A 55,144-nucleotide genomic window follows, 5' to 3' on the forward strand; every position below is an offset into this window, starting at 1 on the left:
GCCAGACGACGGGCGGCAGGGCGACGCTGTCGCGCAGCTGCGGGGTCCCGCCGGACACGTCCCACAGCCGCATGGTCCGGTCGTAGCTCAGGCTGATGAGCAGCCCTCGCTCCTCGCCCAGCACCACCCGCTTGATACCCGCGTCATGGGCGGGCACGAAGTGCCGTTCACCGCCCCGGAGGACGATGAGTTCCCCCTCGTCGTTCCCGGCGTAGACCGTGCCGTTCCCGCCGATGGCGACGGTGTCGGTCTCCACCCCGCCGAGGTCCAGGTCCTCGACGAGGCCCCCGGTCGCCAGGGACCAGCGCTTGATCGTCCCGTCGTCGCTGGAGCTGATGATCTCCCGGCCGTCGTGGCTCCAGGCCACGGAGATGACATCCGCCGTGTGCCCGCTGAAGACGTGCAGGAGGTCTCCGGTGAAGTCGAAGACCCTGACCCGGTGGTCACGGGAGGCGGTGGCCACCTTCTCCTCGGTGGGATGGAAGGCGGACATCTCCACGTCGTCCTCGTGGTGGCCGAGCACCGCCCGCAGCCGCATGTCGGGCACCGACCAGATACGGGCGCTGTAGTCGCTGGAGGAGGTCACCAGGAATCTGCCGTCGGGGCTGAAGGCGCACTGGTTGGCGAGGTGATCGTGTGCCACCCGGGCGAGCGGGACGCGGGTGCGCTGGTCCCAGAGGATGACGTGGTTGTCGTAACCGGCGGTGGCGACGTAGGAGTCCTCGTGGGCGGCGACGCCGCTGATGGGGCTGGAGTGGCGGATCACGGTGGGGTTCCCTTCGTTGGGCGCTTGCGGGCTCGTACGGGGGAGAACACGTGGTGCCAGGGGAAGGAGGGGCGTCAGATCCGGCGGTAGACCAGCCCGACACTTCCCCTTTTCCGTTGATAAGCGACGCCGTCCACCAGGAAATCCATGCGGGGCGGCACGAGGGTGCGCTGCCCGTCCGGTCGCCATTTCCCTTTCCCCGGTCCTGAGAACCAGGGCCGCACGGAACTCTCGATGAATTCCGGCGAGGAAGTGACCAGGAGCAGATCGGTGGGAAGGCCGTCGACCACCGAAATGTCGTCGAGGTAGTAGAAGATTTCGGCGAGGAGATAGGCGTCGGCGGGGAGATGCCGTTTCTCGGCGAGTTCCTCCACCGTGTCCGCCGTGATGCCGGCGGGGCCGAGACGCCGGGAGAGTCTCCGCCGGAATTCGTCGTGGGGCTCGGTCGGGATCACCGTGAGACCGGTCTCGCGGAGCGGAGCGGTCAGCGCCCCCTCGCAGGCGCCCGGCTCCACGACGGTGAACCCGGTGCCGCCCAGCGTCTCCCGTACCCAGCGGCAGGTGGCGGAGAGCCGTTCCCTCTCGTACGCCGAGGTGTCGAGCCCCCATGGGTCGGGCGGCACCGCGACCTGGCCGAGCGGGGCGTAGAGCAGGTAGTACAGGTGCTCGGCCTGCTGGGGGCCGAGGCTGAAGAACTGCTCGCAGGAGGGCGCGGTGGCGGTGATGACCCGCGGCTGTTCCCCGTCACCGCTCAGCAGCTCCGGCGGGAGCCGGTTGAGGGCGTCCAGCTTGGCGCCGAGGAGCCGCCCGTCGAGGGGGTGCGCACGGTCGACGGCGAACTGGGAGTGGCCCGCGTGCCCGACCGCGTACCGTACGGGGCGTCCGCCCGCCGCGCGGGCCGCCAGCAGCCCCGAACGCGCCTGCGGGCCACGCCAGTCGGCCGGATTGTGCGCCCACCACACGCTGCCGTACTCCGCCGAGGAGCTCAGCTCCAAGGAGTCCGGCGTCCCGCCCGTGTCCACGGGCCCGGCCTCCCGCAGCAGCCGCGCGACCCGCGCGTCCAGCTCTTCCGGGGGAAGGGTGACCGTCCGGCCGCCGTGCCCGGTCAGGACGACGCACACGTTCTCTTCCGGTGAATCCAGAATGCTCATGAATTCACTCAGGACGTCGACCACGGAATGAGCTATGACGGAATGGGCTATGACGGCATGCAAAGCTACCCCCGTTTTCCCGTGCGGGATCGGAGTCGTACTATAGGCACGGCCCCGATTTGAAGTAAAGGGCGCGATCATCTTCCCCGGCCGGGAAGATGGGGGCATTCATGCCTCTTTGCTCACCGGCCGGGCCGGGCTGTACCCGGTTACCGAGCGGATGTTATCGCAGCATTCTTTCAATATGTTGGTGCTGACTGAAAAGGCTTGCGTAAGAAATCCGTCATGTCGCCGGTGAACGGCGTGAACCTGCCAGGGCTGTTTCGGCCACCTCATTCACCCCGAGGAGGGCGCTCGGGGAACAGATGGGGGTGCTGCTCCGCGAGGGCCCGCCTGATCGCCTCGTCGGTGGGGTCGGTGACCTGCCAGCTGTGCCCGGACGGGTGCCCGGCGAACAGCCCGCAGGCCTCGTCGCGGGTGTCGAGGGCGGAACACCAGGGGAGCGGCACCAGCTCGGTCCGCTCGGCGTCCCACCGGGCCCAGACGGCGCTTCCGGGACGCCCGCCCTCGTCCCAGAGCATGGCCGCGTGGGCGTGACCGTGGTCCTCCCCGAGTTCGCAGAGTACGTGCCCGGCTTCGGGGCGGTGCCCGGGGACCGACAGGGCGACCACGTGGTCAGGGGGTGGCAGCAGCACAACGGCGGTGCACTGGTTCATGGTTGGGTCCGGCCCTTCGGTTCCTCGTCGGAAACGGACCCGTCGGCGAGCAGATCACCGAGCGGGTCGGTCACGCCCCAGGAGTGGGACGCGGTGTGGCGGTCGAAGAACGAGCACTGAAGCACGGCGCCCGTGTCGAGATGGCGGAGGACGGCGGGGCACCAGGGCACCGGCCCGATCCGGTGGACGCGGTCCGTGCCGGCACCGGTCCAGAAGAACCAGAGGGCGGGTCTGCTGGGTGTCTCGGACGGCCGGAGGAGGGCGGCGTGCTCGGTACGGGAGTCGTGCTCGGTACGGGAGTCGTGCTCACCGAGCTCGCACAGGAGGAAGTGGTCCAGGGAGAGGTCATGCGACGGGTCGTCGGGCCCGCCGCCCATGGTGGCGAGGGCGACCAGTGCGTCGCTGAGCGGGACGTCGGTCACGGCGGTGCATTGCAGCACGTCGGCCTCTTCTGTGGAGGGGGCCTGGGGCCTAGAGGTCGGCCGGTGAACCGCGCCACCCGGCGAGAGTCAGGCTCAGCCCGACGGCAGGGTCAACTACGGTGAACAGCAAGGGAAAGCCCGCTTCCAGGGCCCGTATCGCATCGTCCTGGCGCCGGCCGTCGGTGGCCCAGAACCGCAACCCTTCTGGAGCATCGGAGCCGTGAAAGAGGACGGGCCGTACATCGGCGGGCGACTCGTCTCTCACGGCGCTCCCGTGTCCGTCAGCGAGGCGGAGCGCCTGCCTGCGGAGCCACAGTAGGACCAGCCGACGGTTCCGTACGGTGACCCCGCCGAGTGAGGCGAACCGCTGCCCGACGGTCACGGTGACCTCGGCGGCGTAACGAGCGCGCATCACGCGGCACGCCCGTGGTCGCCGTGCCGGATCAGGGCCTTCAGCCGTTCGGCCGCCGCCTCGATCTCGTCCACGACGGCGGTGCGGGTCGCGAGTCGTTCTTCGAGTGCCACGTCCAACTCCGCGAAGAACAGGGCCCGGTAGGCGGGGTCGGATTCGATGCGTACGAGTTCGGCGAAGGGTGCGGCGGGGCGGGCGGGCCGCCGGGTGAGCGCCCACATGAGGCGGGGGAGCCGGAGCCGTGCCCGGATTTCCGCCGCCCCCAGAGCGAGGACGAGCCGAACCTGGAACAGGGCGAGGGGGTGGTTCACAGCACCTCACCCCGGCTGCGGGCGTTGGCCCGTGCGGTACGGGCGCGGAGCTGCTCTATGGGGAGCGCGGGGCGCACGTGCCGGGGCTCGACCTCCCACTCGATGCCGCCACCCATGGGGCGGAGGGACCAGTGGAGGCCGGCGACCCCTCGGAACTCGCCGACGCGGTTGGCGCGGCCGGTGTCGACCAGGAGGGTGCCCACGGTGGGCGGCAGCGACTCGGTTTCCACTCGCACCTGATCCCTTTCGCTTAGTGATCGACTGTGTACTCCAGGCAACAGCGCGAGCGCCCTCGGCGGTAGTGTTGGGAAGCGCACAAGAATTAAGAGCGTTAAGCCTCAACGTCTCTGTGCTAGGGGGAGTTGACGAAAACGTGAGTACCAGCGAATCGAACGCGAGCTTTGATCGGCTGTTGCGCGAGACAGGGTGGACGCTCAGACAGTGCGCGCAAGCGGTCAACCGAATCGGTACGGAACGCGGCACCCCGAAGCAGTACCGTGCCCCTTCCGTGCACCAGTGGCTGAGCGGGAGCGTGCCGCGCGAAGACGCTCGGCCGCTGATCCTTGAGGCGTTCGCCCGCAAGCTCGGGCGGCCCGTGGCGCCGTCGGAAGTCGGCTTCCCTGCCCCTGCCACCAAGGGCGGGAGGGAAGTAGCGCCTCTCAGTACGGTGGATGGAATCATCGATCTGGGGAGGCTGGACATGGACCCGTCCCGCCGCAGTGTGCTGGGTGTTGCCCTGTTCTCCGTCGCCCTCACCGTGCCGGGCTGGCCGGACGTAGTTGGCCGAATGGAAGCCGCGCAGCAAGGAGTCCGCTCCCGCGTCGGCATGTCCGACGTCGACACCGTAGCCGCGATGACCGAACAGCTCTCCTCGATGGATGACCAGTTCGGAGGCCGCACTGCACGGCCACTCGCCGCTGCGTTTCTGGTGAACACGGTCGTGCCGTTCCTGCGGACAAGCGGGCCCGAGGACGTACGCAAGGCGATGATGTCGGCGGCGTCGGACCTCTGCTATCTCACGGGATACATGGCGGTCGACGAAGGGCTGCACGGGCTGGCACAGCGCTACTACCTCCAGGCGCTGGAGCTGGCCGGGGCGTCCGAGGATCACCTGACGTTCTGCACCACGCTCCGGGGAATGAGCGTGCAAGCCGTGGACCTGGGCCAAGGACCGGTAGCCATGCGCCTTGCCGATGCCGCAGCGGCTGCGTCACCTCAAGCCGGACCACGGATGCGCGCTTTCCTCGCCGGACAACAGGCGCACGCGGCAGCACAGATCGGTGAACGGCGTTCGGCCCTCATGTACTTACAGGAAGCCGAGTTCGCCATGGACAAGGCGGAGTCCAGGGGGAAGGCGTTCGGCTCGTACGACCCCGCGTCCCTCAGTTACCACACCAGCCAAGTGCGATTTGAGATGGGCGATGTGCACGGCGCTGTTGCTGCCATGCAGGAATCGGACCGGTTGAGGTATGGCATCTATCGCCGTACACGTGTGAAGGAACGAGCGATCCTCGCCGAACGGCAACTGGCAACGGGACATCTCGAAGCCGCCTGCAAGACGTGGGGACTCGCGCTGGACGACTACCCCCTGGTGAACTCGGGGCGTATCGACAAGCGCATGACGGACATGTTCAAGCTCATCGGCCCGCACATCAGAAACCATGACGCCCAGGCCCTGTACGAACGGGCTCGGGAGACCGTCCGGCCTGAACTGATTCCAGCATGACGAGCTCGGGTCGTGGCTTCCAGCCGCTGAGGCGTCGGGGGATCCAGCGGTTGGCGCGCGAGCAGTGGGAGTCCGGACGCTCGGTCTGGGAGGCGGATCTCGGGGGCCGGACCTGGTGGTGGATCAGGTGGAGGTGCGCGAAGGAGCCGCCCCGGAGAGTGCAGCGAGGGTGCTCGACCTCGGGGAGGGCGAGAGTGCGTGGATCAGGAGCCGGAGGTTCGTGCTGGACGGCAAACCGGTGCTGCTGTCGACGTCGTACCTTCCCGCTTCCCTCGTCGCGGGCTCGGCCATCACCCAGGAGGACACCGGGCCGGGAGGCACCTACGCGCGGCTGGCCGAACTGGGCCACAAGCCGGTCCGCTTCCGGGAGGAGATGCGGTCGCGCATGCCTCTGCCGGAGGAGGCGTCGAGGCTGAATGCCGTGCCGTTCACTGAGCACGTCGAACTCTTCGGCGGTCGCTCGCCGGATGTGGAGCCCGTTCCTGTAGTAGGGCTTGAGGAACATCAGTTCCACATGCCCGACGCAAACCTCGACCGTCGTCGTGGTTCCGTTCTCGAATGTGGCTTCGCTGATCAGAAAGAGCTGCCTGTTAGAGGGAACGAACCCACTTACTCTGAAGAGTCGCCCTTCCCGAATGAAATCTGTCACGACGAGTCCCTCTTCCTCACTCGGGCACCGACTCTCCGTTGTCGTACTTGAAGCGTTTCGGGAAGACCTCTACGACCTTTGCGGTGCTTCAGGGAGGGTCGCGTCGCAGGTTGCGCTGGCGTAGCAGGAGGTAGAGCGGCAGCCCGACTGAGGCGCCGAGTAGTGCGCCGAGGCCTACCAAAGCCTTCTGGCCTTTGGGCAGGTGCGTGTCGACGGATACGGCAGTCAGCAGCACGACGACGGCGACGATCACGTCCCAGCCGAAGAAGCTGCTGATTCGGGTCGCGAAGATCTCATCGATCAGACGATGCAGGTCCAGCCCGTTCTCTGCCAGCCATGGAATTGCTTGGGCATAGGGGAGAGCGATGCCGGCAACCAGCAGCAACGCGAATACGGCCTCAAGAGTGCGATTGCCGCGCTGCCGGGTGCTGTCGGTCTCGTCCTGACCATTCATCGATCACTCCAGAATTCAATCCGAGGATACGGGTGGTGAGTACCTCGGAGTAGGGCTCTGTAAGATCAGCTGGCTCGTTACGAGCATAGCTGTGAGGGGTCTGCGACCGGTCAGGGGGACTGTTGCGCGCGAGCCGCAGCGCAGGAATCGGCAGAGGAGCCGAGCGTACATGTGGCCCCTCGCTTCGTCCTCGAATTCCTGCGCAACGGCGTGATCAGCCCCTGCTGGTCAGGCCTCCGTGAAACCGTCGTCACGACACGGATCACGCTCGATCCCCGGGAAGCCGCCCGGTACGACTGGCTGGCCGAGTCCGAACTCGAAGACCTCGTGCATGGCCGGGAGTTCGCCCCGGACGCTGTTTGCCGGGTCTGCCGGGCTGAGCCTGGAGGCGAACACATACGGGCGCTACCGGCACCGCGTCGCCCATCGTGTCGAGCGCGGTGGGGCGTCCTGCTGTACGAGGATGAAGTCCTCCGCAGGCTCGGCTATGCCGAGGTGGCGAACCCGCCCAAGGTCCAGGTTTCCAGGGGTAGTTGTCTGCAGCTGTACGTCCGGCCGGGGCCCAGAGGCATCCGCGTACCGACCCGTTCCCGAGCGCATCGGCAGCACGCGGAAGAGCTCCTCCGGAACCCGGATGGGTTCGATGACGGTCCGGGTTGGCCTGTGCGCCAAGCCGGGAGAAGATCCCCGGCCAACGGAGGGAAGAACGTGGAGCAGAACAGGCGGAACGGCGTCTCGCGTCGTGGGCTGATCAGAGGCGGGCTGCTGGCGGTGGCGGCATCCGGCGTGGCGGTGGTCGGCCTCGCCGGGCCGGCGAGCGCGGCCGTGATCAATCTCGGCCTCGACAAGCAGGGTGCCCAGCGGATCCAGCGGTGGATCCTCACCATGTACGGCTACAAGGGCAAGATCGACGGGTGCTCGGAACCAACAGTTGGAAGGCGATGCAGCGCTTCCTGGCCACTTGGCCCGACCAGCCCCTTCCCTACAAGGGTGACATCGACGGGATCGTGGGGCTCAAGACGATCGCGTCGCTCCAGGCCAACCTGAAGAAGTTCAACGGCTACACCGGTGACATCGACGGCATCGCCGGACCGGGGACCGAGGCTGCGTTCCGGCGCAAGGCGTACTCCAACCCGCCAGTCTGACCGGCTGAACATCGCAAGCGGCCCGACCTTCAGGGGCCGGGCCAGAAATGCCTCTGCCGGAGGAGGCGTCGAGGCTGAGCCTTGATGTCTCCGCGGACGCGTTCACCGCGTTCGTCGCAGGCCTGCAAGCCGGGCAACTCGGCTCCATCTGTCTGCTGCGGTCCAGCGTCGCCAGTTCAGAGGGACACCCGGGCTGTTCTGCCAGCGGCAGAGCACCGGCCGACCCGGGCTCGACGGTCACTACAGTCCAGTCTCATGACAACGATTACGACGCGTACGGTCGAGTATCCGGCCGACGGTTTGACGATGATCGGGCACCTCGCGCTCCCGGCCGGTGTCGACCGCCGGCCTGCGGTGCTGCTCGGACCGGAGGGCATGGGGCTCAGCGACGTCGAGCGTCGCAGGGCCGATGCTCTCGCCGAGCTGGGATATGTGGCGCTGGCCTTCGACCTTCACGGTGGGCGCTATTTGGGCGACCCCGAGGAGATGCTGGCCCGTTGCCTGCCGCTGCTCGCTGATCCCGACCGGATGCGGGGCATCGGCCATGCGGCGCTCGACGTGTTGCGCACCGAACCGCGGACCGACCCCGACCGGATCGCCGCCGTCGGCTACGGCACCGGGGGCGCCGTCGGGCTGGAACTCGGGCGCGACGGCGTCAGCCTGCGCGCGATCGGGACAGTCAACGCAACTACCACGGGCCGACCGGGCGAGACGGCGCGCATTCGCTGCCCGGTGTGGGCCGGGGTCGGGTCGGAAGACCCGATCATGCCGCCCGCGCAACGGAACGCGTTCACCGCCGAGATGCAGGCCGCGGGCGTCGACTGGCGCCTCACGGTCTATGGCGGCGCCTTGCACGCCTTCCACCACCCGCCGGTCGGCCACCCTGTGGTCCCCGGCGTCGGCTACCACCCTCAGCACGCGCAGCGAGCCTGGCGCGACGTCGTCGACCTGCTCGCCGAGTGCCTGCCCGTGACGGAGGATCTGGGGCATGGCCCAGGTGAGCATCCCGGCGCCGGGTACTGACAGTCCCCACCTCTCAAGTCCGCACAGCAGAACCGAACTCGGGCGGATGCCTGATCGCGGAACGCGTTCGCAACTGCCGCAGTAAATGCACCGCCGCAACGGCCCTCAGATGACGTCGAATTCGTTGCTCTCGGGGTCCTGCATGGCGACGGCGTACAGCCCCATGTCCGGCTCGTCCCTGATCCGCAGCACCGTGGCACCAGCTTCGACCAGCCGTTCCGCCGTAGCCTTGACCCGCTGTGTGCGGACGTCCAGGGGGACGTCACGGCCCCCGCCGACCTTCAGGTCGAAGTGCCACCGGTTCTTGGCGGCCTTCGGCTCCGGAACCTGCTGGAACCACACCCTCGGTCCTCGTCCCGCGGGATCGATGATCGACTCAGGAATGTCCCCGGCACCGGGCGGCAACTCCTCCTCGGGCACCCCCATCGACGCCCAGTACGTACGCCATGTGGCGTGCCCGCCCGGCGGAGGCTCAGGCACGTAGTCGAGGGCCTCGGCCCAGAAGGTCACCATCTTCTGCGGATCGGAGCAGTCGATCGTCAGCTGCAGCGTCATCGCCATGCTCGGAGCATCCCAGAGAGGTCTGACAGGCGATCCGCTTCGCCGGCAGGCCCCAGGATGCTGCAGGAGATCGCGCAGGAGTCAGGCCGTGAGCTGCATACGGTCCACAGATGCGGCACCGTCGGGAGTGGGTGCTTCGATTCGGTGGACCATGCGCATCATTCTCAGAGATGCAACTGATCTGCCGCGTGCGCAGTCCTCAACGAGCGTATGTGGCCAGGGCCTTCAGCCTGTTCGAGCATGCGGAGCGCGTCCGCCACTGCCGGTGACAGCATGGTGTCGTCCCGGAGGTCGGCCAGAGGAATCCACATCACCGCGTCGGTGGAGCCATCGACCTCGGTCACCTCACTCGCCCCGCCCTTGAGGGCAACGGCGTAGAACAACGCCGTGAGGCTCCAGCTCACTCCGTTTCGCCGGACTGCGTAGGTCCGCGCGTCGAGCAGTCGGGCATCGGCGAGTTCACGTCCCGTCTCCTCCCGGAGTTCACGGGACAGGGCTTCCACGGGCTGCTCGCCCGGGTCGATTCCGCCGCCCGGCATGTGCCACAGACCCGGTGTGAAGACCGGTGAGGCGTCCGACAGCCGGGTCAGCAGCAGCCGTTCGTCCTCCACCGCGATGGCGTATGCCGAAACGCGAGTCCGTACGTGAGCGTCCATGGTTCCTGCCCCTCCCCACGCGAAAGCCGACAGAGAGGGACCCTGGCGTCACCAAGATCTACTTCCGCAACAGACCCTGGGCCAGGGCGTTTCCGGGTGGGTCGGCAAGCGCGCGGCGGAACCCCTCCCGCTATTGGTCCAGACCAAATATGGTGTGGCTGGATTCCTCCCCCGATCGCCCCCTCCTCCGAGGAGATACCGGTGTTCACCCGACGCGCAGTCGCTCACCATCGCCCTCGCGGCCCTCGGCTCCGGCGCACTGCCGACCGCCACCGCCGCCGCTCTCCCTCGCTCCCCGGCCGCCACCCCGCCGGTCACGCGCGCCGTGCTGCCGCGCCCCACCGGCAGGCACTCCGTCTCCACCCGCTCCCTGCCGCTCACCGATCTCGGGCGCACGGATCCGTTCGCCTCGCGTCCCGGCCCCCGCAAGCTCATGGTGCAGCTCTGGTACCCCGCCGGCTCCCGGGCTTCCTCGCCCCACCGCCGTAACCCCGTCGCCCCCTACGCCGACCCGGGCACCGCCGCGCCGCTGGAGGCCGACTGGGGAATGCGGCCGGGCGTGCTGAAGGGCGTCGGCACGCACGCGCGTGCCGGAGGCCGCCCCGCCCCCGGGACCCGTTCGGCCGTGGTGCTGAGCCACGGACGCGGCGCCTCGCGCATCCTCACCAGCGGCCTGGCCGAGGAACTCGCCTCCCACGGTCACCTCGTCGCGGCCGTCGACCACACCTACGATGCCGCCGCCGTCCGCTTCCCCGACGGCCGCCTGGGGCTCGGCGCCCTGCCGGCCGAACCGGAGGACTGGGATGCCCAGGACCGGCTGGAGGTCGCCGTGCGGGCCGCGGACCTGCGCTGCGTCGCGGATGCGCTGTGCCGTCGTACCCGCCCCCTCGGCGGGGTCCCCGTCCACCGCGTCGGGCTGCTCGGCCACTCCCTGGGCGGTGCCGCCGCAGCCGAGGCCATGCGGACCGACCGCCGCTTCGTCGCCGGGCTCGACCTGGACGGCGGCCTGTTCGGCACCACGGTGGCGGAGACCGGGCTCGACCGGCCCTTCCTGCTGCTGACCTCCTCACCGGACCACGAGACATGGGCGCGGTGGCGGGCCCACCACCGAAATTGGGGTCGGCACGTGCACCTGAGGGGCGGCGGCCACCTCTCTGCCACCGACGTGCCCGACCTCGCGGCCGCCGCCGGGCTCCGGGAGCGGTGGCCCGAGCCGCTCTTCAGCGACTACCTCGGCACGATCGCACCGCATCGCGCCGCGACGGTCACCCGCGCCTGCGCCACCGCGTTCTTCGACCGGTTCCTGCTTGGGCTCCACCGACCGCTGCTCGACGCCCCCACCCACCGCTATCCCGAGCTCCGGTTCCTCTGGACGCAGGGGGCGTGAACCGGCCGGGGGGCCAGGTCCAGGAGCACGGCTCCGGGGCCTGAAGACAGGCGGCGCGAGGGGATTCTTGGCCGATTTCGGTCGGCGGGTCACACTATGGGCGACCTCCCGCTCCGACTCCGCCCGCCGGGCCCCCTCGCTCCCCTCGCCGTCAGGAATTGCCGTGTCCCACGCCTCCGCCACCCCTCGGGCCAGCACTCCGGCCCCGCGCACCGGCTCCCACCGCTTCAGCGCCGTGATCAGCCGCATAGCCGAGGAGATGGCCACGCTCACCGACCACGGCACCCCCGCCGACTACATACCGATGCTCGCCGGTGCCGACCCCCGGCGGTTCGGCATGGCCGTCGCGGAGCCGGACGGGACCGTCTACGGGGTCGGTGACTGGCAGCAGCCCTTCTCGACGCAGTCCATCTCCAAGGTGTTCGCCCTGGCCCTGGCGCTCTCCCTGGACGGCGAGCAGATATGGCGGGGCGTGGGCCGCGAGCCCTCGGGCAACCCCTTCAACTCTTTGGTTCAGCTGGAGTACGAGAACGGGATTCCCCGTAACCCGTTCATCAACGCAGGCGCCCTCGTGGTGACCGATCGGCTGCAGGCCCTGACCGGGGACGCCGCCGGCCAGGTGCGGGAGCTGCTGCGCTCGGAGAGCGGGAATCCCGCCATCGACTTCATGCCGGAGGTCGCCGCCTCCGAGGCGGCCTTCGGTGACCGCAACGCCGCGCTGGCCCACTTCATGGCCTCCTACGGCAACATCACGCTCCCGGTCCCCGAGCTGCTCGCCGCCTACTTCCGCCAGTGCTCCATCGAGGCGTCCTGCGCGGACCTGGCCCTCTCCGCCGGGTTCCTGGCCCGGCACGGAGTCCGGGCCGACGGCTCCGCGCTGCTGACCCGCAGCCAGGCCAAGCAGGTCAACGCGGTCATGCTCACCTGCGGGACGTACGACGCGGCCGGAGAGTTCGCCTACCGGGTGGGGCTGCCGGGCAAGAGCGGTGTCGGCGGCGGAATCATCGCCATCGTGCCCGGGGTGTGCACCCTGTGCGTCTGGAGCCCGGGCCTAGACCGGCGCGGCAACTCGGTGGCGGGCGTGTCGGCCCTCGACCGCTTCACCACGCTCACCGGGCTGTCCGTCTTCTGACGTGCTGCCGGGCCTACTTCAAGGCGACCAGACGGTACTGCGGGTCAGGCCGGGCCGCGTCCTGGTCCGGTAGGGCGGCGAGGCGGCGGCGTACGTCGGCCACCTGGTCCGGGGAGGCGTGCGTGCACCATGAGATGTGGCCCGCGTCGATCGCCTCGCGCCGGCTGCGGCCCTGCCCGGTGCCGGGGAACTCCGTCCGGGCCGTGAGCGCCAGCCCCAGTTCCGTCGCCCGGTCGAGCACGCGGGTGATGCTGTCGGGCACATGGGGTGCGTACTGGTGCCGCAGGTCCGCCGTGACCCGGGCGATGTCGCTGTCCTCGGCGAAGTACGCGTCGTTCTTGTCGACGGTGGTGATCAGCACCCCGCCGGGCCGCAGCACCCTGGCCGCCTCGGCCAGCACCGGTTCGGGGTGCGGCAGCAGGTGGAGCAACCAGACGATCACGACGGCGTCCACCGCGTCCGAAGCGAAGGGCAGCCTCGTGGCGTCGCCCCGTACGACACCTCCCGGCACCCGCCGCCCGGCAAGGCCCAGCATCCCGGGCGAACGGTCGACGCCCACCACTCTCCGCCCCGGGCGCAGCAGCCGTCCGGTCACGATGCCCGTACCGCACGCGATGTCCAGGATCGTGCAGGGCCCTTGCGGCAGCAGCCGTTCCACCGCGTCCGCCGCGGCCCAAGGGCCCTCGGTTCGCCGCCGCGGGACGCGTCGTAGTCCCGCGCCTCGTCGTCGTAATCCAGCACCTGTCCCCGTCCCCTCCCCGGCCTGCTCAGGCCACCGTACGCGGCAGCCGCAGGCTCAGTCCGACCGTCAGGGCCACCGCCGCCAGCGCCAGGAACAGAGTGCCTAGCGTGGCCACCCCGAGGGCCAGTGCCGCCTGCTGCGTCGTCGTCATCACGCCGCCGCCCACCCCGGCCTTCTCGGGCGGTACGTCGGAGAGCACGATCCGGAAGAGTACGGGGAGCTGGAGGCCCTGGCCGAGGCCCGCGACGGCCACACCCGGCAGGAGGCCCCACAGGCCGAGGCCCTGCCACGCGAAGTGCACGGTCAGCACCAGCACCACCACGCCCACCGCCTGGATCAGCCCGCCCGCCGTGACGATGCGGGTGCCGTAGCGGCGGATCAGCCGGGGGCCCGCGAGTGAGGCCGCGAAGAACGCCAGGGCCATCGGGGCCAGCGAGAGACCGGACCCAGGTCCACAGCCGCCACCCGGCGGCCCGCCCCTCCGTGAGCGGGGCCAGCAGCGTCACCAGGGACAGGGCCAGGAGGAGCGTCCCGGGTACGTCGACGGGTGCGGGGCGGTCCGAGCGCGTCTCCGGCACCGCGCGGGCGGCCAGGATCAGGCCCACCACCGCCACCGGCACGTTCACCAGGAACACCGACCGCCATCCCGCGCTCTCGCCGAACACCGAGGACATCGGGGCGGCGGCGACCAGCACCCCGCCCAGGATCTGGCCCGCGACCATGGAGAGCCCGGCCGTCGCCCCGTACAGGCTCATCGCCCGGGCCCGGCGCGGGCCCCGCGTCGCCGCCTGGATCGTGGCCAGCACCTGCGGCAGCATCAGCGCGGCGGCGGCGCCCTGCGCGACCCGGGCGCCGACGAGCGTCCAGGCGTCGGGGGCGAGTCCGCAGGCCAGTGACGTGATTCCGAAGGCCGCCATGCCGACGAGGAACAGCCGCCTCCGGCCCACCATGTCGCCGAGCCTCCCGCCGAGGACCAGCAGGACGGCGTACGCGAGGCCGTAGCCCGCGACGACGAGTTCGAGCAGGGCGGGGCCCGCGTTCAGGTCGCGGTCGATCGTGGGCAGGGCCACGTTGACGATGAAGAAGTCGATGAGCGGGAGCGCGGCTCCCAGCAGCGGCTGCGCCGCGAGGAGGTCGCCCAGCTCTCGGCGGTCGGGGTCACCTGGTACACGTGGCTGGAGCAGGCCCGGGACATCCAGGTGTCCGCCCAGGTGCTGGACGCCCTCGCCCGCGCCCTGCTGCTCGACCCGAGCGAACGCGCCCACCTCTTCGCCCTCTCCGAGGCCGCCGACCCGGCCCCCGGCACGGAGTGCCCCACCGTGACCCCGGCGCTGCGGACCATGCTGGAGCAGCTGGACCCCATTCCGGCCTGCGTCCAGAACAGCCGGTACGACGTCCTCGCGTACAACCGCACCTACTCCCGGCTGCTCTGCGACCTCGACGCGCTGCCGCCCGAGGACCGCAACTGCCTGCTGCTGGCCTTCACCCACGACGAGTGGCGGGCCTCCGTCGTCGACCTGCCCGAGGTCACCCGGATGATGGCCGCCAAGTTCCGGGCCTCGATGGCCGGGCACCTGGCCGAGCCCGCCTGGAAGGCGCTGCTGCACCGGCTGGAGACGCGGTCGCCGGAGTTCCGGGAGGTGTGGGAGCGCCACGAGGTGGTCGACCAGCGGGGGCGGACCAAGTACATCCGCAACGCGCGGGTGGGGCTGCTCCACGTCGAGCACACCAACCTCTGGCTCGGCCCGGCGAGCGGGCCGAGCCTGGTCAGCTACCCGCCGGTGGACGACGAGACCCGCGCGCGGCTGGACCGGCTGCACCGGATCGCCCTTGCCGCCGACTCCAAGTAGGTGTGTCAGCAAGGAACTTCGGGGCACCCGAGGGGCAGGCCGGTCCACGTCGGGACCGGATCTCGCAGCGACCGTCCCGAAGGAGCGACAGATGGCTACGCAGTACGGCAACCAGCAGCCGACCGGGCAGCAGCATCACGGCGCGCCCCAGCGTGGGGCGGACAACAACGTGCTCAGCATCATCGCGATCGTCCTGGGCGTGATCGGGTTCATCTTCCTGCCGATCGTGTTCGCCCTGGCCGGCCTGGTGCTGGCCATCGTCGCCAAGACCGTCCGGCACGAGCGGCTCTCCACCGTCGCCATCGTCGTCAGCGCCATCGGGCTGGTGGGCGGCATGGTCATCGGAGCGGTCTTCGCGAGCATGTGAGCCGGTTGAGGACCGGTGGCCCGAGGCGTACTACGCCTCGGGCCACCGGTGTTCTCGGCGCTCGCCGGACGCGCTGTTCTCGGCGCTCGCCGGACGCGCTGCTCTCGGCGCTCGACGGGCCGGATCGAGCAGATGGCAGGGTGACACCCATGCCCAGTGACCGTCTCATGCGCATCCACAGCCCCGAGTTCCAGACCATGGCCGACCGGGTCCTCCGAGTCACCGAGCTGACCTCCCGGCTGAATGTCCTGCCCTTCGACGACGAGGAGGGCAGAGCGGCCCTGTTCGCGCAGATCCTCGGCAGACCGCTGCCCGCGCGGGTCACGATCTACCCGCCCTTCTTCACCGACCACGGCCTCCGGCTCGATCTGGCCGAGCGGGTGTTCATCAACCAGAACTGCACGTTCCTGGACCACGCCGGGATCCGGCTCGACGAGCGCGTGATGGTCGGCCCGAAGGCGACCTTCATCACCAGCGGCCACCCGGTCGACCCGGTGGAGCGGCGTCTCTATCTCACCGGCGGCCCCATCCATGTGGAGGAGAACGTCTGGATCGGAGCCGGCGCCACGATCCTGCCCGGCGTCACCATCGGCAAGGACGCCGTGATCGCCGCCGGTGCGGTGGTGGCCGAGGACGTTCCGGCGGCGACCCTGGTGACCGGCCCGAAAGCCACGGTGAACCGCCGGTGGTGACACCGTCCGCCCGGGACGTTCAGTTGCCCACGCCGAGGCCGGACATGAACGCGGCCGGGTAACGGTCGCCGCGCGCCGTACCCGCGGGCACCGCCGTCTCGATGGCGGCGAGATCCTCCGCGGTCAGACGGACGTTCAGCGCGGGCAGGGCCTCGGCCAGACGCTCACGGGTACGGGCGCCGACGAGCGGCACGATGTCCGGACCCTGGGCGGCGACCCAGGCGATGGCAAGCTGGGCGACCGTGCACCCCTTCTCCGAGGCGATGGCGCGCAGCGCTTCGACGAGGGCCAGGTTGTGCTCGACGTTCCCCGCGGCGAAGCGCGGACTGACGGTACGCATGTCACCGGGCTCGGATGCCCGGTCGGCGGACCAGTGGCCCGAGATCAGCCCCCGGCTGAGGACGCCGTACGGGGTGAGCCCGATGCCCAGCTCCCGCAGGGTGGGCAGCACCTCCGCCTCGACGGCGCGGGAGATCAGCGAATACTCGATCTGAAGGTCGGCGACGGGGTGGACGGCGTGCGCCCGGCGGATCGTCGCGGCGCCGACCTCCGAAAGCCCGATGTGGCGTACGTACCCGGCGTCGACCATCTCCTTGATCGCGCCGACCGTCTCCTCGATCGGCACGGCGGGGTCCAGCCGGGCGGGACGGTAGACGTCGATGTGGTCGGTGCCCAGGCGGTTCAGCGAGTACGCAAGGAAGTTCTTCACCGCTTCGGGACGGCCGTCCTGCCCGCTGAACTCATGGCCCGGCCCCCGCAGCGCCCCGAACTTGACGCTCAGCGCGTAGCTGTCCCGGTCCCGGCCCCGGAGGGCCTCGGCCAGCAGCAGTTCGTTGTGGCCCATGGCGTAGAAGTCGCCGGTGTCGATCAGGCTGACCCCCGCGTCCAGGGCGGCGTGCACGGTCGCGACGGACTCCGCGCGGTCGGCCGCGCCGTAGGCGCCCGACATCCCCATGGCCCCGAGTCCGAGGGCGGAGACGGCGGGCCCGCCGGTGCCGAGGGTGCGTGTCGGCAAGCTGTGCGTGGCATGCATGGAACTCTCCTTCGTCGGGGTCTCTCCCTGCCACCTTGCGCCCGCGCGGACCGGCGCGGGAGCGGAGCGTCGATCATGGGAGAGCCGCTCCCTGGATGAGGCAGCCGGGGCGAGGGACCATGGAGGACATGGAACGCGAAGAGCTGGCCGACTTCCTGCGCAGGCGCCGTCAGGCGATCCAGCCGGCCGAGGTCGGCATCACCGCGAGCCCTCGCCGCCGTACCGCCGGGCTGCGGCGCGAGGAGGTGGCCCTGCTCGCCGGGATGTCCGTGGACTACGTCGTACGCCTGGAACAGGGCCGCAGCAGCCGGCCCTCCGCTCAGCTCCTCGGCGCCCTCTCCCGGGCCCTGCGGCTGTCCAACGACGAACACGACCACCTGTTCCACCTGGCGGGCCACCAGCCTCCGGCCCACGGGGAGGCGGCCAGGCGGGCCCGCGCCGGTCTGGTGCGCATGCTCGACCTGCTGGGCGACACCCCGGCCCTGGTCCTCTCCGACCTCGGCGAGATCCTGGCCCAGAACCGGGCCGCGATCCTGCTCCACGGCGACCACACGGGCTTCACCGGCGACCGCCGCTATCTGGTCCACCGCTGGTTCACCGACCCCGCCGTCCGGGCCGGCCACCCGCCGGAGGAGGTGAGCCGCCAGTCCCGTCAGCTGGTGGCCGACCTCCGCGCGACCGCCGGCCGCCGGGGCGGCGACCCGGAGGTCACCGGCCTGGTCGACCGGCTCCAGGCCGAGAGCGAGGACTTCCGCCGCCTCTGGACCGAACACGCGGTCGCTGTCCGCCGCGCCGACCGCAAGACCCTGCTGCATCCGCGCGTGGGCCGCCTGGAACTGGACTGCGAGACCCTGGTCACCCCCGACCAGGGGCAGCTGCTGCTGGTCCTCACCCCGGCGGACGGGGAGACCCGCAGGCGGATGGAGCTGCTGCGGGTGCTCGGTACGCAGGAGTTCGCCGCGGAGAGGTCCTGACGCCAAGAAGGGCGGCGGGACTGCCTGCCATGGATCAGCCACCCCGCCCCTTCGTCGCTCATGCCGCTCAGGAAGCGGAGGAGTACGGTGCTGCTCCCGGGGGTGTGCGCCGCTGCTCAGGGATGTCGGGCAGGGAGTGCGCCGCTGCCGCCGGCGCGGTCCGCAGGACGGCCTCCGCGGCGAGCAGCGCGTCCTGCACGGTGCGGGTGCCGGTGGTGGTGACGCACAGGGTGTACGTCACGTCCTCCAGACTCCGCTGCAACTCGTAGGGGGGTTCCTGGGAGTGTTCCAACTGCAGCTCGTAGTAACGGGCCAGCAGCGTGCGCACCCTGTCGGGGCGGGGGAGCGGCATGGGGGCACCATCCGTCACATCGGTGGTGTGACCGACCTTGTGCCCCCTGTAGCCGCTCCCACCCCGGCGACATCAAGCGTTCACTTCTCGGTGAGCAGTCCCGCACGCAGTCTGGCGAGGATGCGGTTGAGCAGCCGCGAGACGTGCATCTGGGAGAGCCCGAGCCGCTCCCCGATCTGGGCCTGGGTCATTTCCTGGCCGAAGCGCATGGAGATGATGGTGCGCTCGCGCTCATCCAGATCCTGGAGGAGCGGGGCGAGCGCGTGGAGGTTCTCGACCAGCTCCATGGCCGCGTCCGGTTCGCCCATCACATCGGCGTAGGACCGGGTTCCCGCCTCCTGCTCGGGGCCGGTGGGCGGGACTTCCAGGGAGCCCGCGGTGTAGCCGTTGGCGGCGACGAGGCCCTCGATGACCTCCTCCTCGCCGATGCCGAGGTGGGTGGCGAGCTCGGCGACGGTCGGGTCGCGGTCCAGGTCGCCGGCGAGCTGCTCCTTGGCCTTGGCGAGCGTCACCCGGAGTTCCTGGAGGCGCCTGGGCACATGGACCGACCAGGTGGAGTCACGGAAGAAGCGCTTGATCTCGCCGACGATGTAGGGGATCGCGAACGAGGTGAACTCGACCTCGCGCGACAGCTCGAAGCGGTCGATCGCCTTGATCAGGCCGATGGTGCCGACCTGGATGATCTCCTCCATCTGGCCGTCTCCGCGATTGCGGAAGCGCTTCGCCGCGAACTGCACCAGCGACAGGTTCATCTCGATCAGCGTGTTGCGCGCGTACTGGTACTCGTGCGTGCCCTCTTCGAGGACCTGGAGCCGGTCGAAGAACAGTTTGCTCAGGTCCCGGGCATCCCGGGGCCGCACCGCCGACGGATCGACGTACGGCAGCGGCGACGGCTCCGTGACCACCGAGGCCGCCGTCTGCGCACCCACCACCATGATCTTCTCCCCAAGCTCTCGGACACGCTGCGCCCTGCACCGGTCAGGGGCGGCCGGTACCCCCACATCCTCCGGGTACACCTGCACGGCATATTTTTCTACGCGATGCAGATCCGACGGCGCTCCGCGAGGGAAGGGCCGGCCGCGCGACACCGAGGCCACGCCCCTGCCCGCCACCCGGGATGTCGCAGCGGGTGTGGTGCACCCCGGTCGGGGAAGCTGACGGACATGGCTGTTCTGCGCAGAGTCGCCCGGCCCTTGTTGGCCTCGAAGTTCATCCGTGACGGGTACGCGGCGGTACGCAACCCGGTCCCCCGTGACTCCTCCGGGAGGACCGGCAACGACCCGGGGGTCGTGAGACTCGCCTCGCGGGTCTCCTTCCTCCCGGAGGATCCCGGGCAGCTCGCACGTGTCCAGGGGGCCGTGCAGCTCGGCGCCGGCGTCCTCCTCGCGCTGGGGCGTGCGCCGCGGCTGGCATCGGCGGCGCTCGCGGTGACGCTGGTGCCGGCGGCCCTCGCCGCCTACTCCGACGGGGCGGCCGAGGACCCCGAAGAACGCTCGGCCCGCCGGGCCGAGCTGCTCGCGAACGTATCCCTGCTCGGCGGCCTCCTCATCGCCGCGGCCGACACTCATGGCAAGCCCTCGCTCGCCTTCCGCACCCGCCACACCGCAGGCCACGCGTCCGACGCCCTCACCCACCGGGCGCACGCCGTCGCCGACCGGGTCGGCGACGTGACGGACACGGCGGTGCACGGCGTCACGGACTCCGTGGCTGCGGCCCGCAAGCACCTTCCCTGAGGACACCGCACCGAGGCCGGCCGCATCACGCATGCGGCCGGCCTCGGTGCGGAACGACTCCTCCGTCCGGCCCGACGCCGCCGAGGACCGAGGCCGTGCCGCCCGACCGCCACGCCCGGGCGGCCACCCCTCCGGCGTACGCGACAATGGAGCAATGACCACGCTCGCCCCCGCTCTCCCGCAGCTCCGCATCGGCCCGCACACCGTGCAGCCGCCAGTGGTGCTCGCGCCCATGGCCGGCATCACCAACGCCCCGTTCCGGACGCTGTGCCGGGAGTTCTCCGGGGGCAAGGGGCTGTTCGTCAGCGAGATGATCACCACGCGGGCGCTGGTCGAGCGCAACGAGAAGACCATGCAGCTGATCCACTTCGACGCGACCGAGACCCCGCGCTCGATCCAGCTGTACGGGGTGGACCCGGTCACCGTCGGCAAGGCGGTCCGGATGATCGTCGACGAGAACCTCGCCGACCACATCGACCTGAACTTCGGCTGCCCGGTCCCCAAGGTCACCCGCAAGGGCGGCGGCTCCGCGCTGCCGTACAAGCGGCCCCTGCTGCGGGCCATCCTCAACCAGGCCGTCTCCAACGCCGGTGACCTCCCCGTCACCATCAAGATGCGCAAGGGCATCGACGACGACCACATCACCTTCCTCGACGCGGGCCGCATCGCCGTCGAGGAGGGCGTCACCGCCGTCGCCCTGCACGGCAGGACCGCCGCCCAGCACTACGGCGGCACCGCCGACTGGGACGCCATCGCCCGGCTCAAGGAGCACGTCCCGGAGATCCCCGTCCTCGGCAACGGGGACATCTGGTGTGCCGACGACGCCCTGCGGATGATGCGGGAGACCGGCTGCGACGGAGTCGTCGTCGGGCGCGGATGCCTGGGGCGGCCCTGGCTCTTCGCCGACCTGGTGAACGCCATGGAGGGCAGCCCCACCCGGCACGCGCCGACCCTGCGCGAGGTCGCGGACGTCATGGTGCGCCACGCGACGCTGCTGGGGGAGTGGATCGGCGACGAGACCCGTGGCGTGATCGACTTCCGTAAGCACGTCGCCTGGTATCTGAAGGGGTTCGCCGTCGGATCGGAGATGCGCAAGAAGCTGGCGATCACCTCCTCGCTGGAGGAGCTGGGCGGTCAGCTGCACGAGCTGGACCTCGACCAGCCCTGGCCGGACGGCGCCGACGGGCCGCGCGGGCGCACCTCGGGCAACAACCGGGTCGTCCTGCCGGACGGCTGGCTCAAGGACCCCTACGACTGCTCGGGCATCAGCGCCGACGCGGAGCTGGACACCTCCGGCGGCTGAGTCCGTACGCGTACGAGCGCGGCTCAGCCCGTACGCGTACGAGGCGGCAGAGCCCGTACGCGTACGGGAAGTTCTCAGCCCCGCACGTCCGGCCCCGCCCTGCGTTCCAGCGGGGCCGCCCCCGCGGAGTTCATCACGTTGAAGACCACGCTGCCCGCCCGGTAGCGGTCGTCCGTCCACTCGATGGCCCGGCCCGCCGCCGTGTACGTCAGGTGGCGCTGGCGCAGCAGCGGGCTGGCCCGGCGCACCCGCAGCAGCCGGGCGTCCTCGCTGCCCGCCGCGACCGCGTCGATCAGGTGCTCGCCGTAGTGCGCGACGATGTCCGCCCGCTCCGCGATGCTGTCCATGATCGAGACGCAGTCCTCCGGCAGCTCCAGGACGGCCGGCGCCACCCAGCCCGCGTACACGGTCCGCTCGACCATCACCGGCTCCCCGTCCAGCCATCGCAGCCGCAGCACGTACAGCACCTCGCTGCCCGGCTCCGCGTCCAGGCGTTCGGCCTCCTCGTCGGTCGCCGTCCGCACCGTGCGGGTCAGGATGCGGCTGGCTACCTCGCACCCCATCGCCTGCGCCCACTGCGCGAAGCTGTTGAGCTGCTGGAAGCTCTGGCGCCGCTCCTGGCGCAGCACGACCCGGCGGGCTCCCTGCCGGGAGCCGATCAGCCCCTCGGACGCGAGCAGCGCCACCGCCTGGCGGACCGTGCCGCGCGAGACCTCCCAGCGGGCGGAGAGGTCGCTCTCCGACGGCAGTCGTGAGCCGAGCGGGTAGGTGCCGGTGCGGATGGCGTGCCGCAGCGACTCGGCGATCTCCCGGTAGCGCGTAGCGCCCATGCGTCCCCCTCGGCCGTCAATGCGCAGGATGCGCTGTGTACAGGTCCGCTCTTCGGTGACGGTCCTGCCGCTCACTCTAGCGTCGTCGCGAGGCGTTTCGATGCGAGGTCGTTATCTACCAGAACCCCTGGATAGTGCGCTTTCCTCTTCCCGCCCTCTTGCGGCGGCAGACATGGGACGTTAACTTCCCGGACACCTGGCCCGGGCGAACTGGTGCCAGCTTGTATGAACAAGTGGCCCTCACGCTTCGCTCCTGGGAGACCTACCGTGCGCAGAGCCCGACCCCGCCCCCGTATCCGCGCCAACAGCCGTGCCGTTGCCGCCCTCGCCCTCTCCACCGCAGCCCTCACCGCCCTCACCGCGTGCGGTGCCGCGCCCGAGGAGAAGGCCGCGACCGGTGCCAACGGGGTGAAGTCCACCGAGGCCGCCTCCGTCGCCGACTTCGGCGGGCTGGAGAAGCTGGTGGCCGCCGCCGAGAAGGAGGGCGAGCTCAACGTGATCGCCCTGCCGCCGGACTGGGCGAACTACGGCGAGCTGATCAAGAGCTTCCAGGCCAAGTACAAGATCAAGATCAAGAGCGAGAACCCGGACGGCTCCAGCTCCGACGAGATAGCCGCAGTCAAGTCCCGCAAGGGCCAGAAGCGCGCCCCCGACGTCCTCGACCTCGGTATCGCCTTCGCCCGCAGCGGCGCGTCCGAGAACCTCTTCGCCCCGTACAAGGTCGCCACCTGGGACAAGATCCCCGACAGCCAGAAGGACGCGGACGGCCGCTGGTACAACGACTACGGCGGCTACGTCTCCATCGGCTGCGACGCCGCCCGCATCAAGAGCTGCCCCGAGACCTTCGCGGACCTGCTGAAGCCCGAGTACAAGGGCAAGGTCGCCCTCAACGGCAACCCGACCAAGTCCGGCTCCGCGTTCGGCGGCGTGTACGCGGCGTCCCTGGCCAACAAGGGCTCGTTCGGGGACATCCAGCCCGGCATCGACTTCTTCGGCAAGCTGAAGAAGAGCGGCAACTTCATCCCCGTCGAGTCCACCCCGGCGACCGTCGAGAAGGGCGAGACGCCGATCAGCATCGACTGGGACTACCTGAACGCCGGGTACGCCGACCAGTTCAAGGGCAAGGGCGTCGACTGGAAGGTCTCCGTACCGACCGACGGCGTGTACGCCCAGTTCTACTCGCAGGCCATCAACAAGGACGCCCCGCACCCGGCGGCCGCCCGCCTCTGGATGGAGTACCTGTACAGCGCCGAGGGCCAGAACCTCTGGCTCAAGGGGTACGCCCGCCCGGTGCTGCTGCCCGCCATGACCGAGGACGGGACGGCCGACAAGACCTTCGTAGCCAAGCTTCCCGCCGTCGAGGGCACGCCGACGTTCCCGAGCTCCGAGGAGCTCGACAAGGCCAACGCCACGCTCTCCGAGAACTGGGACAAGGCCGTCTCCTGATGACCCCATCCCACCCGACCGCCGCCCCGGGACCCGGGGCGGCCCCTGTGAAGGCCGGTGGCCGTACGCGCCGCCGTCGGCCGCCCCGCGCCTGGCTCGGCGCTCTCCCGCTGCTCGTCTTCGCCGGACTCTGCTTCGGACTGCCCGCCGGCGCCCTGCTGTACGGGGCGATCACCCGTACCGACCCGGTCGCCGGGACCACCGAGTTCACCGGAGAGCACCTCCAGCGCTCGCTCCAGGGCCCCTACCTCACCTCGCTCACCGGCAGCGTCGAACTCTCCGCGCTGACCGCGGCCATCGCCACCGTCTTCGGCGTGCTGATCGCGCAGGCCGTCGTCACCTCGCGGCGCGGCGCGCTGCGCGGGGCCGTGCTCACCGCCTCCGGGGTGCTCGCCAACTTCGGCGGGATCCCGCTGGCCTTCGCCTTCGTCGCCACCCTCGGCATCTCCGGTGTGGTCACCCAGCTGGGGCACCTGGACGCGCTCGGCTGGAACCTCTACTCCTTCACCGGGCTCACCGTCATCTACCTCTACTTCCTCATCCCGCTCATGGTGATCGTCGTCGTCCCGGCACTGGACGGGCTGCGCCCCCAGTGGCGCGAGGCCGCCCGCAACACCGGCGCCACCACCTGGCAGTTCTGGCGCCACGTCGGCCTGCCGGTGCTCGCGCCCTCGCTGCTCGGCGGGTTCGTCCTCCTCTTCGGCAGCGCCTTCGCCGCGCACGCCACGGCCGCCGCCCTCGTCGGCGGCTCCGTACCGCTGGTCACCCTGAAGATCGCCGACGCGCTCTCCGGGAACGTCCTGGTCGGCCAGGAGAACGTGGCGCTGGCGCTGAGCCTCGACATGATCGTGATCGCCGGACTGGTGATGGCGGTCTATCTGCCCCTCCAGCGACGGAGCTCCCGATGGCTGCACTGACCACCGCCGCCCCCGAGGCCCTCGCCCCGGTGAAGGCCCGCCGTACGCGCCCCCGGTACTGGCGCGGTGCCGTCCTGGCGATCGCCGGGCTCTACTTCGTCACCCCGCTGCTCTCCTCGTTCGTCTTCACCGTCCACGTACCGAACCAGGGCCTCACCTTCGAGGCGTACAGCGGCATCCTGTCCGCCGAAGGCTTCACCGAGAGCCTCTTCCTCTCGCTCTCCCTCGCCGCCGCCACCATCGCCCTGGCCCTGCTGCTCGTCGTCCCCGCGCTCGTCGCGGTGCGGCTCGGGCCGCCCCGGCTGCGGGCCGTGGTCGAGGTCGTCTGCATGCTGCCGCTGGTGGTGCCGCCGATCGCCCTGGTCACCGGGATCGCCACCGTGCTGCGCTGGGGGCCCGACCACTTCTCGCGCACCCCGCTCTACCAGACCTTCCTCGCCGTGCAGAACGAGTCGTTCCCGGTGGTGCTGGTCCTCGCCTACACCGTGCTGGCGCTGCCGTTCGTGCACCGCTCGCTGGACGCGGGACTGCGCGCCGTCGACGTCCCCACGCTGGTGGAGGCGGCCCGCAACTGCGGGGCGAGCCGGCTGCAGGTCATCGTGGGCGTCATCCTGCCCAACCTGCGCTCCTCGCTCGCCGGGGCCTCCTTCCTCACCCTGGCGCTGGTGCTCGGCGAGTACACCGTCGCCTCGCTGCTGGGCTTCCGGCCCTTCGCGGTGTGGATCGTCACCGTCTCCGGCGCCGAGGCCCGGATGTCGGTCGCCGTCTCCCTGCTCTCCCTGCTCATCACCTGGGCCCTGCTGCTCGTCCTCTCGCGCGCCGGAACCGGGTCCGCCACCACCGCCGTCCCGGCCGCCGCCCCCACCCCCGTACCCGGCAAGGAGTAGCCACCCATGTCAGCCCTGCCAGCCCCGTCCACCGCCGCCGGACGCCCCGAGGCGGCCAGGACCGCCGCCTCCGAAGGGCGGGCCGCCACCGGAGCGCGGGTGGAGTTCCGCTCCCTGCGCCGGGCGTTCGGCCCCACCGTGGCCCTCGACGGACTCGACCTCACCGCCGAACCGGGCGAGCTCCTCGCCCTGCTGGGCCCCTCCGGCTGCGGCAAGACCACCGCGCTGCGGGTCCTCGCCGGGTTCGAGCAGCCGGACTCCGGCGAGGTCCTGGTCGACGGCGAGGACATCACCCCGGTCCCCGCCAACCGGCGCGACGCCGGGATGGTCTTCCAGTCCTACAGCCTCTTCCCGCACCTCAACGCCCGCGACAACGTGGCTTTCGGTCCCCGGATGCGGGGCGTCGCCACCGCCGAACGGCACGCCACCGCGAACGAACTCCTCGAACTCGTCGGACTGCCCGACCACGGCAACCGCTTCCCGCACCAGATGTCCGGCGGCCAGCAGCAGCGCGTCGCCCTGGCCCGTGCCCTCGCCCTGCGCCCCCGGGTCCTGCTCCTGGACGAACCGCTCTCGGCACTCGATGCCAAGGTCCGGCTCACGCTCCGCGAGGAGATCCGCCGCCTCCAGCTGTCGCTCGGCATCACCACCATCTTCGTCACCCACGACCAGGAGGAGGCCCTCTCCATGGCCGACCGGGTCGCCGTCCTCAACGCGGGCCGCCTGGAGCAGTGCGCGCCCCCGGCCGAGCTGTACGAGCGCCCCGCCACGCCGTTCGTCGCCGAGTTCGTCGGCACCATGAACCGGCTGCCCGGCCGGCTGACCGGCGACGGGTCCGTGCAGGTCGCGGGCGCCTCGCTGCCGGTCGACGGGGACATCCCCGCGGGCCGGGGCGCGGTCGACGTCCTGATCCGCCCCGAGAGCATCGGCGTCACCGCCGACCCCGAGGGCACCGCCACGGTCGTCTCCGCCTCCTTCCTCGGCTCGGTCACCCGGGTCCTGCTCGACCTCCCGGACGGCGTCGCGGCCAAGGCCGACCTCCCCTCGAGGGACGCCACGGAACTCGCTCCCGGTGTACGGGTACGGGTCACCCCGGTCCGCCGCCCGGTGCTCGTCGTGCCCGTACGGGAGACGGCGACCGCCCCGGAAGCCGCCGCCCCGGGCGACAAGGTGGACGCGTGAGGACCTTCGCTCCCGCCGCCGTCCTCTTCGACATGGACGGCACCCTCGTCGACACCGAGGTGCTCTGGTGGGAGACCGCCCGTGAGGTCGCGGCCGGGCTCGGCCACCGGCTGACCGACGCGGACGCGCCGGAGGTGGTCGGCCGGGCCGTCGCCGACACGGCCGCTCATCTGATCGGGGTGACGGGGGGTGACTCCTCCACCCTCTCCGACACCGCCGCCGAGCTGACCGACTCCTTCTTCCGGAAGGTCGACGCGGGTGCCCCGCTGCGCCCCGGGGCCGCCGCGCTGCTGGCCTCGCTGGAAGGCGCCGGGGTGCCGTTCGCCCTGGTCAGCGCCTCGCCCAGGAGTGTGGTCGACGCGGTGGTGGCCGGGTCCCTGGCCGGGGTGGACTTCGCCTTCACGCTGTCGGCCGACGACACCGTACGGACCAAGCCGCACCCGGATCCGTACCGCACTGCGGCCGAGCGGTTCGCGGCCGACCCCGCCGCCTGTGTGGCGGTGGAGGACTCCCCGGACGGCACCGCCTCCGCCGACGCGGCGGGGTGCGCGGTGCTGGTCGTCCCGTCGCTGCTGCCGGTGGCCCCGGGGCGGGGGCGGACGTTCGCCCGTAGCCTGGAAGAGGTGGACCTCGGGGTGCTGAGCGACTGCCTTCGACGTCCCTGAGGCGTCCGGATCCTGAAATCCGGGGTCCGAAACGAGCGTGATTCGCGCCACCCTTGATCGGTGGTGTGCTCAGATGAGCGTTTTGGTGGTGGCTGCACTTCTGGAAGACCTGGCACTCAGTGCCACGTAGCAGCCTTCGAGAAGTGCACTCAGATGCAGGTTGGTCCGCTCAGATGAGAGCTTAGGGTCAAGAAATGACCATGCCGCCTTCAAGAGCTGAACGGACGGCTGCAGCCCGCTCGCCGGTGAGTTTCTTTAGATCTGCTGGCGGACGGGTGGTTGCGGCCGCATGACGACCAAGTGGACGTACCCATACACCTTCGATCTGGGTATGTTCCTGGCCGTCAGGGCAGCCACCGCGTCCTCGAGGAGTCGAGACCCGTGTCGGAAAACAAAGATCCCCAGAAGTTCGTCTACGACTTCACCGAGGGCAACAAGGATCTGAAGGATCTTCTGGGCGGCAAGGGTGCCAACCTCGCCGAGATGACCAACCTCGGGTTGCCCGTCCCTCCGGGCTTCACCATCACCACCGAGGCCTGCAAGGTCTACCTGGAGAGCGGCGAGGCGCCTACCGCGCTGCGCGACGAGGTGAGTGCGCACCTCTCGGCGCTGGAAGCCCGGATGGGCAAGCAGCTCGGCCAGGCCGACGACCCGCTGCTGGTCTCCGTCCGCTCCGGCGCCAAGTTCTCCATGCCCGGCATGATGGACACGGTCCTCAACATCGGTCTCTCCGACGCCTCGGTGGTCGGCCTCGCCACCCAGTCCGGCGACGAGCGCTTCGCCTGGGACTCCTACCGGCGCCTCATCCAGATGTTCGGCAAGACCGTCCTCGGTGTCGACGGCGACCTCTTCGAGGAGGCCCTGGAGGACGCCAAGGCGGTCAAGAAGGTCACGGTCGACACCGACCTGGGCGCGGCCGACCTCAAGAAGCTCGTCAAGCAGTTCAAGAAGATCGTCGAGACGCAGGCCGGACGCGAGTTCCCGCAGAACGCGCGGGAGCAGATGGACCTGGCCATAAACGCGGTCTTCGACTCGTGGAACACCGACCGCGCCAAGCTCTACCGCCGCCAGGAGCGCATCCCCGGCGACCTCGGCACGGCCGTCAACGTCTGTTCGATGGTCTTCGGCAACCTCGGCCCCGACTCCGGTACGGGCGTCGCCTTCACCCGCGACCCGGCCAGCGGCCACCAGGGCGTCTACGGCGACTACCTCCAGAACGCGCAGGGCGAGGACGTCGTCGCCGGTATCCGCAACACGGTGCCGCTCGCCGATCTCGAGTCGATCGACAAGAAGTCGTACGACCAGCTCATGCAGATCATGAAGACGCTGGAGAACCACTACAAGGATCTCTGCGACATCGAGTTCACCATCGAGCGCGGCCAGCTCTGGATGCTCCAGACCCGGGTCGGCAAGCGCACCGCCGGTGCCGCCTTCCGGATCGCCACCCAGCTCGTCGACCAGGGCCTGATCGACGAGGCCGAGGCCCTCCAGCGCGTCAACGGCGCCCAGCTCGCGCAGCTGATGTTCCCCCGCTTCGACGACGAGGCGAAGACCGAGCTGCTCGGCCGGGGCATCGCCGCATCGCCGGGTGCCGCCGTCGGTAAGGCCGTCTTCGACTCGTACACCGCGATCAAGTGGTCCCGCTCCGGCGAGAAGGTGATCCTGATCCGCCGCGAGACCAACCCCGACGACCTCGAAGGCATGATCGCCGCCGAGGGCATCCTGACCTCGCGCGGCGGCAAGACCTCGCACGCGGCGGTCGTGGCGCGCGGCATGGGCAAGACCTGTGTCTGCGGCGCCGAGGACCTGGAGGTCGACACCAAGCGCCGCCGGATGACGGTGGGCGGCAAGGTTATCGAGGAGGGCGACCTCGTCTCGATCGACGGCTCCACCGGCAAGGTCTACCTGGGCGAGGTACCCGTCGTACCGTCGCCGGTCGTCGAGTACTTCGAGGGCCGGATGCACGCGGGCGCCGACGACGCCGACGAGCTGGTCGCCGCCGTGCACCGGATCATGGCGTACGCGGACCGGGTGCGCCGGCTGCGGGTGCGGGCCAACGCGGACAACGCCGAGGACGCCCTGCGGGCCCGCCGCTTCGGCGCCCAGGGCATCGGCCTGTGCCGCACCGAGCACATGTTCCTCGGCGAGCGCCGCGAGATGGTCGAGAAGCTGATCCTGGCGGACACCGACGACGAGCGCGAGACCGCCCTCGCCGCGCTCCTCCCGCTCCAGAAGGCCGACTTCATCGAGCTGTTCGAGTCGATGGACGGGTTGCCCGTCACCGTACGGCTGCTCGACCCGCCGCTGCACGAGTTCCTCCCCGACATCACCGAGCTCTCCGTCCGGGTGGCGCTCGCGGAGTCCCGCAAGGACGCCAACGAGAACGACCTGCGCCTCCTCCAGGCGGTCCACAAGCTGCACGAGCAGAACCCGATGCTGGGTCTGCGCGGGGTACGCCTCGGGCTCGTCATCCCCGGCCTGTTCGCCATGCAGGTGCGGGCCATCGCGGAGGCGGCCGCCCAGCGCAAGAACGCCAAGGGCGACCCGCGTCCCGAGATCATGATTCCGCTCGTCGGCACGGTCCAGGAGCTGGAGATCGTCCGCGAGGAGGCCGACCGGGTCATCGCGGAGGTCCAGGCGGCCACCGGCACCGACCTCAAGCTGACCATCGGCACCATGATCGAGCTGCCGCGCGCCGCGCTGACGGCGGGCCAGATCGCCGAGGCCGCCCAGTTCTTCTCGTTCGGCACCAACGACCTGACCCAGACGGTGTGGGGCTTCTCCCGCGACGACGTGGAGGCCTCGTTCTTCACCGCGTACCTGGAGAAGGGCATCTTCGGGGTCTCTCCGTTCGAGACGATCGACAGGGACGGCGTGGGCGCGCTGGTGCGCAGCGCCGTGGAGGCCGGCCGGGCCACCCGCCCGGACCTCAAGCTCGGCGTCTGCGGCGAGCACGGCGGTGACCCGGAGTCGGTGCACTTCTTCCACGAGGTGGGCCTGGACTACGTCTCCTGCTCGCCGTTCCGCATCCCGGTGGCCCGCCTCGAAGCGGGCCGGGCGGCGGCCCAGTCGCGGGGAAGCGACAGCCGCTGATGCGGCACGCATGACCAACTCCGGGGATTTATAAGGGAATTGGGCCGGGTCCCTCATCGGCTCGCCACCCTGATGACATCTCCGGAACACCGAGAAGCGGCGGCACCCTGTGCGGGGGTGCCGCCGCTTCGTCTTGCCTGCGGAATATGTGCGCCCCTGGGACCGGAGCGGAATGTGCGCTACCGATGTGTCCTGGAGCACATTGCTTCGTTTAATGCGCAAAGAAGTTGGGGTGACTGTCCGGTGGACCGGGGTGCGGTCCATGGATCCCCACCCATGGACCGCACCCGGCTTACCCCCGTCGGGTACGGAGCCGCACCGTTGCCCACCGCCGCCGAACACACAAAGCCCCCCACGGCCTTCGCGTGCTCATCCGGCAGGCACCGGATGCGTACCCGACGTCGTACAGCTTTTCGGGTGAAGCGGAACGGGGCGAGACGTTTCACTTCTGGCCGAAACCCCGTGGTGACCTCCTGTGACGGTCCGCATACCCTTCGGTGGGGGCAATTGCGGATGCAACAGGTGGGGGAGTAGTGCTGCGTATCCATGTGTCCAGGCTGGACCTTTCGCGGGTGCGGATGGCCACGAGGCCGGACGCGATGTGGGAAACGATTCTCAGTTTTCACCGGCTGAGAGACCGACGGGCTTCGACGGTGTTCGGGAAATGGCGGACAGAAACGCGAGCTCGGTTGAATGGTGAAGCGCAACTGCTGGCGGCGGTCGTCCCGCCCCGCGGCTATTTCCCGGATTTCCTGACCCCCTCGCAGGAAGGCGCCGAGCCTTTCGGGCTCGATGTCGGAATGGAGGCCCTGCGCGACACCCCCGCCGACCGCGTCCGCCGCGAACTGGACGTGATGGCGGCCGGACGGCGGCGGCAGCGGGGCGTGCGGGGGACCGCGGGCCGGGACGCCGGCGCCGGGCGGCTCACGGCCGCGCTGCCCGCCGCGCTCTCCGAGGGCCGCGCCGAACCCCTCGCCCGGCTCATCGGCGCCCTGCGCAGCTACCACGACGCCGCTGTCGAGCCGTACTGGCCGCACATCCGGGCCAGCATCGAGGCCGACCGGGCCGTGCGGGGCCGCGCGCTCCTGGACGGCGGGGCCGACGGGCTGCTGGCGACCCTGCCGCCGATGATCCGGTGGCGGGCGCCCGTGCTGGAGGCGGACTACCCTGTCGACCGCGATCTGTATCTGGACGGACGCGGGCTGCTGCTCCAGCCGTCCTTCTTCTGCCGGGGCACCCCGGTCGTCTACCGCGACCCGTCGCTCCCGCCCGTGCTCGTCTACCCGGTCACCCACACCGGCGCCCCGGAGTTCGCCGAGGCCGGACCCTGGCTCGGCCGGCTCGTCGGCCACACCCGCTCCGCCGTCCTGCAGGCCATAGGCAACGGCTGCACGACGAGCGAACTGGCCCGCCGGGCCGGGGTGTCGCTCGCCTCGGCGAGCCAGCACGCCTCCGTCCTGCGCGAGGCGGGCCTGGTCCTCACCCTGCGCCACGGCAGCTCGGTGCTGCACACGCTGACCCCGCTGGGCGGCTCCCTGCTCCGGGGCGGCGCCCCGCTCGCCATGTCCTGAACGGTGGCCGCCCGGAACTCGTGAAAACTCGTCCGGCTTACGGCGATGAGTTCCCGGCGGCCCCGCCGTCTATCCCTTCGAAAGCGCCGGACGGACCGCCGTGGCGCACGACGGAACGCGGGAAGAGGAAACGACCATGGCTCAGATGATCTTCGTGAACCTGCCGGTGAAGGACCTGGAGACCTCGAAGGGCTTCTTCGAGAAGCTCGGCTTCACGACCAACCCGCAGTTCAGCGACGACAAGACCGCGTGTGTGGTCCTCAGCGACACGATCTTCGTCATGCTGCTGACCGAACCGCGCTTCAAGGACTTCACCAAGAAGGACATCGCGGACGCGTCGAAGACGACCGAGGTCATCCTCGCCCTGAGCGCCGACAGCCGCGAGAAGGTCGACCAGCTCGCCGACGCGGCGCTGGCGGCCGGCGGGTTCCCGGCGGGCGAGACGCAGGACATGGGCTTCATGTACGGCCGCTCGTTCCAGGACCCCGACCACCACATCTGGGAGGTCATGTGGATGGACCCGGCCGCCGTCGAGGGCCAGGGCTGAACCGCGGGGCCGCACGACGGGGCCGAGCCGCGGGGTGTGCGCCGGGGCCACGGGGGAGCCCCGGCGCACACGGGTGCGTCAGCTGCGGAACGGTCCCGTCACCTCGTACGTGATGCCGCCGGACGAGCTGCCGCTGGTGCCGCGCTGCGAGGAGAAGTAGAGCCGCTTGCCGTCCGGGGAGAACGCCGGACCGGTGATCTCCGAGCCGGACTGGCCGGTGATCCGCAGGAACGGGGCGACCGTGTCGGCGGGCGTGATCAGGCAGATCTCCATGTTTCCGCCGTCCTCCGCCACGTACAGGTCGCCGGAGCCGGCCCGGGTGACGTTGTCGACGCCGGTCAGCGGGGCCGCGCCGCCCGTCACCAGGGAGTCGTCGTACGTCAGGGAGATCGACGAGGTGTTCGCGTCGTACGCCCACACCCGGTTGTCGCCCTTGGTGGTGAACCAGCAGGTGCCCGCCGCGTAGAAGCAGCCCTCGCCGCCGTTGAAGACCTTGGCGCCGGAGACCTGGTAGCGGGTCTGGGTCGATGAGGCGGCCGGGTCCGGAACGTTCGCCCAGGTCACCGGTCCCGAGGTGGCCGTACCCGCCACCAGGACCTGGAGGGTGCCGCTCGACAGGTTGCCCCAGGTCGTGGGCCGGAAGCGGTAGAAGCGGCCGTCGCTCTCGTCCTCGGTGAGGTAGATGTACCCGTGGTCGGGGTCCGCGGCCGCCGCCTCGTGCTTGAAGCGGCCCAGCGCGGGCCGCCGCACGGAGGCGTTCACGCCCCACGGGTCGGTCTCGTAGACGTACCCCCGGGTGACCTCCTCGCAGGAGAGCCAGGTGTTCCACGGGGTGGAGCCGCCCGCGCAGTTGTTGTTCGTCCCCGACAGGATCCGGTACGCGGACGTCACCGTGCCCGAGGAGTTGAACCGCACGGCGCTCGCCCCGCCGCCGCTGCCCGAGGAGACCTCGGCGTTGGAGACGTAGATCCACCCCGAGCCGTCGGCGTAGGTCGCCCCGCCGTCGGGGGCGCTGTGCCACCGGTAGGAGGTGCCCGCCACGGTCTGCCCCGACCGGGCGACGATGCGGCTGGTGAAGCCGCTCGGCAGCTGGATGCCGTTGCCGTTGGCCGCCTGCAGTGCACCGTACGGGCCGGTGGCCGGCTGGGCGGGTCCGGCGAAGGCGGCGCCCCGCCACAGGGTGCCGCCGAAGGCCGCCGCCGAGGTGCCGACCACAGCCGTGCGCAAGAAGGTCCGACGTTCCACGATCACTCCACGGATGAGTGAGGGCCCGCCGCTCCGGACGGACCGGCGGGTCGCGCGTCAGGACTGTAGAAGGGCCTAATTGATGGAGCGTCAATTCCCGGTGAACAGAAGGAGGATGGTGGCGGTCCGGGCTGTCACTCCACCCGTACCGCATACACCGGCACCGAGACCTCCTCGTCGTCCAGACACACCCCCGTGGCCAGGTCGAAGCGCTGCTTCAGCAGCGGCGAGGCCACGAACGGCCGCCCGTCCGCCGTGCCGAGCAGCCCGCGGGAGAGGACGTACGCCCCGGTGAACGGGTCCCGGTTGCCGATCGCGCGCACCGCACCCGACCGGTCCATGAACAGGGCGGCCTGCCCGCCGTCCGGCAGCAGCACCGCGGCACCGCGTCCCGGGCTCAGCAGGGCCCGGTCGCAGACCGTGACCCAGCCGTCGGCGTGGGCGATCCGGACGACGGCCACAGGGGCGCTCAGGGTGTCGATGGTCATCAGGAGGAGGTCCCTTCCAGGGTGCGGACGGCGAGCACGGGACCCGCGAGCAGTTCCAGATCGGGTTTCATCTGGTCCCGCTCCGGGACGAACTTCACCGAGGGGTCCGGGGCGTCGGGGGCGTTGACGAAGGTCACGAACCGCCGCAGCCGCTCCGGGTCCTCGATGGTCTCGGCCCACTCGTCGCGGTAGCCGGTCACATGGTCGGCCATCAGCCGTTCCAACTCGTCGCAGAGCCCCAGCGAGTCATGGACGACGACATCCCGTACGTGCTCCAGGCCGCCGTCGATCCGCTCCAGCCAGGCCGAGGTGCGCTCCAGGCGGTCCGCCGTACGGATGTAGAACATCAGGAACCGGTCGATCAGCCGCACCAGTTCGGCGTCCGAGAGATCCTGCGCCAGCAGATCGGCGTGGCGCGGGGTGGCACCGCCGTTGCCCCCGACGTAGAGGTTCCAGCCGCCGGCGGTGGCGATGATCCCGAAGTCCTTGCCCCGGGCCTCCGCGCACTCCCGGGCGCACCCGGAGACCGCCGACTTCAGTTTGTGCGGGGAGCGCAGGCCCCGGTAGCGCAGCTCCAGGTCGATCGCCATCTTCACGGAGTCCTGCACGCCGTAGCGGCACCAGGTCTGCCCCACACAGGACTTGACCGTACGCAGCGACTTCCCGTACGCGTGCCCGGACTCGAAGCCCGCGTCCACCAGCCGGGTCCAGATCAGCGGGAGCTGGTCGACCCGGGCGCCGAAGAGGTCGATGCGCTGGCCACCGGTGATCTTCGTGTAGAGGCCGAAGTCGCGGGCCACCTCGCCGATCACGATGAGCTTCTCCGGGGTGATCTCACCGCCCGGGATGCGCGGCACGACCGAATAGGAGCCGTTGCGCTGGAGGTTGGCGAGGAAGTGGTCGTTGGTGTCCTGGAGCGCCGCCTGCTCCCCGTCCAGCACATAGCCGCTGGCGCCGACGGTCGGGGCGAGCGAGGCGATGACCGAGCCGACCGTCGGCTTGCAGACCTCGCAGCCCTCCCCGCCGCGCGCCTCCTCACGACCGTGCGAGTCGAGCAGAGCGGTGAAGGAGGTGACCCTCAGGGTCCGGACGATCTCGTACAACTCCACCCGGCTGTAGGGGAAGCAGCCGCAGAGGCCGGTGTCCTGGCTCTGCGGCAGCAGCTGCCCGATCACCTTGACGCAACTGCCGCAGCCCGTCCCCGCCCGGGTGCACTTCTTCACCTCGGGCAGGGTTGTGTGCTCGCAGACCGCGCCCTTGGTCACGTTGTGGCAGGAGCAGATGACGGCGTCGTCCGGGAGCGCGGACGGGCCGAGCGTGACCGGGCCGCCCGCGCCGGCCGGCAGCACCAGCTGCTCCGGGGAGACCGGCAGGACGCTGCCCGTCATCGGCCGCAGGGTGCCGTAGTCGTCGGCGTCCCCGACCAGCACCCCGCCCAGCAGGGTGCCGTCCGCCGCGACGACCAGCTTCTTGTAGACGCCGGAGCGGGAGTCGGCGTACACCACGTCGAGCGCGCCCTCCGCCGTCCCGTGCGCGTCACCGAACGAGGCCACGTCCACGCCGAGCAGCTTGAGCTTGGTCGACATGTCCGCCCCGGTGAACCCGGCCCGCCCGCCGCCGAGCACCTCGGCCACGGTTTCCGCCATCTCGTAGCCGGGCGCCACCAGACCGTAGACCCGCCCGTCCGAGGCGAGCGCGCACTCACCGATCGCGAACACCGCCGGGTCGGAGGTCCGGCACTCCGCGTCGACCACGATCCCGCCGCGCTCCCCGACCGCGAGCCCGCTCTCCCGGGCCAGCTGATCGCGCGGGCGCACGCCCGCCGAGAAGACCACGAGATCGGTGGCGAGGGAGGACCCGTCGGAGAGCGCCATCCCGTTCACCGCCCCGTCATCGCCCGCCGTGACCTCCTGCGTACCGACACCGGTGTGGACGGTCAGCCCCATCCCCTCGATCGTCCGCAGCAGCGCCGCGCCCCCGCCCTCGTCCACCTGCACCGGCATCAGCCGGGGCGCGAACTCCACGACATGGGTGCGCAGCCCGAGCCCCTTGAGCGCCCCCGCCGCCTCCAGGCCGAGCAGCCCGCCCCCGACCACCGCGCCGGTCACCGCCCCCTTCGCGTACTCCTCGATCGCCAGCAGGTCCTCGATGGTCCGGTACACGAAACAGCCCCGGGCGTCCCTCCCCGGCACCGGCGGCACGAACGGGTACGAGCCCGTCGCCAGCACCAGCGTGTCGTACGGGAACACCGCCCCGGACCGCGCGGTCACCGTCCGCCCCGCACGGTCGACGCTCTCCGCCGGGTCGCCGACGTACAGCTCGAAGCCGTGCTCCTCCATGAACCCTGGCTCCACCAGCGAGAGTTCCTCGGGGGACCGCCCGGCGAAGTACGAGGTGAGCCGCACCCGGTCGTAGGCCGGCCGGGGCTCCTCGCAGAGCACGACGACCCGGGCCCGCCCGGCTGCCGGGGTCAGCCCGCGCGCGGCCAGGGACTCCAGGAACCGCTGGCCGACCATGCCGTGCCCGACGAGGACGAAGGCGGGGGTGTTCGGGATGGTGGTTTCCGGCATCTCAGTGGCCTCCGTCGTCGATGAGCAGGTGGAGCAGGGACATGGCGGGCGGCAGCGGTTCGTCGTCCTGCCAGGTACGGGCGAGGCCGGCGACCGCGCCGAGGTCGCCCAGGAGCACCCCGCCGGCCAGCCGGCCCTCGCGGACGACGACCGTGCGGTACGCGCCCCGGGTGGCATCGGCCAGCCGGATCACGTCGTCGCCCGGCAGCGGACGGGCCTCGCCGAAAGCGGCCAGGTCGAGGGCTTCCCGGGGGCCGGGGGAGCGCAGGGTCAGCCGGGTCAGGGCCCGGGTGCCCTCGTAGCGGGCGGGCCGCCCGGCCAGCACCTCGGCCAGGACGTCGGCCTGCTCCAGCGCCGGGCCGGCCAGCCCGTAGAGCGTGGAGCGGTGCTCGGCGCAGTCGCCGAGGGCGTGGATGTACGGGTCCGAGGTGCGCAGCTCGTCGTCGACCACGATCCCCTTGCGGACGTCGAGCCCGGCGGCCAGGGCGAGACCGGTCCGGGGCCGTACCCCGCAGGCCAGGACGGTGAGGTCGGCGGCGAGCTCGTAGCCGTCGGCCAGCTCGACCGCCCGTACGGACTCCGTGGTGGTCGCGGCCGTGCAGCGCAGCCCGCGTACCCGGCACTCGGTGTGCACCTCCACACCGAGCGCTTCGAGGTGGACGCGGAGCAGGGCGGCGGCCTCCGGGTCGAGCTGGCGCTCCATGAGGTGCTCGCCCTGCTGCGCCAGCACCACCTGTGCGCCGCACTCCGCGAGCGCCCGGGCCGCCGACACCCCGAGGAGCCCGCCGCCGATGACGACCGCGCGCACTCCGGGCCGTACGGCGGCGCGCAGAGCCAGGGCGTCGTCGAGCGTGCGGAAGGGGTGCACCCCGTCGGGCAGGGTGTCGCCGACCCCGCGCAGCGGCGGCAGCACCGGGTTGGAGCCGGTGGCCAGGACCAGGCGCCCGTAGTGCAGGACGCTGCCGTCGTCGCAGTGGACCAGCCGGTCGGCCCGGTCGATCCGGACCGCCCGCACCCCGCGCCGCACCTCGGTGGCCGGCAGGGCGATGACGTCCGGGGCGTACCGCCCGGCCAGCACATCCGCCAGCAGCACCCGGTTGTAGGGGGCGTGCCGCTCCTCGCCGACGACGGTGGCCCCGGGGACCCGGGCGGCGAGCCGGGCACCGGCCATACCGGCCCCGATCACCACGACGGGCAAGGCGCTCTCCGTCTTCTTCCTCATGAGGAAGACAGTGGGCGGCGGGTGTTACCCAGCCGCATCCCGCCGGTTTCCCGGGCGGAACCGTGCGCTCAGCGCGGCCCGGCGGGCCCTGTGAGGACGACGGACACCGGGGCAACCACCGGCGGACCGCCCCCTGCACGCGTTGCGGACCCCAAGAGATCCACCCACGGACCGCCCCTTAGTGTCGAGTACATGCCCGACATCACCTTGACCACCCTGGTTCTCCTCTGTCTGGCCGCGGCCGCCGCGGGCTGGATCGACGCGGTGGTGGGCGGCGGCGGGCTGCTGCTCCTGCCCGCGCTGCTGCTCGGCCTGCCGAACGTTCCGGCGGCCCATGTCCTCGGTACCAACAAGGCCGTGGCGATCGTCGGCACCTCGGGTGCCGCGATCACCTATGTCCGCAGGGCCCCGGTACGGGTGGGGCTGGCGGTACGGGTGGGGCTGATGGCGCTGGCCGGGTCGATGGCGGGGGCGTTCTTCGCCGCCGGGATCAGCAGTGAGGTGCTGCGCCCGGTGATCATGGCGGCGCTGCTCGGGGTGGCCGCCTTCGTCATGCTGCGCCCGTCCTTCGGCACGGCGGCGGCGGGCGACACCGACGCCCGGCCGGTCACCCGGGCCCGGATCGTCACCGCGGTCGTGCTGGTCGGCGGCGGGATCGGCTTCTACGACGGCCTGTTCGGCCCGGGCACGGGCACGTTCCTGGTGCTGGCCCTGACCGCTGTGCTCCACCTGGACCTGGTGACCGCCTCGGCCACCGCCAAGATCGTCAACGTGTGCACGAACGCGGGGGCGCTGGCGATGTTCGCGTACCAGGGCACGGTCCTGTGGCAGCTGGCCGCCGTGATGGCCGTCTTCAACCTGGCGGGCGGGATGGCCGGGGCCCGGATGGCGCTGAGCCGGGGGAGCGGTTTCGTCCGGGCGGTGCTGCTGACGGTGGTGTTCTCGCTGGTGGCCAAGCTGGGCTACGACCAGTGGACGGCGTAGCCAGGGGTTCCGGGGGCGGGTTCACCGCACGTCGGCGAGATGGGCGTAGGCCACCACATTGCCCTGGTAGCCGGTCTCCTTCGAGAACCCGCCGCCGCAGGTGATCAGCCGTAGCGAGGCGTGCGGGGAGTCGCCGTAGACGCGCTGGTCGGGGAAGTCCTTGTTGTCGTACACCTCGATGGCGTCGATCGAGAAGACCGCGGTGCGCCCGTCCTCGCGGACGACCTCGACCCGGGTGCCCTTGGTCAGGGCGCCGAGGGCGTAGAAGACGGAGGGCCCCTCGGCGTTGTCGACGTGCCCGGCGACGATCGCGGTGCCCTGGGCGCCGGGCGGGACCCCGTCGGCGTACCAGCCCGCGAGGTTGCGGTTCTCGTCCGGCGGGACGTCCAGGCTGCCTTCGGGGCCGAGGCCCAGCCGCATCATCGGCGCGTCCACCTCGATGCTCGGGATGCGGATGCGGACCGGGTCGGAGGGGCGCAGCGGCTCGGCGACCGGAGAGCCGGGCTGGAGCTGGGGCCCGGCGGCGAAGGCCTGGGCGCCGGAGGGCTGCGGCGGGATCAGCTGGTCGCCGGAGCCGTTCTGGATGAGCCAGATGCCGCACAGTACGGCGATGCCCACCAGCCAGCCCCTGGCTTTCTGCGCGCTCTGGGACACGTCGTCGTCCTCGTAGGCCTGGTGAGTCTCGGATCGAAGGCGGGCCGGGCGCGCTCGGGGACGCGCCCGGCCCGGTCGGTGCGGGGGAGCGGCGGGGCTCCCCCGGGGCGTGGGCCGGAGCCGGGGGCCCTCGGTCCCACGGCCCCTGGTCGCGGCCTGGGTCCGGCCTCAGCTGCCCTCGGTGGACTCGGTCCGGCGGCGCAGCAGCCACAGGCCGCCGACGGCCGCCATGCCGATCACACCGACGCCGAGGGCGACCTGCGTGGAGTTCGGCTCGACGCTGCCGCCGACCCCGGTCCGCACATGGCCGGACGGGCGGTCGTGGTCCGGCTTCTCGTGCTTGCCGCCGCCGATCACCTTGAGGTCCCCGACGGCGTCCTTGCCGTCGTCGCAGGAGACGACGATCTCGTAGACCCCGGGCCGGGTGTCGTGCGGCACGGTGAACTGGCCGACGAGGACCTCCTTGTGCGTACCCTTGCGGACCTCGAAGTCCCCGGCGTCCAGGGAGTTCGCGTCACCGATGCCGGAGCCCTTGGGGCCGCAGGCGGTGGTGTTCACGGTGACCGTGGAGCCGGGGGGCGCGGTCGCGGGGGTGATCTCCAGCCGGCCGAAGTCGTCGCCTGCGTACGCGGACGGGGCGGCGGTGAGACCGAGCGCTATGACGGTGACCGCGGCGGTGGCGGTACCGGTCATCAGGCGAGCAGGACTGCGCATGGGGATTCCTCCGGGCAGACGGCGCGAGCGGTTGTGTCCTGCCCCTGACCTAACGGGCAGTCGGCACCGCCTGCCTTCTGACGCCAGGTCAGCTTTCACCCGTACGGACCGGCGCGGCACCCTTGCCGCCGGGGATCACCGCAGGTCGCGGCGGTGCGGCTGGGCCGTTCGGTCCGTGCTGCCGGGCCGGGTGCCGATCGGGTGAGCCCCGGAACGAGGATGTGACGCACGTCACATACATGGGCTTCCCGGTCGGGGGCACACGCAAGACATCTCCCCCACGGGACGGATCCCCGCCCCCACGGCACCCGCCCCCACCGGGCCCAACCCCCCCCCGGGTCCGGTGGGGGCGGTGTCGGATCCGGGCAGGCAGGCTCCCTCCCCTCAGGCCTCAGGGGGTCGTCGCGCTCCAGGAGATCAGCGGCGGCCGCACCCGCGCGCACAGCGGCTGCCCCTTGGCGTCGGTCAGCCCCAGCCGCCCGGTGAGGTGCCCGGAGCGCGCGGCGGCTTCGAGGACCTCGGGTTCGATGTCGCTGAACATCAGCTTGGCGCGCCGGAACATGCTGAACAGCCCGGCCTCGTCCACCGTGCCCCACGACAGATAGACGAACCGCCCGCCCAGCCGGTTCTGGATGTACGGCCCCGAGACCTCGACCCCGTCCGCCGTGGTCTTCGCCGTGCACTCCAGGGTCCAGGAGGCGGCCGGGGCGTCACCGGGGTACAGGCCGAGCAGCTCACCGGGCCGGTCCTTGCGCTGGATTCCGACGTGGATGTTCTCGTACCCGGGAAAGTCGGAGTCCGGCCCGCAGGTGCGGCCGGGGAGCGCTGAGGCCTCGATATGGATCTGCATGCTCCCCATGGTCCGTCACGGCGGCGGAACGGCCGCGCCACCGTCGGTTTTCGGACAGAGCTGACTTCCGGCTACAGGGGATCCGCCGGCGCACTCCCGTACGCACTCCCCAGCCGGCTCATCACCCCCTCCATCTCCCCGTCACCGCTCGCGAACTCCACCGCGTCGATCCGCCGCACCGGCGCGATCCCCTGCGAGTTGCAGATGAAGGCGCCCCGGTACGCGCCCAGCCCGTCCAGCGTCACCGCCCGCCGCACCGACGGCTCCCCGGCCGCCGCGAGGCCGCGCTCCAGCAGCGCCATGGTGATCCCGATGAGTGCGGGCGCGTCCGGCCACACCACCGAAGTGCCGTCCCAGAAGGCGATGTTGGTGATGGCCCCCTCGGTCACCACTCCGCCCGGCGCGGTCAGCAGGGCCTCGTCGAAACCGGCCCGCGCGGCGAGCATCCCGTAGTAGGTCTGCCCGAACTCGCCCGGCCGCTTGATGTGCGGCACAACCCGGGCGTACGGCACCGACATCAGGCTCCGGGCCCCGGGCGCCATCGCGGCGGGCCCGCGCACAGTGACCATGACCCGCGTACGGCTCTCCCCGGGCGGCAGAAACCCGTGCACCCGCACGGAGGCGTCCCGCACTTTGGCACCGTCCAGGGCGTGCCGGACCAGTTCCCGCACCCGGCCGCCGTCCAGGGGCAGTTGGAACAGCTCCCGGTTCGCACCCTCCAGCCGGTCGAGGTGCAGCCCGAGCCCCCGCACCTTCCGGTCCCTGACCTGCATGGCGGTGAAGTGCCCGAACCCGAAGAGGGCGGGGACGCGCAGGTCGTCCTCGGTGGCGGGGTGTCCGTCCATCTCGACGTAGGGCGGCGGTGGGGAGGGGGTGATCGTCATGGGGCAACCGTAGATCGCGGCTTCCTCCGCCGGTGACTTGACCTCAACCAAGCTTGAGGCTCAATGCTCGACGCCATGGACACCGCAACCGCACCCACGACATCCACCGCCCCCCTCAAGGTCGCCGTCATCCTCGGCAGCAACCGCGAAGGCCGCTTCGGCCCGGTCATCGCCGACTGGTTCCTGGAACGCGCGGCCCGGTACGACGGCATCGAGACCGAGCTCATCGACGTCGTCACCGCTCGCCTCCCCGACGCGCTCTCCTTCAGCCCGCAGCCCGAGGCGGCGGCGCGCGTCGAGGCGGTCTCGGAGCGGCTGGCGGCGGCCGACGCGTTCGTCGTGCTCACCCCCGAGTACAACCACTCCTTCCCCGCCCCTCTCAAGAACCTCATCGACTGGCACCGCGCCGAGTGGCAGGCCAAGCCCGTCGCGTTCGTCTCGTACGGCGGCAGGTCCGGCGGGCTGCGGGCCGTCGAGCAGCTCCGCCAGGTCTTCGCGGAGATGCACACCGTCTCCGTCCGCGACACCGTCTCCTTCCACAACGCGGGCGCCCTCTTCGACGACGAGGGGAACCACCGCGACCCGGCGGACGCCGACGGGGCGGCCAAGGCGCTCCTGGACCAGCTCGCCTGGTGGGGCAACGCCCTGCGCGACGCCAGAAACCGGCATCCGTACAGCGCCTGACCCCCTCCGGGCCGACAATCGGTGCACGGGCAGAGAAGCCCGCCGCACTCCGAGGAGATGGACGATGACAGCGCCGCCGGCATGGCTGACCGTACTGACCACGACCGACAGCGAGGAGAAGGCCCACGAGCTGGCACAGGGGGCGGTGGAGGGCCGGCTGGCGGCCTGCGCGCAGGTCTCCGCGCCCGTCACCTCGGTCTACCGGTGGCAGAACGCCATCGAGTCCTCCCAGGAGTGGCAGGTGCTGTTCAAGACGGCGGCCGAGCGCTACGAGGAGCTGGAGGAGTACCTCCAGGGGGCGCACGACTACGACACACCCGAGATCATCGCGATCCCGGTGATCCGTGGCAGCGCCCGTTACCTCGGCTGGGTCACGGCGGAGACGGCCCCCGCAGCCGCTCTGTGACGGCGGCCATGAGCACCCTGGACCCCGCCTCCCCGCCCACCGGCGAGCTGCCGTTCTTCGTGTACGGGACGCTGCTCCCCGGCGAACCCAACCACGACCTGTTCCTCCGGGGCCGTACGTCGGGGGAGCGGGCGGCCGTCCTGCCCCGGGCCCTGCTGTACGACGGCCCCGGCTACCCGTACGCCATCGACGGCCACGGCCGCGTCCACGGCACCCTGCTCACCGCCGCGCCGGGGGTGTACGAGGAGCTGCTCGGGCTCCTGGACGACCTGGAGGAGTACCTGGGGCCCGGCCACCCGCGCAATCTGTACGAGCGGGTCGTCCGCGAGATCGAGCCGCCGGGGGAGGGGCAGGCAGGAAAGGGGCAACCGGGGGAGAGGACCGTGCGCGCCTGGGTCTACCTCGCCGCGGCCGCCGTCACCCGCTCCCTCCGTACCGGCGGCAGCGTCATCGACGGCGGGCGGTGGGTCACCCGACGGCCTCCAGGCGGACCGCGCACACCTTGAACTCCGGCATCCGCGACACCGGGTCGAGCGCCGGGTTGGTCAGCGTGTTGGCCCGGCCCTCACCCGGCCAGTGGAACGGCATGAACACCGTGTCCGCCCGGATCGCCCCGGTGATCCGGGCCGGTGCCACCGCCCGCCCGCGCCGGGACGTCACCGCGACGAGCTCGCCCTCGGCCACCCCGATCCGCTCCGCGAGGCGCGGGTGCAGCTCCACGAAGGGGCCGGGGGCCGCCGCGTTCAGCTCGTCGACCCGGCGGGTCTGGGCCCCCGACTGGTACTGGGCGACCACCCGCCCCGTCGTCAGCACCACCGGGTACTCCCGGTCCGTCTCCTCGGCCGCCGCGCGGTGCACCACAGGCACGAAGGAGGCCCGCCCGTCCTCCGTCGCGAACCGGTCCAGGAAGAGCCGGGGCGTCCCCGGGTGGGCCTCGTCGGGGCAGGGCCAGAACACCCCGTCCTCGGCCGCGATCCGCTCGTAGGTGATGCCCGCGTAGTCGGCCGCACCGCCCGCCGAGGCCCGCCGCAGCTCCTCGAAGACCTCGGCCGGGTCGGAGGGGAACCCCTTGCCGTGGCCCAGCAGCCCGGCCAGGGCGTGCAGCACCTCCAGATCGCTGCGCACCCCCTCCGGCGGGTCCAGCGCCCGCCGCCGCAGCAGCACCCGGCCCTCCAGGTTGGTGGTGGTCCCGCTCTCCTCCGCCCACTGGGCCACCGGCAGCACCACATCCGCCGGCGCCGCCGTCTCGGAGAGCACGACATCCGCGACCGCGAGGAAGTCCAGGGACGCCAGCCGCTGTTCCACGTGCGAGGCGTGCGGGGCGGAGACCACCGGGTTGGAGCCCATCACCAGCAGCGCCCGCACGTCCTGGCCGAGCGCGTCCAGCAGCTCGTACGCGCTCCGCCCCGGCCCCGGCAGGCTGTCCGGGTCGACGCCCCACACCCCGGCGACATGGCGGCGGGCGGCCGGATCGGTCAGCTTGCGGTAGCCGGGCAACTGGTCGGCCTTCTGGCCGTGCTCCCGGCCGCCCTGCCCGTTTCCCTGCCCGGTCAGGCACCCGTACCCGGAGAACGGCCTCCCCGCCCGCCCGGTGGCCAGGCAGAAGTTGATCCACGCGCCCACCGTGTCGGTCCCCTTGGCCTGCTGCTCTGGCCCCCGCGCGGTCAGCACCATCCCGCTCTCCGCCCCGCAGAACAGCTCCACCGCCTCCCGCAGCCGCGCCACCGGTACCCCGCAGATCCGCTCCACCAGCTCCGGCCAGTGCGCCATCGCCCCGGCCCGCGCCTCCTCCCACCCCCGGGTCCTGGTCCGCACGAACTCCTCGTCCACCCGGCCCTCCGCCACCACCAGGTGCAACAGCCCCAGGGCGAGGGCCAGATCGGTGCCGGGGCGCGGCGCCAGATGCAGATCCGCCTGCTCGGCGGTACGGGTGCGACGCGGGTCGATGACGATCAGCCGGCCCCCCCTCTCACGCAGCTCCGTCAGATACCGCAGCGCGGGCGGCATCGTCTCGGCGAGGTTCGACCCGACGAGGATCACGCACCCCGAGCGCGGGATGTCCTCCAGCGGGAACGGCAGCCCCCGGTCGAGCCCGAACGCCCGCTGGTGCGCGGCCGCCGCCGACGACATGCAGAAGCGCCCGTTGTAGTCGATCTGCGAGGTCCCGAGCACCACCCGGGCGAACTTCCCGAGCGCGTACGCCTTCTCGTTGGTCAGCCCGCCCCCGCCGAACACGCCCACCGCGTCCGCCCCGTGCGCCGCCCGCACCCCGCCGAGCCCCTCGGCGATCCGCCCCAGCGCCTCGTCCCAGCCCGCTTCCTCCAGCTCACCGCCGGGCCGCCTCCGTACCAGCGGGGAGGTCAGCCGCACCTCCTGGCGCAGCACGGCGGGCGCGGTCCGCCCCTTGCCGCACAACGCGCCCCGGTTGACGGGGAATCCGGTGCGCTCCACCACCTCGGCCACCTCCGGGCCCGGTACCGGGCGCAGGGTCATCCCGCACTGGAGGGCGCAGTACGGGCAGTGGGTGGGGGTCTCGGCACCGGTCATGGTGCCCAGCCTGCGAGAGAGGTATTACGGGGACGGGGGAACCCGGTTACACCCCCGGAACGCGCACCTCAGCCCGCCGCCCACACCCCTGTGAGGTCCCGGGTCGGATGCGGGACCTCACCGCCCGCAGGCGTCGGGGCGCACTGCCCCCAGGTCACGGCGTGGCCGAGGCCAGCGCCTCCGCCACGCCCGCCTCCTGGGGCCCCAGGAAGCGCGGGTCGGGCCTCAGCAGGGCGTCGAGGGCCGCCTTCCCCGACGCGGCCAGCTCCCGGGTCCCGCCGTAATACCAGGTCGCGTCCCGTGGCGCGTCGACCCCGACCCCGTACGCGTCGATCCCGGCGGAGCGGCACAGTGTGGTCGCCCGGTGGATGTGGAAGCCCTGGCTCACCAGCACCGCCCGGTCGACCCCGAATATCTTCTTGGCGCGCACGCAGGAGTCCCAGCTGTCGAACCCGGCGTAGTCGCTGACGATCCGGTCGTCCGGCACCCCGCGCTCGGTGAGGTACGTGCGCATCGCGTCCGGCTCGTCGTACTCCACCCGGCTGTTGTCCCCGGTGACCAGGACGACCTTCACCTTCCCGGCCCGGTACAGCTCGGCCGCCGCGTCCAGGCGGTGGGCGAGATACGGGGTCGGCCGGCCCTTCCACAGCCCGGCGCCGAACACCATGGCGACCTCGCGGGCCGGGGCGTCCGCCGCGGTCCCCACCTGCGATCCGGGGCCCACCCGCATCCAGGTCGCGGGCAGCAGCGCCAGCACGCAGAGGGCCATCACGCCCTGCACCGCGAGCCGTCGGCCACGGCGGGAGCGCGGCAGCCGAGGCACGGAGAGCCGGAGTGCGGAGAGCCGGAGCACGGACAGCCGGGGCAGGCGCAGCCACGGTCTGTGCTTCTTCGCGCCGGCCTCCGACGCCCCCGACGCCTCCCGCGTCTCCCGAGCCCTTCGCATCCCTCGCATCCCTCGCACGGGAGCTCCCCTCGTCGTCCGTACCGTTGTTCGGTCCCATCTCACCTGACGAGCGAAACGCCCGAAAGGTTCGCCGATCGGCAGAAACGGGTGCAGGCCCCCGCCCCGCACACCGGCCACCACCCCACCGTGAGACTGCGGAAAACCCCCGTGACCCTCGCGCAACGGCCCGGCAACCTCCACCCGGCACCATCGGTCCATGACGGAGCCGTCCACGCAGCAGCCTCGCCAGTCACCGCCCCCGCCCGCCGGGAGCGGCGGCACCGTGCCCCTCGACAGCACCGCGCAGCTCCTCACCCGCATCACCGCCCAGCTCGGCACCCAGCTCAGCCTCGTCTCCCGGAACGGAACCCGCAGGCCCATGCACCGCACCCGGCCCTCCGACGCGCCCGGACCACCCGCCGCGCCCCGGCCGCCCGCCGCGCCCACCCTGCTCGTCGTCGCCCACGGCAGCCGCGACCCGCAGGCCCTGCGTACCGTCCTGGCGCTCCTGGACCGGGTCCGCGACCTGCGCCCCGGCCTCGACGTCCGCCTCGGCCACATCGAGCTGAACCGGCCGCTCCTCCCGGACACCCTGGACGGCCTGCGCGGGGCCGACGCCGTCCTCGTACCGCTGCTCCTGGGGCGCGGCCACCACGTCAAGCACGACCTGCCCGCCGCGGCGGGCGCCGCCCCCGCCGTACGGACCCGGGTCGCCGCCCCCCTCGGGCCGCACCCGCTGCTGGTGGAGGCCCTGTACGGGCGGCTCGTGGAGGCGGGCTGGGACCCCGCCGACCAGGGGAGCCGCAGCGCCGCCGTGGTCCTCGCCGCCGCCGGGTCCCGCGACCCCGACTCCGCCCAGGACACCCGGCGTACGGCCCGGATGCTCGCCGAGCGGCTCGGCGGGGTGCCCGTCGTCCCCGCGTACGCCTCCGCCGCCACCCCCACCGTCCCCGCAGCGCTGCGCGCGCTGGCCGCCCGGGGCCGCCACCGTACGTTCGTCGCCTCGTACTTCACCGCGCCCGGCCGCTTCGCGAGCGCCGCCGCCGGGGCCGCGCCCCGCACCGCCGCCGTTCCGCTCGGCGCCCACCCGGCCATGGCCCGCCTGCTCCTGCACCGCTACGACCAGGCACTGTCCGCCACCGCGCCCTCCGAGATGGTGAGCTTGCTCGCTTCCGCCTGACTCCCGGGCCCGCTCACGACACGTTGTCCGTCCCGGTCGCTACTGTCGGGACCATGGACGGCACACAGGGCGCACGCGGGGCAGATCAGACACACGGCACGGAAGGTGCGCAGAGCGCACAGAGCGGGGCGGGGCCGGCTCCGTACGGACCGGCCGACACCGAGCGTTTCGACACCGAGCAGGACAAGCGCCCCGGCCGTACCGCCTTCCAGCGCGACCGGGCCCGGGTGCTGCACTCCGCGGCCCTGCGCCGGCTCGCCGGGAAGACCCAGGTGGTCACACCCGGCACCCGCTCCCTCGTCTGGGACGCCAGCCCCCGCACCCGGCTCACCCACTCCCTGGAGTGCGCGCAGGTCGGCCGGGAGCTGGGCGCGGTCCTCGGCTGCGACCCGGACCTGGTGGAGACGGCCTGCCTCTCCCACGACATGGGCCACCCCCCGTTCGGCCACAACGGCGAGCAGGCGCTCAACGACTTCGCCTCCGACTGCGGCGGCTTCGAGGGCAACGCCCAGTCGCTGCGGCTGCTGACCCGCCTGGAACCGAAGCGGTTCGTCCGCGACCCGCGCACCGGCGACCTGGTCAGCGTCGGCCTCAACCTGACCCGGGCCGCCCTGGACGCCGCCACCAAGTACCCCTGGCCGCGCGGCGCGCACCCCACCGACCCGCACTCGGTGAAGTTCGGGGTGTACGCCGACGACCTCCCGGTCTTCGAGTGGGCCCGCAAGGGGGCGCCCGAGGACCGCACCTGCTTCGAGGCCCAGGTGATGGACTGGTCCGACGACGTGGCCTACTCGGTGCACGACTTCGAGGACGGGCTGCACGCCGGGCACATCGACCCCAACTGCCTCTACGCCGAGCCGGAGCGCCAGGAGATCTGGGCCGTCGCCATCGGACGGTACGTCCCCGCCGACACCGACCCGCAGGAGCTGGGGGAGGCCCTGGACCGGCTGATCGACCAGGAGTGGTGGCCGCACGGCTACGACGGCTCCGCCGTGGCCCAGGCCCGCCTGAAGGACGCCACCAGCCAGCTCATCGGCCGGTTCTGCACCGAGGCCGAGACCGCCACCCGCGAGGTCTACGGCCCCGGCCGCCTCACCCGGTACGGGGCGGAGCTCGTCGTTCCGCGCACGGTCCGCAACGAGTGCGCGGTCCTCAAGGCGGTCGCCGACCGTTACGTGATGCAGCGCGCCGAGCAGGAGACCCTCCGCGCCGACCAGCGCATCGTCATCGCCGAACTGGCCGCCGCCCTCACCGCCCGCGCCCCCGAGGGCCTGGAGCCGCACTTCCGCGCCCTGTTCGACCAGGCGCCCGACGACCACACCCGTAAGCGCGTCCTGGTCGACCAGATCGCGGCCCTCACCGACGCCTCCGCACGATCCCTGCACGCCGCACTCACCGCCCGCCGGGGCTGAGGGGCAGACTGGAACCTGACCACTGGGTGTGACCTGTCCGGGGCACACCCTCTTTCGCCATCACGCTGCGTGCGGGACGCTCGCAGCCGGGGCGCCGCGCAGCACAGCACTGAGGAGGCATCAAGTGGTCGACGCACATCGGACGTTCGTCATCGTCGGAGCGGGACTCGCAGGGGCGAAGGCGGCCGAAACACTCCGCGCGGAAGGGTTCACCGGCCGGGTGATCCTCATCGGGGACGAGCGCGACCACCCCTATGAGCGGCCGCCGCTCTCCAAGGGCTACCTCGGCGGCAAGGAGGAACGCGACAGCGTCTTCGTCCACGAGCGCCCCTGGTACGCGGGCGCCGACATCGAACTGCACCTCGGCCAGCCCGTCACGGTGCTCGACCGGTACGCGAAGACCGTGCAGCTCGGCGACAACACCGTCATCCACTACGACAAGCTGCTGCTCGCCACCGGCTCCGAACCGCGCCGCCTGGACGTCCCCGGCACCGACCTGGTGGGCGTCCACCACCTGCGCCGGCTAGCCCACGCCGACCGGCTGCGCAACGTCCTGGCCGCCCTCGGCCGCGACAACGGCCACCTGGTGATCGCCGGAGGGGGCTGGATCGGCCTGGAGGTCGCCGCCGCCGCCCGGGGATACGGGGCCGAGGTCACCGTCGTCGAGTCGGAGGCCACCCCGCTGCACCAGGTCGTCGGCCCCGAACTGGGCCAGATCTTCACCGAACTCCACAGCTCCCACGGCGTCCGCTTCCACTTCGGCGCCCGCCTCACCGAGATCGTCGGCCAGGACGGCATGGTCCTGGCCGCCCGCACCGACGACGGCGAGGAGCACCCCGCCCACGACGTCCTCGCCGCGATCGGCGCCGCCCCGCGCTCCGCCCTCGCCGAGGCCGCCGGCCTGGAGATGGCCGAGCGGGCGCACGGCGGCGGTATCGCCGTGGACGCCTCGCTGCGCACCTCCGACCCCCACATCTACGCCGCCGGGGACGTCGCCGCCGTCGCCCACCCGCTGCTCGGCGTCCGGCTGCGCGTCGAGCACTGGGCCAACGCCCTCAACAGCGGTCCCGCCGCCGCCCGCGCGATGCTCGGCCAGGACGTGACGTACGACCGGGTGCCGTACTTCTTCTCCGACCAGTACGACCTGGGCCTCGAATACTCCGGCTGGGCGCCGCCCGGCACCTACGACGAGGTGATCATCCGGGGCGACGCGGGGAAGCGGGAGTTCATCGCGTTCTGGCTCAAGGACCGCCGCGTCCTGGCCGGGATGAACGTCAACGTGTGGGACGTGACGGAGACGATCCAGGAGCTGATCCGGGCAGGTCAGCAGCATGACCCGGAGGCACTGGCCGATCCGTCGGTGCCGCTGGACTCCCTGCTCTGACGACTTCCCGGAGGGTGGGGGCATCGGCCCCCGCCCCCGGGGCCGGACTCTTCGGACCACGCAGGAGTACGAGGAGGAGCAGGGCGGCCATCACGGCGACCCCCGCCCACATGGCCTGCTGCCACCCGTCCACGAAGGACCGCTGGGCGGCGTCCAGGAGCGCTTCCCGGTGCGGGCCCGCGCCGCCCGCCGCCTCGACCGCGTTGGCGACGCCCTCGCGCGCGGTGTCCGCCGCGTCCCGGGGGATGCCGCTCAGCCGGTCGTCCACGGCGCTCCGGTAGCCGGCCGACAGCAGCGCACCGAGCAGGGCGACCCCGAGCGCGGTGCCGAACTCCCGGGTGACGTCGTTGAGAGCGGACGCCACGCCCTGGCGCTCGCGCGGCAGGGATGCGGTGATGGCCTCGGTGGAGGGCGTCATCGCCAGACCCATGCCGAGGCCCATCGCGAGCATGCCGGGCAGGATGGACAGGTAGCCGCCGCCGACCGAGACGAACAGGGCCATGAGGGCGAGTCCGGCGCCGCCCGTCGCGATCCCCGTCGCCATCGTCGTACGGGCCCCGACCCGCGCCGCCAGCCGCGGGGCGAGCCCCGACGTCAGCATCATGAGGACCGCCATCGGCATCAGCGCGAGGGTGGACAGCAGCCCCGACCAGCCCAGCACCGCCTGGAGGAACGGGAAGAGGACCACGGCTATCCCCGCCTGGACACCGAAGACCACCAGCAGAGTGACCGAACCGCTCGCCAGGCGCCGCTCCCGGAAGAGCCGCACATCCAGCAGAGCGGCCTCCCGGCGGCGCAGCTCCCGCGCCACGAAGCCGGCGGCGGCGAGGATGCCGACGGTGAGGGCGGCGAGGGTGACGGGGGCGCTCCAGCCCTTCTCCGGGCCTTCCTGGAGGGCGAAGATGAGCCCGGTCACCGCGACGACCGAGGTCAGCGCGCCGACGGTGTCGAAGGAGTGCCCGGCGTGCTCCCGGGAGTCGGGGACCGAGCGCAGCGTCATGGCGAGCGCCACCCCGACCAGCGCGACCGGCAGGACGAACAGCCACCGCCAGCTCGCCACGTCCACGAGCAGCGCGGAGAGGAACATCCCGATGACGCCACCGCCCCCGGCGACCCCGGTCCAGACGCCGATCGCCTTTCCGCGCTCCTCCTCGGGGAACGTGGAGGTGATCACGGCCAGGGTGATCGGCATGATCATCGCCGCCCCGACGCCACTGAGGACGCGGGTGGCGAGCATGATCCCGGCCGTCGGCGCCAGCCCCGCCAGCACGCTCGCGACGCCGAAGACGGTCAGGCCCGCGATCAGCATCGGCTTCCGGCCGATCCGGTCGCCGATCGCGCCCAGCGGCAGCAGAAGCGCGGCCAGGGCGAGGGTGTAGATGTTGATGATCCACAGGACCGTGGACTGGGAGGCGCCGAACTCGACGGCCAGGTCGCTCTGGGCCACGTTCAGCCCGGACACCGAAGCGATGACAGCCATCAACGCGACCGAGACGGCGACCAGGATCATGCGGAGCTGACGCGGGCCCGGCGTGCCGGGGCCGTCGGGGCTCCCGGGACCGGGTTCCGCGAACGCTCCCTCTGCGGGCTGTCGGTCTCTCATGGGTCCCTCTCACCTGATGCGTGGCCCCGGCTGTCCCGGGCCTGAGCTCACGACGCTAAGCGCACTTTGCATCAGGGGCATACAATGTTGCGCATGGAGCAAAACAATGACGAGCTGGACGGCCTCGTACGCAAACGGATCCGGGCCCTGCGGGTGGCACAGGGCTGGTCCCTGGAGGAGCTGGCCGGCCGGGCCAACCTCAGCCAGTCCTCGCTCAGCCGCATCGAGAACGGGCAGCGGCGGCTCGCCCTCGACCAGCTCGTCACGCTCGCCCGGGCCCTGGACACCACCCTCGACCAGCTGGTGGAGACCGCATCCGACGACGTCATCATCAGCCCGATGATCGACGGCGCCCACGGGCTGATGCGCTGGCCCGTGAAGGGCGACCCCGGCATGACCGTCGTACGGCAGCGGATGACCGAGCCGCCTCCGGACAACCCCGCCCGGATGCGCGCGCACCCCGGCCGGGAGTGGCTGGTCGTCCTCTCCGGCACCGCGGTCCTCATGCTGGGCCACCGCCGCTTCCGGGTGGAGACCAACCAGGCCGCCGAGTTCCCCACGATGCTGCCGCACGCGATCGGCGCCGAGGGCGGCCCCTGCGAGATCCTGGGGATCTTCGACCGCGACGCCCGCCGCGGCCACCTGCGCGACACCCGGCGCACCGGGGGCGACTGCGCACCGGACCTCCCGCACACGACGTGACAGCCGGCGGATCACGCGCTCCGCTTGCGCGCCCGGCATCCCTGGCGGCGACCTTCTTGCCTGTATCGGGAGAACTCGTGCCACACAGGCATGACTGCCCTAGCTTGGGGTCCATGACCCACGCACACACCCACGGCCACGGCCGGCACGGCGAGGCGGAGATCCTCGACCTGGACGCCCAGGTCCTCGCCGAACACATCACCGCCCTCACCGGGTGGCTCCCCGTCCAGGCACCGCCCCGCCGGATCGTCGACCTGGGCTGCGGTACGGGAACGGGCACCTTCGCCCTCCTCGACCGCTTCCCCGAGGCGCACATCACCGCCGTCGACACCTCGGCCGCGCACCTCCAGCGCCTCCGCGAGAGGGCGTGCGCCCGCGGTGCGGAGGGGCGCGTACGGACCGTGCAGGCCGACCTCGACGCCGCCGACTGGCCCGACCTCGGCGCCCCGGACCTGGTGTGGGCGTCGGCCTCGATGCACCACGTGGCCGACCCCGGCCGGGCCCTGGGCCAGGTCCACGACCTGCTCGCCCCCGGCGGGCTGTTCGCCGTGGTGGAGCTGTCCGGCTTCCCCCGCTTCCTCCCCGCGGGCGCCCCCGAGGACCGGCCCGGCCTGGAGGAGCGCTGCCACGAGGCGAGCGACCGCTTCCACGCCGAACACGTGCCCCACCGCGGCGCCGACTGGGGCCCGAAGCTGACCGGGGCCGGATTCACCGTCGAGGACGAGCGGGTCGTCACGGTGAACATCGACAACACCGACCGCTCCCGCAGAGAGGCGGTCGGCGCCTACGCCCTCGGCAGCCTGCAGCGCCTGCGCCACAGCGTCGCCGAGGCGCTCACGCCCGAGGACCTCGCCGCGCTCGACCGGCTGCTCGACACCGCAGGACCCGGCTCCCTCCTGCGCCGCGACGACCTCGCCGTACGCACCGAACGCTCCGTCTGGGCCGCCCGCCGCACCGGCTGACCCCCGGCGGACCACGGACCCGGCCCCGGCCGGCCCCCGCACCGGCCGGGGCGGAGTCCTGCGGGCGTCGGGTTGTCGTCGGCCACCCGTAGACTTCATCCGTGGCTGGCAGGATCAATGACGACGACGTGAAGGCGGTACGGGACGCGGTCCCGATCGACTCCGTCGTGTCCGAATACCTCCAGCTGCGCAACGCGGGCGGCGGAAACCTCAAGGGACTCTGCCCCTTCCACGACGAGAAGTCCCCCTCCTTCCAGGTCAGCCCCGGCAAGGGTCTGTTCCACTGCTTCGGCTGCCAGGAGGGCGGCGACACCATCGCGTTCGTGATGAAGATCGACCACCTCTCCTTCTCGGAGACGGTCGAGCGCCTCGCCGCCAAGGCGGGCATCACCCTGCGGTACGAGGAGGGCGGCTACAACCCCTCCCACCAGCGCGGCGAACGCATCCGGCTGATCGAGGCCCACCAGGCCGCCGCCGAGTTCTACGTACGCCAGCTGGAGAGCCCCGAGGCCGAGATCGGCCGGAAGTTCCTCGCCGAGCGCGGCTTCGACCAGGACGCCGCGACCCACTTCCGCGTCGGCTACAGCCCGGCCGGCTGGGACCACCTCACCCGCTATCTGCGCGGCAAGGGGTTCAGCGACAAGGAGCTGATCACCTCCGGTCTCTCCCAGGACGGCCGCCGCGGCCCCATCGACCGCTTCCGCGGCCGGCTCATGTGGCCGATCAGCGACACCGCCGGGGAGATCGTCGGCTTCGGCGCCCGCAAGCTCCGCGACGACGACAACGGCCCGAAGTACCTGAACACCCCCGAGACCCCCGTCTACAAGAAGTCCCAGGTGCTGTACGGCATCGACCTGGCCAAGAAGGACATCGCCAAGGCCAGCCGGGCCGTCGTCGTCGAGGGCTACACCGACGTCATGGCCTGCCACCTCGCCGGGGTCACCACCGCCATCGCCACCTGCGGCACCGCCTTCGGCAACGACCACATCAAGATCCTGCGCCGCCTCCTCAT

52 protein-coding genes and 6 pseudogenes (2 of these 58 only partly in view) are annotated in these 55,144 nt (G+C 71.6%); 30 read left to right on the forward strand and 28 right to left on the reverse strand.

The window, feature by feature from the left end; all coding sequences use genetic code 11:
- The 7 genes from ACK8N7_RS25485 to ACK8N7_RS25515 all read right to left on the reverse strand — a co-directional run.
- Positions 1–766: the 5' end (the start) of a WD40 repeat domain-containing protein gene (locus ACK8N7_RS25485; protein ID WP_500444228.1), read on the reverse strand. Its footprint begins 941 nt before the window's first position; 766 of the gene's 1,707 nt are visible here — the first part of the coding sequence; it begins with the start codon at positions 764–766; its stop codon lies beyond the left edge, outside the window.
- A 74-nt stretch (positions 767–840) separates the two neighbouring features.
- A complete protein-coding gene (locus tag ACK8N7_RS25490) occupies positions 841–1,917 on the reverse strand; it encodes a class I SAM-dependent methyltransferase (protein WP_500444229.1) in 1,077 nt (358 codons plus the stop codon).
- A gap of 332 nt (positions 1,918–2,249) precedes the next feature.
- Positions 2,250–2,633 (reverse strand): hypothetical protein, encoded by a 384-nt coding sequence (locus ACK8N7_RS25495; RefSeq protein WP_500444230.1) that lies wholly within the window; start codon positions 2,631–2,633, stop codon positions 2,250–2,252.
- Positions 2,630–3,073, reverse strand: coding sequence for a hypothetical protein (locus ACK8N7_RS25500; protein WP_403208232.1), 444 nt, complete (start codon positions 3,071–3,073; stop codon positions 2,630–2,632). Before ACK8N7_RS25500 ends, ACK8N7_RS25495 begins: the two co-directional genes overlap by 4 nt.
- A gap of 31 nt (positions 3,074–3,104) precedes the next feature.
- A complete protein-coding gene (locus ACK8N7_RS25505; RefSeq protein ID WP_403208234.1) occupies positions 3,105–3,467 on the reverse strand; it encodes a hypothetical protein in 363 nt (120 codons plus the stop codon).
- Positions 3,467–3,778, reverse strand: coding sequence for a hypothetical protein (locus ACK8N7_RS25510; RefSeq protein WP_500444231.1), 312 nt, complete (start codon positions 3,776–3,778; stop codon positions 3,467–3,469). The genes ACK8N7_RS25505 and ACK8N7_RS25510 overlap by 1 nt, the downstream gene beginning before the upstream one ends.
- A complete protein-coding gene (locus ACK8N7_RS25515; protein WP_403208238.1) occupies positions 3,775–4,008 on the reverse strand; it encodes a hypothetical protein in 234 nt (77 codons plus the stop codon). The genes ACK8N7_RS25510 and ACK8N7_RS25515 overlap by 4 nt, the downstream gene beginning before the upstream one ends.
- Positions 4,009–4,151: 143 nt before the next feature.
- On the opposite strand from ACK8N7_RS25515, the gene ACK8N7_RS25520 reads away from it, so the two are divergent.
- On the forward strand, positions 4,152–5,504 hold the full coding sequence (locus ACK8N7_RS25520; protein ID WP_500444232.1) for an NsdA family TPR-like regulatory protein: 1,353 nt from the start codon (positions 4,152–4,154) through the stop codon (positions 5,502–5,504).
- Between the two features lie 11 nt (positions 5,505–5,515).
- A pseudogene (locus ACK8N7_RS25525) lies at positions 5,516–5,919 on the forward strand (UTRA domain-containing protein); the annotation flags it as partial.
- Here the strand turns inward: ACK8N7_RS25525 and ACK8N7_RS25530 are convergent.
- Positions 5,920–6,153, reverse strand: a pseudogene (locus ACK8N7_RS25530) (hypothetical protein); the annotation flags it as partial.
- 88 nt (positions 6,154–6,241) lie between these two features.
- Positions 6,242–6,607, reverse strand: coding sequence for a DUF2834 domain-containing protein (locus ACK8N7_RS25535; protein WP_403208242.1), 366 nt, complete (start codon positions 6,605–6,607; stop codon positions 6,242–6,244).
- 708 nt (positions 6,608–7,315) lie between these two features.
- Here ACK8N7_RS25535 and ACK8N7_RS25540 point away from each other — a divergent pair.
- Positions 7,316–7,752: pseudogene (locus tag ACK8N7_RS25540) on the forward strand (peptidoglycan-binding domain-containing protein).
- A gap of 255 nt (positions 7,753–8,007) precedes the next feature.
- The gene (locus ACK8N7_RS25545; RefSeq protein WP_403208246.1) at positions 8,008–8,775 is read left to right on the forward strand and encodes a dienelactone hydrolase family protein; all 768 of its coding nucleotides are present in this window, start codon (positions 8,008–8,010) and stop codon (positions 8,773–8,775) included.
- Between the two features lie 105 nt (positions 8,776–8,880).
- Here ACK8N7_RS25545 and ACK8N7_RS25550 read toward each other — a convergent pair whose 3' ends face one another.
- Together ACK8N7_RS25550 and ACK8N7_RS25555 are read right to left on the reverse strand one after the other, a co-directional pair.
- Entirely contained in the window at positions 8,881–9,336 is a 456-nt protein-coding gene (locus ACK8N7_RS25550; protein ID WP_500444233.1) for a VOC family protein, read from the reverse strand.
- A 164-nt stretch (positions 9,337–9,500) separates the two neighbouring features.
- Positions 9,501–9,992, reverse strand: a complete 492-nt coding sequence (locus tag ACK8N7_RS25555) for an NUDIX hydrolase (RefSeq protein WP_403208249.1) — start codon at positions 9,990–9,992, stop codon at positions 9,501–9,503.
- A gap of 154 nt (positions 9,993–10,146) precedes the next feature.
- Here ACK8N7_RS25555 and ACK8N7_RS25560 point away from each other — a divergent pair, with 154 nt between their 5' ends.
- Positions 10,147–11,379: an alpha/beta hydrolase family protein gene (locus ACK8N7_RS25560; RefSeq protein WP_500444234.1), complete on the forward strand. Its 1,233-nt coding sequence runs from the start codon at positions 10,147–10,149 to the stop codon at positions 11,377–11,379.
- Between the two features lie 163 nt (positions 11,380–11,542).
- Complete coding sequence (locus tag ACK8N7_RS25565; protein ID WP_403208253.1) at positions 11,543–12,511, forward strand: glutaminase; 969 nt, start codon at positions 11,543–11,545, stop codon at positions 12,509–12,511.
- A 13-nt stretch (positions 12,512–12,524) separates the two neighbouring features.
- On the opposite strand, the pseudogene ACK8N7_RS25570 reads toward ACK8N7_RS25565, so the two are convergent.
- Both ACK8N7_RS25570 and ACK8N7_RS25575 read right to left on the reverse strand, forming a co-directional pair.
- A pseudogene (locus ACK8N7_RS25570) lies at positions 12,525–13,252 on the reverse strand (class I SAM-dependent methyltransferase).
- Between the two features lie 26 nt (positions 13,253–13,278).
- Positions 13,279–14,395 (reverse strand): annotated as a pseudogene (locus tag ACK8N7_RS25575) (MFS transporter).
- Here ACK8N7_RS25575 and ACK8N7_RS25580 point away from each other — a divergent pair.
- From ACK8N7_RS25580 to ACK8N7_RS25590, 3 genes and pseudogenes are all read left to right on the forward strand, one after another.
- A pseudogene (locus tag ACK8N7_RS25580) lies at positions 14,354–15,103 on the forward strand (MmyB family transcriptional regulator); the annotation flags it as partial. The pseudogenes ACK8N7_RS25575 and ACK8N7_RS25580 overlap by 42 nt on opposite strands.
- A 91-nt stretch (positions 15,104–15,194) precedes the next feature.
- A complete protein-coding gene (locus ACK8N7_RS25585; protein ID WP_403208255.1) occupies positions 15,195–15,470 on the forward strand; it encodes a hypothetical protein in 276 nt (91 codons plus the stop codon).
- Positions 15,471–15,619: 149 nt separating this feature from the next.
- Positions 15,620–16,162, forward strand: a complete 543-nt coding sequence (locus tag ACK8N7_RS25590) for a DapH/DapD/GlmU-related protein (RefSeq protein WP_500444235.1) — start codon at positions 15,620–15,622, stop codon at positions 16,160–16,162.
- A gap of 19 nt (positions 16,163–16,181) precedes the next feature.
- Here the strand turns inward: ACK8N7_RS25590 and ACK8N7_RS25595 are convergent, their stop codons facing one another.
- Entirely contained in the window at positions 16,182–17,177 is a 996-nt protein-coding gene (locus ACK8N7_RS25595; RefSeq protein WP_500445848.1) for an aldo/keto reductase, read from the reverse strand.
- A gap of 146 nt (positions 17,178–17,323) precedes the next feature.
- Here ACK8N7_RS25595 and ACK8N7_RS25600 point away from each other — a divergent pair, with 146 nt between their 5' ends.
- A complete protein-coding gene (locus ACK8N7_RS25600; RefSeq protein ID WP_500444236.1) occupies positions 17,324–18,169 on the forward strand; it encodes a helix-turn-helix domain-containing protein in 846 nt (281 codons plus the stop codon).
- 67 nt (positions 18,170–18,236) lie between these two features.
- On the opposite strand, the gene ACK8N7_RS25605 is transcribed toward ACK8N7_RS25600, so the two are convergent.
- Together ACK8N7_RS25605 and ACK8N7_RS25610 are read right to left on the reverse strand one after the other, a co-directional pair.
- Complete coding sequence (locus ACK8N7_RS25605) at positions 18,237–18,521, reverse strand: DUF5133 domain-containing protein (RefSeq protein WP_500444237.1); 285 nt, start codon at positions 18,519–18,521, stop codon at positions 18,237–18,239.
- An 80-nt stretch (positions 18,522–18,601) separates the two neighbouring features.
- Entirely contained in the window at positions 18,602–19,456 is an 855-nt protein-coding gene (locus ACK8N7_RS25610) for a SigB/SigF/SigG family RNA polymerase sigma factor (protein ID WP_500444238.1), read from the reverse strand.
- 228 nt (positions 19,457–19,684) lie between these two features.
- Between ACK8N7_RS25610 and ACK8N7_RS25615 the strand changes: the two genes are divergently transcribed.
- Together ACK8N7_RS25615 and dusB are read left to right on the forward strand one after the other, a co-directional pair.
- Positions 19,685–20,254 (forward strand): DoxX family protein, encoded by a 570-nt coding sequence (locus tag ACK8N7_RS25615; RefSeq protein ID WP_403208265.1) that lies wholly within the window; start codon positions 19,685–19,687, stop codon positions 20,252–20,254.
- 154 nt (positions 20,255–20,408) lie between these two features.
- The gene (dusB, locus tag ACK8N7_RS25620; RefSeq protein WP_403208267.1) at positions 20,409–21,557 is read left to right on the forward strand and encodes a tRNA dihydrouridine synthase DusB; all 1,149 of its coding nucleotides are present in this window, start codon (positions 20,409–20,411) and stop codon (positions 21,555–21,557) included.
- Between the two features lie 74 nt (positions 21,558–21,631).
- Here the strand turns inward: dusB and ACK8N7_RS25625 are convergent, their stop codons facing one another.
- Positions 21,632–22,387: a GntR family transcriptional regulator gene (locus ACK8N7_RS25625; protein ID WP_403208269.1), complete on the reverse strand. Its 756-nt coding sequence runs from the start codon at positions 22,385–22,387 to the stop codon at positions 21,632–21,634.
- A 267-nt stretch (positions 22,388–22,654) separates the two neighbouring features.
- Here ACK8N7_RS25625 and ACK8N7_RS25630 point away from each other — a divergent pair, with 267 nt between their 5' ends.
- The 8 genes from ACK8N7_RS25630 (at position 22,655) to ACK8N7_RS25665 (ending at position 32,695) form a co-directional block, all read left to right on the forward strand.
- Positions 22,655–23,833, forward strand: a complete 1,179-nt coding sequence (locus tag ACK8N7_RS25630; protein WP_500444239.1) for an ABC transporter substrate-binding protein — start codon at positions 22,655–22,657, stop codon at positions 23,831–23,833.
- Positions 23,833–24,750, forward strand: coding sequence for an ABC transporter permease (locus ACK8N7_RS25635; protein ID WP_403208273.1), 918 nt, complete (start codon positions 23,833–23,835; stop codon positions 24,748–24,750). The genes ACK8N7_RS25630 and ACK8N7_RS25635 overlap by 1 nt, the downstream gene beginning before the upstream one ends.
- The gene (locus tag ACK8N7_RS25640; protein WP_403208275.1) at positions 24,738–25,637 is read left to right on the forward strand and encodes an ABC transporter permease; all 900 of its coding nucleotides are present in this window, start codon (positions 24,738–24,740) and stop codon (positions 25,635–25,637) included. Before ACK8N7_RS25635 ends, ACK8N7_RS25640 begins: the two co-directional genes overlap by 13 nt.
- A gap of 6 nt (positions 25,638–25,643) precedes the next feature.
- Positions 25,644–26,819: an ABC transporter ATP-binding protein gene (locus tag ACK8N7_RS25645; RefSeq protein ID WP_403208277.1), complete on the forward strand. Its 1,176-nt coding sequence runs from the start codon at positions 25,644–25,646 to the stop codon at positions 26,817–26,819.
- Complete coding sequence (locus ACK8N7_RS25650) at positions 26,816–27,484, forward strand: HAD family hydrolase (RefSeq protein ID WP_403208279.1); 669 nt, start codon at positions 26,816–26,818, stop codon at positions 27,482–27,484. Before ACK8N7_RS25645 ends, ACK8N7_RS25650 begins: the two co-directional genes overlap by 4 nt.
- A gap of 381 nt (positions 27,485–27,865) precedes the next feature.
- A complete protein-coding gene (gene ppdK, locus ACK8N7_RS25655; protein ID WP_403208281.1) occupies positions 27,866–30,577 on the forward strand; it encodes a pyruvate, phosphate dikinase in 2,712 nt (903 codons plus the stop codon).
- Between the two features lie 533 nt (positions 30,578–31,110).
- A complete protein-coding gene (locus tag ACK8N7_RS25660; RefSeq protein WP_403208283.1) occupies positions 31,111–32,148 on the forward strand; it encodes an ArsR/SmtB family transcription factor in 1,038 nt (345 codons plus the stop codon).
- 136 nt (positions 32,149–32,284) lie between these two features.
- Positions 32,285–32,695: a VOC family protein gene (locus ACK8N7_RS25665; protein ID WP_403208285.1), complete on the forward strand. Its 411-nt coding sequence runs from the start codon at positions 32,285–32,287 to the stop codon at positions 32,693–32,695.
- 78 nt (positions 32,696–32,773) lie between these two features.
- Here the strand turns inward: ACK8N7_RS25665 and ACK8N7_RS25670 are convergent, their stop codons facing one another.
- From ACK8N7_RS25670 to ACK8N7_RS25685, 4 genes are all read right to left on the reverse strand, one after another.
- Complete coding sequence (locus ACK8N7_RS25670) at positions 32,774–33,940, reverse strand: alkaline phosphatase PhoX (protein WP_403208287.1); 1,167 nt, start codon at positions 33,938–33,940, stop codon at positions 32,774–32,776.
- Between the two features lie 134 nt (positions 33,941–34,074).
- Positions 34,075–34,428: a nitrite reductase small subunit NirD gene (gene nirD / locus ACK8N7_RS25675; protein ID WP_403208289.1), complete on the reverse strand. Its 354-nt coding sequence runs from the start codon at positions 34,426–34,428 to the stop codon at positions 34,075–34,077.
- Positions 34,428–36,998: a nitrite reductase large subunit NirB gene (nirB, locus tag ACK8N7_RS25680; RefSeq protein WP_403208291.1), complete on the reverse strand. Its 2,571-nt coding sequence runs from the start codon at positions 36,996–36,998 to the stop codon at positions 34,428–34,430. The genes nirD and nirB overlap by 1 nt, the downstream gene beginning before the upstream one ends.
- 1 nt (position 36,999) lies before the next feature.
- Positions 37,000–38,220, reverse strand: coding sequence for an NAD(P)/FAD-dependent oxidoreductase (locus ACK8N7_RS25685; protein ID WP_403208293.1), 1,221 nt, complete (start codon positions 38,218–38,220; stop codon positions 37,000–37,002).
- 192 nt (positions 38,221–38,412) lie between these two features.
- On the opposite strand from ACK8N7_RS25685, the gene ACK8N7_RS25690 reads away from it, so the two are divergent.
- A complete protein-coding gene (locus tag ACK8N7_RS25690; RefSeq protein ID WP_403208295.1) occupies positions 38,413–39,204 on the forward strand; it encodes a TSUP family transporter in 792 nt (263 codons plus the stop codon).
- 21 nt (positions 39,205–39,225) lie between these two features.
- On the opposite strand, the gene ACK8N7_RS25695 is transcribed toward ACK8N7_RS25690, so the two are convergent.
- From ACK8N7_RS25695 to ACK8N7_RS25710, 4 genes are all read right to left on the reverse strand, one after another.
- Entirely contained in the window at positions 39,226–39,858 is a 633-nt protein-coding gene (locus tag ACK8N7_RS25695) for a class F sortase (protein ID WP_500444240.1), read from the reverse strand.
- Between the two features lie 168 nt (positions 39,859–40,026).
- Complete coding sequence (locus ACK8N7_RS25700) at positions 40,027–40,572, reverse strand: GVDTG sorting domain-containing protein (protein ID WP_403208299.1); 546 nt, start codon at positions 40,570–40,572, stop codon at positions 40,027–40,029.
- A gap of 391 nt (positions 40,573–40,963) precedes the next feature.
- Positions 40,964–41,422, reverse strand: coding sequence for a DUF5990 family protein (locus tag ACK8N7_RS25705; RefSeq protein WP_500444241.1), 459 nt, complete (start codon positions 41,420–41,422; stop codon positions 40,964–40,966).
- A 71-nt stretch (positions 41,423–41,493) separates the two neighbouring features.
- Complete coding sequence (locus ACK8N7_RS25710; protein WP_403208303.1) at positions 41,494–42,306, reverse strand: aminotransferase class IV; 813 nt, start codon at positions 42,304–42,306, stop codon at positions 41,494–41,496.
- Positions 42,307–42,381: 75 nt separating this feature from the next.
- Between ACK8N7_RS25710 and ACK8N7_RS25715 the strand changes: the two genes are divergently transcribed.
- The 3 genes from ACK8N7_RS25715 to ACK8N7_RS25725 all read left to right on the forward strand — a co-directional run bounded on the left by ACK8N7_RS25715 (position 42,382) and on the right by ACK8N7_RS25725 (position 43,902).
- Complete coding sequence (locus ACK8N7_RS25715; RefSeq protein ID WP_403208305.1) at positions 42,382–42,990, forward strand: NADPH-dependent FMN reductase; 609 nt, start codon at positions 42,382–42,384, stop codon at positions 42,988–42,990.
- Positions 42,991–43,054: 64 nt separating this feature from the next.
- A complete protein-coding gene (gene cutA, locus ACK8N7_RS25720; RefSeq protein ID WP_500444242.1) occupies positions 43,055–43,396 on the forward strand; it encodes a divalent-cation tolerance protein CutA in 342 nt (113 codons plus the stop codon).
- 8 nt (positions 43,397–43,404) lie between these two features.
- A complete protein-coding gene (locus tag ACK8N7_RS25725; RefSeq protein WP_403208309.1) occupies positions 43,405–43,902 on the forward strand; it encodes a gamma-glutamylcyclotransferase family protein in 498 nt (165 codons plus the stop codon).
- Here the strand turns inward: ACK8N7_RS25725 and ACK8N7_RS25730 are convergent.
- Positions 43,865–45,943 carry a molybdopterin oxidoreductase family protein gene (locus ACK8N7_RS25730; RefSeq protein ID WP_500444243.1) on the reverse strand — a complete coding sequence of 693 codons (2,079 nt, stop codon included), beginning with the start codon at positions 45,941–45,943 and terminating at the stop codon, positions 43,865–43,867. The two genes, ACK8N7_RS25725 and ACK8N7_RS25730, sit on opposite strands and share 38 nt — an antisense overlap.
- A 154-nt stretch (positions 45,944–46,097) precedes the next feature.
- Positions 46,098–46,889 (reverse strand): SanA/YdcF family protein, encoded by a 792-nt coding sequence (locus ACK8N7_RS25735; protein WP_500444244.1) that lies wholly within the window; start codon positions 46,887–46,889, stop codon positions 46,098–46,100.
- 217 nt (positions 46,890–47,106) lie between these two features.
- On the opposite strand from ACK8N7_RS25735, the gene ACK8N7_RS25740 reads away from it, so the two are divergent.
- From ACK8N7_RS25740 to ACK8N7_RS25750, 3 genes are all read left to right on the forward strand, one after another.
- Entirely contained in the window at positions 47,107–48,069 is a 963-nt protein-coding gene (locus ACK8N7_RS25740) for a sirohydrochlorin chelatase (RefSeq protein ID WP_403208315.1), read from the forward strand.
- Between the two features lie 53 nt (positions 48,070–48,122).
- Positions 48,123–49,481: a deoxyguanosinetriphosphate triphosphohydrolase gene (locus ACK8N7_RS25745; RefSeq protein ID WP_403208317.1), complete on the forward strand. Its 1,359-nt coding sequence runs from the start codon at positions 48,123–48,125 to the stop codon at positions 49,479–49,481.
- Between the two features lie 124 nt (positions 49,482–49,605).
- The gene (locus ACK8N7_RS25750) at positions 49,606–50,865 is read left to right on the forward strand and encodes an NAD(P)/FAD-dependent oxidoreductase (protein WP_403208319.1); all 1,260 of its coding nucleotides are present in this window, start codon (positions 49,606–49,608) and stop codon (positions 50,863–50,865) included.
- On the opposite strand, the gene ACK8N7_RS25755 is transcribed toward ACK8N7_RS25750, so the two are convergent.
- A complete protein-coding gene (locus ACK8N7_RS25755) occupies positions 50,756–52,468 on the reverse strand; it encodes an MFS transporter (RefSeq protein WP_403208321.1) in 1,713 nt (570 codons plus the stop codon). The two genes, ACK8N7_RS25750 and ACK8N7_RS25755, sit on opposite strands and share 110 nt — an antisense overlap.
- Before the next feature lie 93 nt (positions 52,469–52,561).
- Here ACK8N7_RS25755 and ACK8N7_RS25760 point away from each other — a divergent pair, with 93 nt between their 5' ends.
- The 3 genes from ACK8N7_RS25760 to dnaG form a co-directional block, all read left to right on the forward strand.
- A complete protein-coding gene (locus ACK8N7_RS25760) occupies positions 52,562–53,170 on the forward strand; it encodes a helix-turn-helix domain-containing protein (protein ID WP_031126047.1) in 609 nt (202 codons plus the stop codon).
- A gap of 113 nt (positions 53,171–53,283) precedes the next feature.
- Positions 53,284–54,132, forward strand: coding sequence for a class I SAM-dependent methyltransferase (locus ACK8N7_RS25765; RefSeq protein WP_500444245.1), 849 nt, complete (start codon positions 53,284–53,286; stop codon positions 54,130–54,132).
- A gap of 101 nt (positions 54,133–54,233) precedes the next feature.
- Positions 54,234–55,144, forward strand: partial view of a DNA primase gene (dnaG, locus tag ACK8N7_RS25770; RefSeq protein ID WP_500444246.1) — the 5' end (the start) only. 1,021 nt of this gene lie beyond the right edge of the window; only the first 911 of its 1,932 coding nucleotides appear in the window; its start codon is at positions 54,234–54,236; the stop codon falls past the right edge of the window.

It is taken from the genome of Streptomyces griseobrunneus (genome assembly GCF_046713465.1).
In the GTDB taxonomy this organism is placed as follows: Bacteria; Actinomycetota; Actinomycetes; order Streptomycetales; family Streptomycetaceae; genus Streptomyces; species Streptomyces microflavus.

What these genes read in the sequence shown, in the direction of transcription:
- ACK8N7_RS25705 (WP_500444241.1), bottom strand. Translation starts at nt 41,422, where the DNA reads ATGCAGATCCATATCGAGGCCTCAGCGCTCCCCGGCCGCACCTGCGGG.
- ACK8N7_RS25535 (WP_403208242.1), bottom strand. Translation starts at nt 6,607, where the DNA reads ATGAATGGTCAGGACGAGACCGACAGCACCCGGCAGCGCGGCAATCGC.
- ACK8N7_RS25585 (WP_403208255.1), top strand. Translation starts at nt 15,195, where the DNA reads ATGGCTACGCAGTACGGCAACCAGCAGCCGACCGGGCAGCAGCATCAC.
- ACK8N7_RS25625 (WP_403208269.1), bottom strand. Translation starts at nt 22,387, where the DNA reads ATGGGCGCTACGCGCTACCGGGAGATCGCCGAGTCGCTGCGGCACGCC.
- ACK8N7_RS25600 (WP_500444236.1), top strand. Translation starts at nt 17,324, where the DNA reads ATGGAACGCGAAGAGCTGGCCGACTTCCTGCGCAGGCGCCGTCAGGCG.
- ACK8N7_RS25555 (WP_403208249.1), bottom strand. Translation starts at nt 9,992, where the DNA reads ATGGACGCTCACGTACGGACTCGCGTTTCGGCATACGCCATCGCGGTG.
- ACK8N7_RS25645 (WP_403208277.1), top strand. Translation starts at nt 25,644, where the DNA reads ATGTCAGCCCTGCCAGCCCCGTCCACCGCCGCCGGACGCCCCGAGGCG.
- ACK8N7_RS25735 (WP_500444244.1), bottom strand. Translation starts at nt 46,889, where the DNA reads ATGCGAAGGGCTCGGGAGACGCGGGAGGCGTCGGGGGCGTCGGAGGCC.
- ACK8N7_RS25610 (WP_500444238.1), bottom strand. Translation starts at nt 19,456, where the DNA reads ATGGTGGTGGGTGCGCAGACGGCGGCCTCGGTGGTCACGGAGCCGTCG.
- ACK8N7_RS25745 (WP_403208317.1), top strand. Translation starts at nt 48,123, where the DNA reads ATGGACGGCACACAGGGCGCACGCGGGGCAGATCAGACACACGGCACG.
- ACK8N7_RS25640 (WP_403208275.1), top strand. Translation starts at nt 24,738, where the DNA reads ATGGCTGCACTGACCACCGCCGCCCCCGAGGCCCTCGCCCCGGTGAAG.
- ACK8N7_RS25590 (WP_500444235.1), top strand. Translation starts at nt 15,620, where the DNA reads ATGCCCAGTGACCGTCTCATGCGCATCCACAGCCCCGAGTTCCAGACC.
- ACK8N7_RS25490 (WP_500444229.1), bottom strand. Translation starts at nt 1,917, where the DNA reads ATGAGCATTCTGGATTCACCGGAAGAGAACGTGTGCGTCGTCCTGACC.
- nirD (WP_403208289.1), bottom strand. Translation starts at nt 34,428, where the DNA reads ATGACCATCGACACCCTGAGCGCCCCTGTGGCCGTCGTCCGGATCGCC.
- ACK8N7_RS25635 (WP_403208273.1), top strand. Translation starts at nt 23,833, where the DNA reads ATGACCCCATCCCACCCGACCGCCGCCCCGGGACCCGGGGCGGCCCCT.
- cutA (WP_500444242.1), top strand. Translation starts at nt 43,055, where the DNA reads ATGACAGCGCCGCCGGCATGGCTGACCGTACTGACCACGACCGACAGC.
- ACK8N7_RS25495 (WP_500444230.1), bottom strand. Translation starts at nt 2,633, where the DNA reads ATGAACCAGTGCACCGCCGTTGTGCTGCTGCCACCCCCTGACCACGTG.
- ACK8N7_RS25740 (WP_403208315.1), top strand. Translation starts at nt 47,107, where the DNA reads ATGACGGAGCCGTCCACGCAGCAGCCTCGCCAGTCACCGCCCCCGCCC.
- dusB (WP_403208267.1), top strand. Translation starts at nt 20,409, where the DNA reads ATGACCACGCTCGCCCCCGCTCTCCCGCAGCTCCGCATCGGCCCGCAC.
- ACK8N7_RS25665 (WP_403208285.1), top strand. Translation starts at nt 32,285, where the DNA reads ATGGCTCAGATGATCTTCGTGAACCTGCCGGTGAAGGACCTGGAGACC.
- nirB (WP_403208291.1), bottom strand. Translation starts at nt 36,998, where the DNA reads ATGCCGGAAACCACCATCCCGAACACCCCCGCCTTCGTCCTCGTCGGG.
- ACK8N7_RS25755 (WP_403208321.1), bottom strand. Translation starts at nt 52,468, where the DNA reads ATGAGAGACCGACAGCCCGCAGAGGGAGCGTTCGCGGAACCCGGTCCC.
- ACK8N7_RS25715 (WP_403208305.1), top strand. Translation starts at nt 42,382, where the DNA reads ATGGACACCGCAACCGCACCCACGACATCCACCGCCCCCCTCAAGGTC.
- ACK8N7_RS25760 (WP_031126047.1), top strand. Translation starts at nt 52,562, where the DNA reads ATGGAGCAAAACAATGACGAGCTGGACGGCCTCGTACGCAAACGGATC.
- ACK8N7_RS25730 (WP_500444243.1), bottom strand. Translation starts at nt 45,943, where the DNA reads ATGACCGGTGCCGAGACCCCCACCCACTGCCCGTACTGCGCCCTCCAG.
- ACK8N7_RS25605 (WP_500444237.1), bottom strand. Translation starts at nt 18,521, where the DNA reads ATGCCGCTCCCCCGCCCCGACAGGGTGCGCACGCTGCTGGCCCGTTAC.
- ACK8N7_RS25545 (WP_403208246.1), top strand. Translation starts at nt 8,008, where the DNA reads ATGACAACGATTACGACGCGTACGGTCGAGTATCCGGCCGACGGTTTG.
- ACK8N7_RS25700 (WP_403208299.1), bottom strand. Translation starts at nt 40,572, where the DNA reads ATGCGCAGTCCTGCTCGCCTGATGACCGGTACCGCCACCGCCGCGGTC.
- ACK8N7_RS25685 (WP_403208293.1), bottom strand. Translation starts at nt 38,220, where the DNA reads ATGAGGAAGAAGACGGAGAGCGCCTTGCCCGTCGTGGTGATCGGGGCC.
- ACK8N7_RS25615 (WP_403208265.1), top strand. Translation starts at nt 19,685, where the DNA reads ATGGCTGTTCTGCGCAGAGTCGCCCGGCCCTTGTTGGCCTCGAAGTTC.
- ACK8N7_RS25690 (WP_403208295.1), top strand. Translation starts at nt 38,413, where the DNA reads ATGCCCGACATCACCTTGACCACCCTGGTTCTCCTCTGTCTGGCCGCG.
- ACK8N7_RS25725 (WP_403208309.1), top strand. Translation starts at nt 43,405, where the DNA reads ATGAGCACCCTGGACCCCGCCTCCCCGCCCACCGGCGAGCTGCCGTTC.
- ACK8N7_RS25765 (WP_500444245.1), top strand. Translation starts at nt 53,284, where the DNA reads ATGACCCACGCACACACCCACGGCCACGGCCGGCACGGCGAGGCGGAG.
- ACK8N7_RS25505 (WP_403208234.1), bottom strand. Translation starts at nt 3,467, where the DNA reads ATGCGCGCTCGTTACGCCGCCGAGGTCACCGTGACCGTCGGGCAGCGG.
- ACK8N7_RS25550 (WP_500444233.1), bottom strand. Translation starts at nt 9,336, where the DNA reads ATGGCGATGACGCTGCAGCTGACGATCGACTGCTCCGATCCGCAGAAG.
- ACK8N7_RS25710 (WP_403208303.1), bottom strand. Translation starts at nt 42,306, where the DNA reads ATGACGATCACCCCCTCCCCACCGCCGCCCTACGTCGAGATGGACGGA.